The organism is Streptomyces sp. NPDC001056 (genome assembly GCF_053598955.1).
In genome coordinates, this window is sequence record NZ_JBSFLI010000010.1 from 1 (window position 1) to 57257 (window position 57257).

The window sequence follows — 57257 nt, forward strand, 5'->3', positions numbered from 1 at the left end:
GCTGTGGGACGGCCAGCTGGTGCTCACCATGATGATCACGGTGACCGTGCTGCACGAGACGCTGCGCATCGAGGACCGTCCGTCGCGCCACCCGCTCGTCCCCTTACGTTCGTCCCGCTGCGAGCCGCCGGGACCAACGGCGGCCGACCAGAAGGGAGATCGGGGGTGCACACGTGCGCACAGGACTGCTGACGGAGGGTGGCTATCCGTATGTGAGCGGTGACGCCGGCCTCTGGTGCGACCGGCTGGTGCGCGGGCTCGGGCAGCACGAGTTCGACCTCTACGTGCTCGGCCGCAGCAGGCGCCAGGAGGAACAGGGTCTGCTCCCGCTCCCGCCGCAGGTGGCCCGGGTCCGTACCGCGCCGCTGTGGACGGGGGAGGGCGGCGGCGGGGCGGTCGCGTACGGCCGGCGCGCGCGCCGGCGCTTCACCGAGCACTACGGCGAACTGGTCGGCGCGGTGTGCGCGACGGCGGACGGCGGCGCCTCCGGCGCGGTGGCGGACCGTTTCGCCAACGCGCTGTACGGGCTCGCCGAACTCGCCCGCGAGCAGGGCGGACCGGGTGCCGCGCTGCGTTCCGACATCGCCGTCCGCACCCTGGAGCGCGCCTGTCACGCGCCCGGTGCGCCGCGCACGGCGCGCGAGGCGCGCGTGGCCGACCTGCTCACCGTCACCGGCCACCTCGAACGCGCCCTGCGCCCCCTGTCCCTCGACTGGTACGGCGACGACGCGCTCGGCGCGGCCGACCTCTGCCACGCCACCTCCGGCGGTCCCGCCGCCCTTCCCGGGCTGCTCGCCCGTCACTTCCACGGGGTGCCGCTGCTGGTCACCGAGTACGGCGTCCATCTGCGCTCCCACTACCTGGAGTACCTGGAGCGCGGGCCCGACGCCGCCGCGCCCGCCGTGCGCGCCCTGCTCGCGGCCTTCCACGGGCGGCTCGCCACCGAGATCTACCGCCGTGCCGAGATCCTCACGCCCGGTAACGCGCACGCCCGCCGCTGGCAGGAGCGGTGCGGCGCCGACCGGGCCAGGATCCGCACCGTCTACCCCGGCATGGCGGCCGACGGCTTCACCGAGGCCGGCGAGTCCCCGGACCGCGCGGACCCGGACACCCTGGTCTGGGTCGGGCGCGTCGAACCCGCCAAGGACCTGATCTCCCTGCTGCACGCCTTCGCCGAGGTGCGCCGGGAGGAGCCCGGGGCCCGGCTGCGCATCGTCGGCGGGCCGAGCGGACCCGACGGGCCGGCGTACCTCGGCCACTGCCGGGCGCTCGCGGCCCAGCTCTTCCCGGACGAGGCGGAGGGGGCGCACGCGGTCGGCTCCAACCCGGTCTCCTTCGAGGAGATCGGGGGCCCCGAAGCCCCCACACTGCCCGACGCGTACGCCTCCGGCGCCGTCGTCGTGCTGTCCAGTGTGGTGGAGGGGTTCCCGACCGGGCTCATCGAGGCCATGTTCTGCGGCCGGGCGACCGTTTCGACGGACGTCGGCGCGGTGGTCGAGGTGATCGGCGGTACGGGGCTCGTCGTGCCCCCGCGCAATCCGCGGGCGCTCGCCGACGCGTGCGTGGCGCTGCTGCGCGACCCCGAGCGCCGCGCGCGCCTCGGCGCCGCCGCACGCGCCCGAGCACTGGAGCTGTTCACCGTCGAGCAGAACGTGGCGGCCTTTCACGGCATTTACCTGGAGATCGTCTCCCACTGCCCGGTCCGCCGCGACCTCGTCGACGCGTCCGGCGCGCCGCTGCCCTTCGCGGCCCCCGCCGAATCCCACGTCCCCGCCCGCTGGCCCGCCACCCCCACCTGGGCCCTTCCCACGACGGAGCCCGCCCGATGACCGACACACCGAGAAAGCCGGGTGGCGCGGTGCCGTGGGGCGCCGGGGCCGGTTTTGCGGGCGGCCCGGACCGGACCGGGCCGCCCGGCACCGGAGGGCCGGGTTCGGCCGGCGCTTCCGTCGGCGAGCCGTACCGGGGCGGGTCCCCCGATGCCGGGGTACTCCCTGTCGACTTCCCTGTCGGGAAGCCGCGCGCGTACGGGACCTCCGTCGGGGCCCCGCGCGCGTACGGGACCTCCGCGAGGCGGCCGGGCGACGACCTGCCCCCGCCCTCCGCGCCCGGCGCACCCGGCGGCGGCGCGCGGAAGCCTCCCTCGGCGCCCGGAACGGACCCTGTCCGCAGGGCCGTGCCCCGGCGCGGCGCCGGGGACCCCGTCAAGGCGCTGCTCCACCGGCACCGGGATCTGTGCGAACGGGCCGTGGACCCCCTGGAGATCGCGGCCGGCCTGGAGGCACAGGGGATCACCGACCGGACCGCCGCCCGTTTCCGGCACCGGGACGTCTTCTCGCTCGCCGAGGAGCTGTACGCGCGTGTGCCGCGCGGTGGTGAGCCCCGCGCGGAGCCGAAGCCGCCGATGCCCGTGCCCCACGTGCGCGCCGGGTGGGCGCTGTCGAGTCTTCTGCCCGGTGTCGCCGGTGCCGCCACCGTGGCCGGGACGCGCCTCACCCAGGGACAGCCCCGCCTCCTCGTGGCCGTGGCCGGGATCGTCGCCGTAGCCCTCGCCACCCGCGCGGCCCTGCGCACCGGACCCCTCGCGGGCCCCTACGGCGCGCGCGCCCACCTGCCCGGACCGCGCGGCCCCCGCCCGTGGACCCTCTGGCTGCTCGGTTACGCCCTGTTCGGCGACGGCCTGCTGCACGACGTGCTCACCGGCGGCCCCGACGCGCTGCCCGACGGCGCCCCGGGCGGCGCCTGGCCCACGGCCACCGTGCCCGTCCTGGCCCTCACCTCGGCCATCGCACCGGCGGCCTGGTGCGCGCACCTCCTCACGGCGGGCGCGCGGCGCAGGCTCGCCGGCAGCAGGGGGCTGGGGGAGTTCACGGCCGCGGCGCGACCGCTGCTGGTCGGCACGTTCGCGCTGTTCCTCGGCGCGTTCGCCGCGCTGCTCCTGCTGTGCGGGAAGGTGCTCAAGGAACCCGCGGCCTACCCGCAGGCGCTCACCCTCGGCGCCCTGCTCCTGCTCGCGCGCCTGCTCACCGTGCACCGGCACCGGCGCGCTCCCGCCCTCGTCCTCGGCGCGGCCGCGGCCACGGAGGCGGCGGCGCTCGCGCTGCCCCTCGCCGGGCGGCTGCCCCACCTCGGCTTCCTGGCGGCGCCGGTCCGCACCCTCGTGGACACCCTGGGCGAGCCCGCCGTACCGGCCCTCACCTGCGGCATCGCGGCCCTGACCCTGCTGCTGCACGCCACCCGCACCCTCACCCGCGCCTCGGCCCACGCACCCGCCGGAGCACCCGAGTGAGCGCCCTGCCGAGCCCCCGGTACGACGCGGTCGAGCGCCTCTTGAGCCGCCCGCACCACCCCTTTTGAAGGAGACCTCCAGATGTCCACCTCCCGCACGGGAGCCCCCGAACCCCTCACCCCCGGAGCCGCCCGATGAGGGTTTTGCTGATCGGAGCCAACGGATACCTCGGCCGGTTCGTCGCCGAGCGGCTGCTCGCCGATCCCGCCGTACAGCTCACCGCGCTCGGGCGGGGCGACGACGCGGACGTCCGGTTCGACCTCGCCACCGGCAGCCCGGGCGCGCTCACCCGGTTCCTGGGCGCGGTGCACCCAGGGGTCGTGATCAACTGCGCCGGTGCCACCCGCGGCGGCGCCCGGGACCTGACCCGGCACAACACCGTCGCCGTGGCCACCGTGTGCGAGGCGCTGCGGCGCAGCGGCTGCGGCGCGCGGCTCGTGCAGATCGGCTGCGGGGCGGAGTACGGGCCCAGCCAGCCCGGTTCGTCCACCGCCGAGGACGCCGTACCGCGGCCCGGCGGGCCGTACGGCGTCAGCAAGCTCGCCGCCACCGAACTCGTCCTCGGCTCCGGCCTGGACGCCGTGGTGCTGCGCGTCTTCTCGCCCGCCGGGCCCGGCACCCCGGCCGGCTCCCCGCTCGGCCGGCTCGCGGAGGCGATGCGCCGCGCGATGCAGTCCGGCGACGGGGAGCTGAAGCTCGCCGGGCTCGGCGTACAGCGCGACTTCGTGGACGTGCGCGACGTCGCACGCGCCGTGCACGCCGCCTCGCTCTCCGCCGCGCAGGGCGTGATCAACATCGGTTCGGGCCGCGCCGTACGCCTCCGCGACGCCGCCGGGATCCTCGCCCGTGTGGCCGGTTACGGCGGTGCCCTGCACGAACTCGACGGCCCGCCCGGACCGCTGCGCGGCGCCCTCGGCCACCCGCGGCCCGAGGCGGAGCACACGGGGCCGGCGGCGTTCCCGTACCCGGACGGCTGCGGCAGCTGGCAGCAGGCCGATGTGCGCACCGCGCGCGACCGGCTCGGCTGGCGGCCGCGCATCAACCTCGAAGAGTCCCTGGCCGACATCTGGATGGAGGCGGCATGCCGCATCTGACCAGCGGCACCGGCGGCGCCCTCGGCACCGCCGTGCGCACCGCCCTCGGTGTCCCCGGTTACCCCCACCCGCTCGTCGCCCCCGCCCAGTGGGCCGCCCTCGCCCGCCCCGGCACCCCGCTCGACTGGGTGGTGCTCGACGTGGCCGGCGGCCCCGGGGCCCGCCCCGACCCGCACTGCCGGGAGGCCGTGGACCCGCTGCACCACGCGGGCGTCCGCGTTCTCGGCCGCCTCGACCTCGCGCAGGGCGCCCGCGCCCGCGCCCACCTGCTGCGCGACGCCCACCGCTACCTCGACTGGTACCGGGTCGACGGCTTCCTGCTCGACCGCTGCCCCATCGGCCGCGGTGAACTCGCCGAGGTCCGGCGGGTGCTCGCGGACCTCAGGGCGATCACCGACGCCCCCCGTCTCGTCCTCGGCCACGGCACCCACCCGCACCCGGGCTACGCGGAGAACGCCGACCAGCTGGTCACGTTCTCGGGCTCCTGGTCCGACTACCGCTGGTCGCAGGTCGCGGAGTGGACGGCCGACCATCCGCCCGAGCGGTTCTGCCACTTCGTGCACGGCGTGCCGCGCGGGCATCTGGAGGAGGCGCTGCGCATCGCGCGCTGGCAGGGCGCGGCCACGGTCTACTTCACGGACCGCACCGGAAGCCGTGGTTCCGGTGACCCCTGGGAGGCGATGCCCGCGTACTGGGACGACATTGTCTCGCGCCTCGGAACGGGTGTCTCGGAATGAAGAAGGGCGTGGCAGTGTTACGGGGAGAACAAACGTAGTGATTGACCGACCAACGGAGTCCCCGTGTCGCTGCCACCCCTGGTCGAGCCGGCTTCCGAGCTCACCGTAGACGAGGTCCGCAGGTACTCCCGCCACCTGATCATCCCCGATGTGGGCATGGACGGGCAGAAGCGGCTGAAGAACGCCAAGGTGCTGTGCGTGGGTGCCGGCGGCCTGGGCTCGCCCGCGCTGATGTACCTGGCCGCGGCGGGCGTCGGCACGCTCGGCATCGTGGAGTTCGACGAGGTCGACGAGTCGAACCTCCAGCGCCAGATCATCCACAGCCAGTCCGACATCGGCCGCTCCAAGGCCGAGTCCGCGCGTGACACCGTCAAGGGCATCAACCCTTATGTGAACGTGGTCCTTCACGAGGAGCGGCTCGAAGCCGAGAACGTGATGGACATCTTCAGCCAGTACGACCTGATCGTGGACGGCACGGACAACTTCGCCACCCGCTACCTGGTCAACGACGCCTGTGTGCTGCTGAACAAGCCGTACATCTGGGGTTCGATCTACCGCTTCGACGGCCAGGCCTCGGCCTTCTGGTCCGAGTACGGCCCCTGCTACCGCTGCCTCTACCCGGAGCCCCCGCCCCCGGGCATGGTCCCCTCCTGCGCCGAGGGCGGCGTGCTCGGCGTGCTGTGCGCGTCGATCGGCTCCATCCAGGTCAACGAGGCCATCAAGCTCCTCGCGGGCATCGGCGACCCGCTGGTCGGCCGACTGATGATCTACGACGCCCTGGAGATGCAGTACCGCCAGGTCAAGATCCGCAAGGACCCGAACTGCGCGGTCTGCGGCGAGAACCCGACCGTCACCGAGCTCATCGACTACGAGGCCTTCTGCGGCGTCGTCTCCGAGGAGGCCCAGGCGGCGGCGGCCGACTCCACGATCACTCCCAAGCAGCTCAAGGAGTGGATCGACGACGGCGAGAGCATCGAGATCATCGACGTCCGCGAGCCGAACGAGTACGAGATCGTCTCCATCCCGGGCGCCAAGCTGATCCCGAAGAACGAGTTCCTCATGGGCGCCGCCCTGGAGTCGCTCCCCCAGGACAGGAAGATCGTCTTGCATTGCAAGACGGGTGTCCGCAGTGCGGAAGTCCTCGCGGTCCTCAAGTCCGCCGGCTTCGCCGACGCCGTCCACGTCGGCGGCGGCGTGATCGGCTGGGTCAACCAGATCGAGCCCCACAAGCCGGTCTACTGACCGACCCCCGCCAAGAAGCCCGTGGCGCCTGGGCCGGGTCCAGGCGCCACGGGTTCTCCTTGTCACCGGCCGCCGTCCGGCGCGGGCGGGCCGCCTCGTCCGGGCCGGTCCGCGCGGGTCAGCCGCAGACCGCGCCCGCCTTCGGGATCGTCCCGTTCAGCAGGTAGGCGTTCACCTTGCTCTGGACGCACTTGTCCTTGCTGTCGTACGCGCCGTGCCCCTGGCCCTTGAAGGTCAGCTGGACGCCGACGCCCTTGCCGAGGGCTTCCGCCATCCGCCGCGCGCCCTCGTAGGGGGTGGCGGGGTCGCCGGTGTTGCCGACGACCAGGATCGGCGCCGAGCCGGGGGCGCTGACGTCGGGGTGGTTCGCGGCGCCGGGGACGGCCCAGTCGGTGCAGCCGATCATGCCCCAGGCGAGGAAGTCCCCGAACAGGGGCGAGGCGGCCCGGAAGGCGGGCAGTGCGCGCTGGACGTCGGCGACGGTGTAACGGGGCTTCTCGTCGGCGCAGTTGATCGCCATGTTCGCCGAGGTGATGTTGCTGTACCGGCCGTTCTCGTTGCGGCCGTTCATCGCGTCGGACAGCACCATCAGGACCCTGCCGTCACCGTCGTACGCCTGCTCCAGGCCCTCGGTGAGGTACTCCCAGAAGTCCTTGGAGTACAGGGACTGCGCGATGCCGTTGGTCGCGGCGGTCTGGGTGAGCCGGCGGGGGGCGATTCCCGGGATCGGCTTCCTGTCCAGGCTGTCGAGGAGTTTCGCGATGCGGTTCTCGACGTCCTGCGGGGTCTCCCCGATCGGGCAGCCCTCCGGTTTGGAGACGCAGTCCTCGGCGAAGTTGCCGAGCGCCAGCTGGAAGCCCTTCGCCTGGCCGAGCGCGCTCTCCTCGGGGTTCTGCGTGGGGTCGACCACCCCGTCGAGCACGGCCCGCCCGACGTGGCGGGGGAACAGGTGGGCGTAGACGCCGCCGAGTTCGGTGCCGTAGGAGATGCCGAAGTAGTGCAGCTTCGCGTCGCCGAGCACCTGCCGCAGCAGATCGATGTCACGGGCCGCGTCGGTGGTGCGCACATGCGGCAGCACCTCCCCCGAGTTCCGCTCGCAGCCCGCGTTGAAGTTCCGGGTGCGCTGCACGAGTTGGGTGCGCTCGGTGCTGTTGTCGGGAGTCGCGTCCTGCTGGAAGAACGTGTCGAGCTGGGCGTCGGTCTTGCAGGTGACCGGCGCGCTGCGGCCGACCCCGCGCGGATCGAAGCTGACGAGGTCGTAGCGGGTGCGCAGGGCCGCGTAGTCCTGGGCGAACGCGGGCAGCGAGGTGACGCCGCTGCCGCCGGGCCCGCCGAAGTTGAAGACGAGCGAGCCGATCCGCTCGCTCGCCGGCCCGCTGGCCCTGGCCCGGATCAGGGCGATGCCGATGGTCGACCCCTGCGGCCTGTTCCAGTCCAGGGGCGCTCTCATGGTCGCGCACTCCCAGGTGGTGCCGTTCGGCAGCGGGGACGGCGCGCCGCCCCCGCCCTCCGCCTGGTCCGGGGCCGGGCAGGCCGTCCAGTCCAGGGTCTGCGCCGTGAGCGACGAGGCGGCGCCGGTGCTGAGATCGTCGTCGCCGCAACCGGCCAGGAGCGCGGCCAGCAGCACGGCGGCCGTCGTCAGGGCGGTGGCGCGCGGCCAGGGGAGAGCGGCGGCTCGCAGCCGGGAGTCAGAGGCCATGCCCTCATCCTGCGGGCGCACCCGTCGGGCCGCGCGGGGCACGGGCCGTACGAGGTACACGAGGTACGGCCCTTCCCAGGGATGCCCCCGCGGGGTCCTACAGCGCTCCCTTACGGGTCAGGTGGTTGAACGCCAGCCACCCCGGCAGCACCGGCAGCCACAGCGTCATCAGCCGGAACAGCAGCACCGCCGGGGCCGCGACCTCCTTGGGCAGGCCGAAGGCGATCAGACCGAGGGTGAGGCTGGCCTCGACCGCGCCGACGCCACCGGGGGTGGGCGCCGCCGAGCCGAGCGCGTTGCCGGCGAGGAAGACGACCGCGACGCTGGCGATGCTCAGCGAGGCGGTGCCGCCGCCGAAGGCCCGCACGGAGGCGTCGAGGCACATGACGAAGCAGGCGGTCAGCAGCAGCATGCCGCCGATGCCGGTGACCAGCTTCTGCGGCCGCTGGAGCACATCGAGCATGCGCGGCACGACACCGGCGAACAGCGACCTGACCCGGGTGACGACGAACTTCCGCAGGAACGGTACGGAGGTCACCACCAGCACCAGCACCGCGACGGTCAGCAGACCCGCGATGACGGTCCGGGACGGCGACAGCGTCGGCGTCTTCTCGGTGCCGGTCAGATAGCCGAAGGACAGCAGCATCAGGATGTGGCAGCCGAGCCCGAACAACTGGGAGGCGCCGACGCTCGCCACCGCGAGCCCCGGGCGCACGCCCGCGCGCTGGAGGAAGCGCGTGTTCAGCGCCACACCGCCGACCGCCGCCGGCGCCACGATCTTCACGAAGGACCCGGCGACCTGCGCCGCCACCGTCCGCGGGAACGGCACCCGCTCCGGCACGAAGCCCAGCAGCGACATCGCCGCCGCGACGTAGCTCAGCGCCGAGAACAGCACCGCCGCGAGCACCCAGCCCCACTGGGCCTGCGAGAACAGCGTGCCGAACTGGATGTGCGTGAGCTGCGTCAGCAGGAAGTACGCGCCGATCGCACCGGCGATGAAGCTGATCAGCGTGCGCGGCCGCACCCGCTCCAGCCGGGCCGGGTGCACCGGGGCCTGCGGCCTGATCCGCAGCACCTGGTGCCGGATCTGGGTGAGCAGGTCCTCCTCGCGGGCCTCCTCTATGGCCTCGTCGATCGCCCGCCGCTCGGCCCGCTGCTCCGCCCGTACGGCCTTCTTGTCCGTCTTGTCGAGCCGCTGACCGGCGTCTTCGAGCGTGGTCCCGTTCGCCTCCGCGGCCTCCTGCAACCGGGCCAGCTTGGCCTGCCGGGACGCCTCCAGCACCGCCTCGCGCTCCCGCTGGGCGCGCTCGCGGCCCAGTCGGCGCAGTGTGTTGCGGGTGGAGCGGGTGAGCGCGATCGGCTGGAGCATCGGCAGGCAGTCGGCCACCGTGTCCGGGCCGAGCACCTCGACCGCCGAGGCCACCGCGCGCTCGGCGCCGACCCGCAGACCCAGCGTGGTCAGCAGCTGGGCCACGTCCATGCGCAGCAGCAGGTCACCGGCCGCGATCTCGCCGCCGCGCAGCTCGGTGAGGATCACCTCGCCGCGGCCGCCCACCAGGATCGCGTCCCCGGCCAGCCTGCGGTGCGCGATGCGCCGCGACTGGAGAGCGCGCACCTGCGACCAGGCGCTGCGCAGCAGGTCGTCGGTGATCTCCTCGTCGGCCAGCGTGTCCAGCCTGCGTCCGCCGGTGTGCTCGTAGACCAGCATCACCGCGTCCGGACCCAGCTCCGAGGTGGCGATCAGCTTGGGCGCGTTGGCGCCCGCCGCGATCGCCGCGTACGCCAGCAGCGCTTCCTGCTCCAGAGCCTGGCGCAGCGACTGGAGGCTGGAGCGGGTGGCGAAGCCGCGCAGGGTGAGGTTGCGCCACGCCCGGTAGAAGAAGCCCTGGGCCTGCTGCTCCCGGTCCACGACCGTGACGTCCAGCGGCGGGCCGTCCTCCAGGGTGACGAAGTAGCGCCGGCCCCGGTCGCCGTTCTCGCTCTCCGCGACCTCCTCGCGGGCCGCGCTGACCGGGCGGAAGCCGACGTGGCGCAGGCCCGCCATCAGGGTCTGGCCGGTGGGGCGGACGTTGGGGGAGCCGACCGCGTACAGCGTGCCGTACGCCACCGACCAGCCGATCAGCACCGTCAGGACGATGGAGAAAGCGGTCGTGTAGCCGGTGACCAGCATCGAGAACGCGTCGAGCAGCAGCACGATCCACAGCACCGCGCGCCAGCGGGGTCTGCGGGACATGCCGACGGCCGTCATATAGGCGATGACGGGTGCCAGATAGCCGTGCACCGGGTCGGTCAGGGCGTGGACGTCGACCGGCGAGGGCTGGGTGAGGGCGTCCTGGATCGAGCCGGGGGCGGCCCGCGCGACCCACAGGTCGGTGGCGAGCGTCACCCCGTGCGCGAGGACGGCGGCGAGGACGCCGTCGGCGATGCGCAGCCCGTCCCGTTTGATCAGCCGTTCGATCGCGAAGGCGACCGGGACCAGCAGGATCGCGATGCTGGACGCCAGCCCGGCGAATCTGATCAGGATGTCGGGGGCCTGTCCGGTGCCCTTGTTGATGTCCTGTTCGAGGCCGGAGGTGGTCCCGTGCGCGAACGCGGCGACGGCGAGCAGCACCACGACGGCGAGCAGGCCGACCAGGAACCGCATCAGGTCGGAGGGCCGGTGCACCCGGGCGGGGAGCAGCGGTTCGTCGCCCTCTACGGCGTCGGGGTGCTCGGGGTCGCGGGGGCGCGCCTCGGCGTCCGCGTGCGGGTCCTGCTCCGCGTGCGGCTCGTCGTCGCCCTCGGACCTCCGGTTCCCCGGCGGGTTCTGCGGGATGTGCGCCCCCTCGGTGCGTTCCGTGTCCGCCCCGTGCGGACCCCGGTGGGCGTCCTGGGCGTCCTGGTCGCCCCCGCCCGTACGGCCGGTCTTCGGGCGTGCGCCGGTGTCAGGTGTGCCCGCCCCGCTCTCGGGGTGCACGCCCTGCTGCTTCATGATCTCTTCTTGGTCTCGTATCACCGGTCACCGCCCGCACGATGGTGGCATGCCCCACCGACACACGCGGGCGTCAGGGTGCGGATGTGCGGTCGCACAGTCTGCCGGAAGCACCGCCCGGGGGCGAGGGGGCGTTCGCTCCGCAGCGCTCCGCGATGTCGGCCGGGTGCGGCAGGATGGGGCGAATGAGCGAGCAGAGCCCCGGCGCGGAGCCCCGCGGGACGCACCCGGACGACCTGCCCGAGTACGCCGAGCGGGTCCTCCAGGTCGCCGAGCTGATCCCGCCGGGCCGGGTCATGACGTACGGCGACGTCGCCGAGTGGCTGGAGGAGGGCGGCCCGCGCCAGGTCGGCCGGGTGATGTCCCTGTACGGCGGCGCCGTGCCGTGGTGGCGCGTCGTACGGTCCGACGGGGTGCTGCTGCCGGGCCACGAGCTGCGCGCGCTCGCGCACTACCGCGACGAGGGCACCCCGCTGCGCGAGGCGGGCAGGAGCGCCGAGGGCCACCTGCCGCGACTCGACATGCGGCGGGCCCGGTGGGACGGCGGTGCGGACGCGGGTCACACCTGACAGCTTCCGCCATCGGAGGTGGTCGGCGGCAACCTGTAGTCCGTACGGGTGATACCCGGGACGTCCGTGGCATGCCGTACGTTCGAGAGTCGGCGGTATCGCGCCGACGGCCCGTGCGCCCCTCACCCGGAGCCCACCGTCCCGCGCGCGTGACCGACCGCCCGCCCGCACCACCAGCAGTACGACCACCAGGACCGGCCAACCACGTGAGCTCCTCTTCCTCCACCGGACACCTGCCGCACCCCGAGGCGCGGCGGGGGAGCCGTGGCGCTTACCGGCTGGTCCGTACCCCGCCGCCCCGGCCGGCTCCTCCTCTTCTGGACGCCGCCCAGCGCGCCGTGGTTGACCATCGCGCCGGTCCTCTGCTCGTCCTCGCGGGCCCCGGCACCGGCAAGACGACCACGCTGGTCGAGTCGGTGGCCGCGCGGATCGCCCGGGGCGCCGACCCGGAGCGCATCCTGGTGCTCACGTTCAGCCGCCGGGCCGCCGTCGACCTGCGCGACCGGATGGCCCTGCGCATCGGCGCGGCCCGCGCCCCCCGGGCGACCACCTTCCACTCGTACAGCTACGCGCTGGTCCGCGCCCACCAGGACAGCGGCCTGTTCGTCGAGCCGCTGCGCCTGCTGTCCGGTCCCGAGCAGGACGTCACGGTCCGCGAGCTGCTGGCCGGGCAGCCCGAGCTGGAGCGGCTGGGGCTCACCCATGTGCGCTGGCCGGACGAGCTGCGCGCCTGCCTGACCACGCGCGGCTTCGCCGACGAGGTCCGCGCCGTACTCGCCCGCAGCCGCGAGCTGGGCCTCGCCCCGGGGGCCCTGGACGCGTTCGCCCGTCGCATCGGCCGTCCCGACTGGCGCGCGGCGGCCGCCTTCCTCGCCGAGTACCTCGACGTGCTCGACCTCCAGGGCGTGATCGACTACGCCGAGCTGGTGCACCGGGCGGTCCTGCTCGCCCGCCGCCCCGAGGTCGCGGCGGCGCTCGCCGCGCGGTACGACGCCGTGTACGTCGACGAGTACCAGGACACCGACCCCGCCCAGGTACGGCTGCTGGGCGCCCTGGCCGGCGGCGGCCGCACCCTGGTCGCGCTCGGCGACCCCGACCAGTCGATCTACACCTTCCGGGGCGCCGACGTGAACGGCATCCTCGACTTCCCGGAGGCATTCCCGCGCTCCGACGGGAGCCCGGCCCCCGTCCAGGTGCTGCGCACCAACCGCCGTTCCGGCGCGACCCTGCTGGCCGCGACCCGCCTGATCACCCAGCGGATGCCGCTGCCCCGGCTGCCCGCCGACAAGGTGCGCGCCCACCGGGAGCCGGCCGCGGCCCGCGACGGCGGCCGCGTCGAGGTCTACACGTACCCGACCCAGGGCACCGAACAGGACAACATCGCGGACATCCTGCGCCGCGCCCACCTGGAGGACGGGCTCCCCTGGCGCGAGATGGCCGTCCTGGTCCGCGCCGGCGCCCGCTCCCTGCCGACCCTGCGCCGCGCGCTGACCGCGGCGGGCGTGCCGCTGGACATCGACGGCGACGACCTCCCGCTGCGCCACGAGCCCGCGGTGGCCCCGCTGCTGACGGCCCTGCGCGCGGTGGCGACGGCGGAGGCACGGGGGCGGGACGGGGAGATACGGCGACCGGGACCGGAGGAGCGCCGGACGGCCGACACCCGACCGGCCGGAACGGAGCCGGAGCAGGCCGGGACCGGGGAGGGCGCCGAGGCCGGTGAGCGAAGCGGGACCGACGAGGGCTCCGGGACCGGTGGGCAGGCGGAGGCCGAGGCACGTCCGGAGCCGGGCGAACGGTCGGCTGCCGGGGAGCACCCCGAGCCTGCCGGGGAGGACCCGGAGTCTGCCGGGGAGGACCCGGAGTCTGCCGGGGAGGACCCGGAGTCTGCCGGGGAGGACCCGGAGTCTGCCGGGGAGGACCGGGAGTCTGCCGGGGAGGACCGGGAGTCTGCCGGGGAGCCCTCCGGCCCGGACCGCCGCCCCGCCCCCGACGCGCACCTCCCCTCCACCGACCTCGCCGAAGAAGCCCCCTGGCTCGACACCGAGACCGCGCTGACCCTCCTCGCCTCGCCCCTCGCCGGCATGGACGCCGCCGATCTGCGTCGCCTGGGGCGGGCGTTGCGCGAGGAGGAGCGGGCCGCCGGGAACATGCTGCCGCCGCCCTCGGACGAGCTGCTCACGCGGGCGCTCGCCGAGCCCGAGCGGCTGGCGGTGCACGACCCGGCGTACGCCCGCGGTGCCCAGCGCCTCGGCGCGCTCCTGCGCAAGGCCCGCGAGCGTCTCGCGAACGGCGGTACGGCCGAGGAGGCGCTGTGGGACCTGTGGAACGGCACGCCCTGGCCCGGCCGGCTGGAGCGGGCGGCCCGGCGCGGTGGTGCGGCGGGCCGTAACGCCGACCGGGACCTGGACGCCGTCTGCGCCCTGTTCGCCACCGCGGCGCGCGCCGAGGAGCGCACCGGCGGCCGCGGCGCCCTGAACTTCCTGGCCGAGATCGAGGCCGAGGACATCGCCGCCGACACACTGACCCGTCGCGCGGTACGGCCCGACGCCGTCCGCCTGATGACCGCGCACCGCGCCAAGGGCCTGGAGTGGGGCCTGGTCGTCGTCGCCGGGGTCCAGGAGGGCCTGTGGCCCGACCTCAGACGCCGCGGCTCGCTGCTGGAGGCCGACCGCATCGGCCGTGACGGACTCGCCGAGCCGCTCACCCCGGGCGCGCTGCTCGCCGAGGAGCGCCGCCTGTTCTACGCCGCCGCCACCCGTGCGCGCGACCGCCTGGTCGTCACCGCCGTGAAGGCACCCGCCGAGGACGGCGACCAGCCCTCCCGGTTCCTGACCGAGCTGGGCGCCGAGCCCCGGGACGTCACCGGCCGCCCCCGCCGCCCGCTGGCCGTCGCCGCGCTGGTCGCCGAGCTGCGCGCCACCACCGTCGACCCGGCCGCCTCCGCCGCCCTGCGCGAGGCCGCCGCCCGCCGGCTGGCCCGGCTCGCCGCGCTCACCGACGAGGACGACCGTCCCCTCGTACCGGCCGCGCACCCCTCCCGCTGGTGGGGCATGTTCGAGCCGACCGCGAGCAAGGTGCCGCTGCGCCACCGCGACCAGCCCGTCGTGCTGTCCGGCAGCGCCCTCGACCAGCTCGCCAACACCTGCGCCCTCCAGTGGTTCCTGGGCCGCGAGGTGAAGGCCGACGCCCCCGCCACCACCGCCCAGGGCTTCGGCAACGTCGTGCACGTCCTCGCCGACGAGGTCGCCTCCGGCCGCACCCCCGCCGACCTCGACGTCCTCATGGAGCGCCTGGACTCGGTGTGGAACGCGCTCGCCTTCGACGCGCCCTGGAAGTCCCGCCAGGAGAAGGACAACGCCCGCGCGGCGCTCGAACGCTTCCTCAACTGGCACGTTCTCAACCGCGCCACCCGGACGTCCGTCGCCAGCGAGCAGGACTTCGACGTCACCCTGGAGGCGGGCGAGTACCAGGTCCGCATCCGCGGCCAGATGGACCGCGTGGAGGCGGACGCCGAGGGCCGCGCCTACGTGGTCGACTTCAAGACCGGGAAACAGGCCCCCACCGCGCGCGAGGTGGAGCGCCACCCCCAGCTCGCCGTCTACCAGCTCGCCGTCCGCGAGGGCGCCGTCGACACCGCCTTCGACGGCGCACGCCCCGAGCCCGGCGGCGCCGAACTGGTGCACCTCAGGCAGGGCGCCGCGGTGCGCGACGGCGGCGAGACGCTGCCCAAGGTGCAGACGCAGGAGGCGCTCACCGGGGAGTGGGTCGGCGAACTGCTGGCCACCGCCGCGGGCAAGGTCCTGGACGAGCGGTTCAGCCCGAGCGCCGGGCAGCACTGCACCCACTGCACCTTCCGCGCCTCGTGCAGCGCGCGGCCCGAGGGGCGGCACGTGGTGGAGTGACGTACCGCATGACACCCCTGTGACCTGCGCTTATCCCCGTATCGAGGACGGTCGTGCACCGGACTGTCGGTGCCCGCCGCTAGCCTTTTCCGACATGCCCGCCCATCTCACCGATCCCGAGCAGCTCAAGGAGCTCCTCGGTATCCCCTTCACTCCGGAGCAGACGGCCTGCATCACCGCGCCGCCGGCCCCGCAGGTGATCGTGGCCGGCGCCGGTTCGGGCAAGACCACGGTCATGGCGGCCCGCGTGGTCTGGCTGGTCGGTACCGGGCAGGTCGCCCCCGAGCAGGTCCTCGGCCTGACCTTCACCAACAAGGCCGCGGGCGAACTGGCCGAGCGCGTCCGCAAGGCGCTCGTCAGGGCCGGCGTCACCGATCCCGAAGCCCTCCCGTCACCCGACCACCGCCCCTCGACGACAGCGCAACGCGCCGACCCCTCCTGGTGGGACCCGGACAACCCCCCGGGCGAGCCGGTCATCTCCACGTACCACTCCTTCGCCGGGCGCCTCCTCACCGACCACGGCCTGCGCATCGGCCTGGAACCCGCCTCCCGCCTCCTCGCCGACGCCACCCGCTACCAGCTCGCCGCCCGCGTGCTGCGCGAGGCCCCCGGCCCCTACCCGGCCCTCACCCGCTCCTTCGCCGACCTCGTCGGCGACCTGCTCGCCCTCGACTCCGAACTCGCCGAACACCTGGTGGAGCCCGGCCGACTGCGCGCCTGGGACGAGGAGCTGCTCGAAACCCTCCACGGCGCCAGGCTCAGCAACGCCGAGCTGCGCAAGGTCCCCGAGACCGCGGCCGCCCGCCGCGAACTCGCCGGACTGGTCCAGCGCTACCGGGCCGCCAAACGCGAACGCGAGCTCCTCGACTTCGGCGACCAGATCGCCCTGTCCGCCCGCCTCGCCGCGCTGCCCGAGGTCGGCCGCCTGCTGCGCGAGGAGTTCCGGGTGGTCCTGCTGGACGAGTACCAGGACACCTCCGTCGCCCAACGCGTCCTGCTCGCGGGCCTGTTCGGCGCGGGAACCGGCCACCCAGTGACCGCCGTCGGCGACCCCTGCCAGGCCATCTACGGCTGGCGCGGCGCCTCCGTCGCCAACCTGGACGACTTCCCCGACCACTTCCGCCACGCCGACGGCCGCCCCGCCACCCGCCAGGCGCTCAGCGAGAACCGCCGCAGCGGCGGCCGGCTCCTCGACCTCGCCAACGGCCTCGCCGCCCCCCTGCGCGCCATGCACGCGGGCGTCGAGGCCCTTCGCCCGGCCCCTGGCGCCGAGCGCGACGGCACGGTCCGCTGCGCCCTGCTGCCCACCCACGCCGAGGAGCTGGACTGGCTCGCGGACTCCGTCGCCCACCTCGTGCGCACCGGCACCGCCCCCGGCGAGATCGCCGTCCTGTGCCGTACGGCCGCCGACTTCGCCGCGATCCAGGGCGCGCTCGTCGCCCGGGACGTCCCCGTCGAGGTCGTCGGCCTGTCCGGGCTGCTGCACCTGCCCGAGGTCGCCGACCTGGTCGCCGTCTGCGAGGTCCTCCAGGACCCGGGCGCCAACGCGAGCCTGGTACGGCTGCTGACCGGGCCCCGCTGGCGCATCGGCCCCCGCGACCTCGCCCTGCTCGGCCGCCGCGCCCGGCTGCTCGTCGCGCACGCGGGCGCCGGCGACACCGACGACCCGGACCGCCGACTCGCCGCCGCGGTGGAGGGCACCGACCCGGCCGAGGTGATATCGCTCGCCGACGCCCTGGACACCTTCCTGGACGCCCACGGCGGCGACGAGGACGGGCTGCCGTTCTCGCCGGACGCGCGCGTGCGCTTCGCCCGCCTCGCCACCGAGCTGCGCGACCTGCGCCGGTCCCTGTCCGATCCGCTGATGGACGTCCTGCACCGGGTCCTCGCCGTCACCGGCCTGGAGGTGGAGCTGTCGGCGTCCCCGGGCGCCCTGGCCGCCCGCCGCCGCGAGACCCTCGCCAACTTCCTCGACGTCGCCGCCTCCTTCGCCGCGAGCGACGGCGAGGCCACCCTGCTCGCCTTCCTGGGCTTCCTGCGCACCGCCGCCCAGTACGAGAAGGGCCTCGACAACGCCCTGCCCGGCGGCGAGAACACCGTCAAGGTGCTCACCGCCCACAAGTCCAAGGGCCTGGAGTGGGACGTCGTGGCCGTGCCCGGCCTCGTCACCGGCACCTTCCCCAGTGCCCAGGGCCGCGACAAGTGGACCGCCCAGGCCAAGGTGCTGCCGCACGCCCTGCGCGGCGACGCCGCCACCCTGCCCGACGTCGACGGCTGGGACGCGCGCGGCATGAAGGCCTTCCACGAGGCCATGAAGGAGCACCAGCACACCGAGGAACTGCGCCTCGGCTACGTCACCTTCACCCGCCCCCGCTCCCTCCTGCTCGGCTCCGGCCACTGGTGGGGCCCCAGCCAGAAGAAGAAGCGCGGCCCCTCCGACTTCCTCCGGGCCCTGTACGAGCACTGCGCCGCCGGGTACGGCGAGATCGAGGCATGGGCCGACGAACCCGCCGACGACGAGGAGAACCCGGCCCTGCACCGGGCCGATGCCGACCTGGCCTGGCCGCTGCCCCTCGACGCCGACGCCTTCGCCCGCCGCCACGCCGCCGCCCGGACGGTCCTCGCCCACCTCGACACCCTGACCGCCGCCGGCCCGTCGGCCGCCCCCGCCGACCCGGCCGTCTTCGAGGACCCGGACTGGCCGGTGCCCCCGGAGGAGCCGCCGTACGACGAGCCGTACGAAGAACCGCCGTACGACGAGGTGTACGACGAGCCGCCCTACGAAGGGCCGTACGACGACACCGCGCGCGATGACGCCTTGTACGGCGACGCCCCACGCGACGACGCCTTGTACGGCGACGCCCCACGCGACGACGCCTTGTACGACGACGCCCTGCACGACGGCGCTCCCGTCATCCCCCACCAGGCCCCCGCCCCCGCCGTCCCCCACCAGGCCCCCGCCCCCGCCGTCCCCCACCAGGCGCCCGTCCCCGAGCCGCGCCCGCGCCCCGCCCTCACTCCCGAGGAGTCCCGCCTGATCGCCTCCTGGGACCGCGATCTGGACGCGCTCGCCGGGGAACTGCTGCTGGCCCGCCGTGCCGTCACGGACGTACCCCTGCCCGCCACGCTGACCGCCACCCAGCTGCTGCGCCTGGCCGAGGACCCGGACGGGCTCGCGCAGGAACTCGCGCGCCCCATGCCGCGCCCCCCGCAGCCCGCCGCACGCCGGGGCACCCGCTTCCATGCCTGGGTGGAGTCGCGCTACGAGGAGCTGGCGCTTCCCCTGTTGGAACCCGACGACCTGCCCGGCGGCGACGCCGAGATCGCCGACGAACAGGACCTGGAGGCGCTCAAGGAAGCCTTCGAACGCACCGAGTACGCCCGGCGCACGCCGTACCGCGTGGAGGAACCGGTCCAGCTCGTCCTCGCCGGGCGGGTCGTGCGCGGCCGGATCGACGCCGTCTACCGGGAGGGCGAGGGCGCGGCGGCGACGTACGAGATCGTGGACTGGAAGACCGGTCGCGAGCACACCGCCGACCCGCTCCAGCTCGCCGTGTACCGGCTGGCCTGGGCCGAACAGCAGGGCGTCCCGCTCGACGCGGTCACCGCCACGTTCCTGTACGTGCGCACCGGGGAGGCCGTACGCCCGGCGGACCTGCCGGACCGGCCCGCGCTGGAACGGCTGCTCGGCGGCGAGCCCGGGGCACGCGACGACGGGGGCACGCCGGCGCTCCGGCGCGCCCCCCGAGTGTGACGAACCGCCCGCCGAGGATGTGGTCGCGGGCCGATAGGCTCGTGAGCATGAGCCAGACCCCGGACAGCGCCGTCCGCACGTACATCGAGCAGCACCGCGCAGCCTTCCTCGACGACCTCATCGCATGGCTGCGCATCCCCTCCGTGTCGGCCCAGCCCGACCACGCGCCCGACGTGCGGCGCAGCGCCGACTGGCTCGCCGCCGAACTGACCGGTACCGGTTTCACGACCGTCGAGGTCTGGCCCACCGAGGGCGCCCCGGCCGTCTTCGCCGAGTGGCCCTCCGGCGACCCCGAGGCACCGACCGTGCTGGTCTACGGCCACCACGACGTGCAGCCCGCCGCCCGCGAGGACGGCTGGGACAGCGAGCCCTTCGAGCCCGTCGTCCGCGGGAACCGCCTCTATGCGCGCGGCGCCGCCGACGACAAGGGCCAGGTCTTCTTCCACACCCTCGGCGTCCGCGCCCACCTCGCCGCCACCGGCCGCACCGCGCCCGCGGTCAACCTGAAGCTGCTGATCGAGGGCGAGGAGGAGTCCGGCTCCCCGCACTTCCGGGCCCTGGTCGAGGCGCGGGCCGAGCGCCTGGCCGCCGACGCCGTGATCGTCTCCGACACCGGCATGTGGGCCGAGGACACCCCGACGGTGTGCACCGGCATGCGCGGCCTCGCCGAGTGCGAGATCCGGCTGTACGGCCCCGACCAGGACATCCACTCCGGCTCCTTCGGCGGCGCCGTGCCCAACCCGGCCACCGCCGTCGCCCGCCTGGTCGCCGCCCTGCACGACGAGCGGGGGCACGTGGCCGTCCCCGGCTTCTACGACGGCGTCGTGGAGCTGACCGACCGCGAGCGCGAACTGTTCGCCGAGCTGCCCTTCGACGAGGAGCGCTGGCTGCGCACCGCCAAGTCCCGCGCGACCGAGGGCGAGGCCGGGCACACCACCCTGGAGCGCATCTGGGCCCGCCCGACCGCCGAGGTCAACGGCATCGGCGGGGGCTACCAGGGCCCGGGCAGCAAGACGATCATCCCGTCCTCCGCCGTGGTGAAGCTGTCCTTCCGGCTGGTCGCGGGCCAGGACCCCGACCACGTGGAGAAGGCCGTCCGTGCCTGGGCCGCCGAACAGGTGCCCGCCGGGATCCGCTGCGAGATCGACTTCGGTTCGGCCACCCGCCCCTGTCTGACCCCGCTCGACCACCCGGCACTCCAGTCCGTCGTCCGGGCGATGGGCCGCGCCTTCGAGGGCCCCGTCCGCTTCACCCGCGAGGGCGGCTCAGGGCCCGCCGCCGACCTCCAGGAGGTGCTCGGCAGCCCCGTGCTCTTCCTGGGCATCTCCGTCCCCTCCGACGGCTGGCACGCGCCCAACGAGAAGGTGGAGCTGGACCTCCTCCTCAAGGGCGTCGAGACCAGCGCCTACCTGTGGGCCGACCTGGCCGAGAACTGGCGGCCCACGCCCTGACCCGGCGCACCGTACGGAAGGGCGCCACGGGCGCGAGGCACACTGGAGACACCGCCCGCCCGCGCCCGACCAGGTGCGTCCTGTCGTACGTCCGCCCGAACCGCCCGCCGAACCGAACCGCCGTACTGGGGGAGTTGGAAGCACCCGTGACCACCTGGACCGACGACACAGCCGACCGACCCATCTCGCTGACCGCCCCCTGCGGCATCGACCGCGCCGCCCACCACCGGCTGGACGAGGCCTGGCTCGCGGCGGCGTGGAGCCACCCCACGACCCGCTGCTTCGTGGTCTCCGGCGGCCAGGTGCTCATCGACGAGACGGCCGACGGGCGCACCGAACTCGTCATGACCCCCTCCTTCGAGGCCCCGCTCACCGAGGCGCACCGCTACTTCCTCGGCATCGACGAGGACGGCGTCGCCTTCTTCGCGCTCCAGAAGGACGCGCTGCCCGGCCGCATCGACCAGTCCGCGCGCCCGGCGGGCCTACGCGAGGCCGGCCTGCTGCTGTCCCCGCGCGACACCGCGCTCATGGTGCACGCGGTCGGCCTGGAGAACTGGCAGCGCACCCACCGCTTCTGCTCCCGCTGCGGCGAACGCACCGTGATCGCCGCGGCCGGCCACATCCGCCGCTGCCAGGCCTGCGGTGCCGAGCACTACCCGCGCACCGACCCCGCCGTGATCATGGCGGTGACCGACGCCGAGGACCGCATCCTGCTCGGCCGCCAGGTGCACTGGCCCGAGGGCCGCTTCTCCACGCTCGCCGGCTTCGTGGAGCCCGGCGAGTCCATCGAGCACGCGGTGCGCCGCGAGGTCGCCGAGGAGGTCGGCGTCACCATCGGCGGCGTCGAGTACGTGGCGAGCCAGCCCTGGCCCTTCCCGTCCAGCCTGATGCTCGGCTTCATGGCCCGCGCCACCTCCACCGACATCCAGGTCGACGGCGACGAGATCTCCGAGGCCCGCTGGTTCTCCCGCCAGGAACTCCACGACGCCTTCGAGGCGGGCACGGTCCTGCCGCCCTACGGCATCTCCATCGCCGCCCGCCTGATCGAGATGTGGTACGGCAAGCCGCTCCCGACCCGCAGCTTCGTCTGAGCGACGCCGGTGCCGTGAGGACGGCGCGCGTGTCGTACGACACACGGAACGGCGGCTCCCGAGCCACTGTGGACCCGGGAGCCGCCGTTCCGCTGCTCGGGGCGTTACGCGGCGAGCTTCTGCTTGACCTGCGCCAGCGAGGGGTTCGTCATCGTGGAACCGTCCGCGAAGAGCACGGTCGGGACCGTCTGGTTTCCGCCGTTCGCCTTCTCCACGAAGGCCGCGGACTCGGGGTCCTGCTCGATGTTGATCTCGGTGTAGGCGATGCCCTCCCGTTCCATCTGGCTCTTCAGCCGACGGCAGTAACCGCACCAAGTCGTGCTGTACATCGTCACAGTGCCCTGCATGTCTCGCGCTCCTCAGGCAGCTCGGGAAAGGTCGTCCTGGAAAGGTCGTCCTGGAATGAGAACGTAAGCGGGTGCTCGGCCATTCCCACCGGGGGTATGCGCAGGTCTCCGCCGTGACGCCCGACGCGTGGGCGTGACGCCCGACGCATTAGTACGACTATGAGCTCCCGCCTGTGGACAACCGCCGCGGGAGTCCCGGGCGACCTGGCAGCATGGCTGTGTGACAGCAGCAACGCACTCCACCCTCTTCCCGCAGGTACCGGGCGTCCCGGACTCGGCCGACGCGGTGCTCGAAGGGCTCGACCCCGAGCAGCGCGAGGTGGCCACCGCCCTGCGCGGCCCGGTGTGCGTGCTGGCCGGCGCGGGCACCGGCAAGACCCGGGCGATCACCCACCGCATCGCCTACGGGGTGCGGGCCGGCATCCTCCAGCCCGCCAGCGTGCTCGCCGTCACCTTCACCAACCGCGCCGCCGGCGAGATGCGCGGCCGGCTGCGCCAGCTCGGCGCCCAGGGCGTCCAGGCCCGCACCTTCCACTCCGCCGCCCTGCGCCAGCTCCAGTACTTCTGGCCGAAAGCCGTCGGTGGCAGCCTGCCCCGGCTGGTCGACCGCAAGATCCAGCTCGTCGCCGACGCCGCCGCCGGCCTCGGCACCCGGCTCGACCGCGGCGAGCTGCGCGATGTCACCGCCGAGATCGAGTGGTGCAAGGTCACCCAGACCATCCCCGCCGACTACCCGTACGCGGCAGCGAAGGCCGGCCGCGAGGCCCCCCGCGACCCCACCGAGATCGCCCACCTGTACGCGGCGTACGAGGACCTCAAACGCGACCGCGCGGTGATCGACTTCGAGGACGTCCTGCTGCTCACCGTCGCCATCCTCCAGGACCGCCAGGACATCGCCGACCAGATCCGCGCCCAGTACCAGCACTTCGTGGTGGACGAGTACCAGGACGTCAGCCCCCTCCAGCAGCGCCTGCTGGAGCTGTGGCTCGGCGACCGCGAGGACCTGTGCGTGGTGGGCGACGCCAGCCAGACCATCTACTCGTTCACCGGGGCGACGCCCGACCACCTGCTCGACTTCCGCGCCCGCCACCCCGGCGCCACCGTCGTCAAGCTGGTCCGCGACTACCGCTCCACCCCCCAGGTGGTCCGCCTCGCCAACGGCCTGCTCGCCCAGGCCCACGGCCGCGCCGCCGACCACCGGCTGGAACTCGTCTCCCAGCGCCCCTCCGGACCCGACCCCGTGTACACCGAGTACACCGACGAGCCCGCCGAGGCCGAAGGCGCCGCCCGCCGCATCCGCGAGCTGATCGACGCGGGCGTCCCGGCCGCCGAGATCGCCGTCCTGTTCCGCACCAACTCCCAGTCCGAGACCTACGAGCAGGCGCTCGCCGACGCCGGCGTCCCCTACCAGCTGCGCGGCGCCGAGCGCTTCTTCGACCGGCCCGAGGTGCGCAAGGCCGGCCTCGCCCTGCGCGGCGCCGCCCGCTTCGGGGGCAACGACTCCCTCCTGGACGACGTCGTGGACCTGCCCTCCCAGGTGCGTGCCGTGCTGTCCGGCGAGGGCTGGACCATCCGGCCCCCGGCCGGCTCCGGCGCCGTCAGGGAGCGCTGGGAGTCCCTCGCCGCCCTGGTCAACCTCGCCCAGGACCTCGCCGCCGCCCGTCCCGGCGCCACCCTCGCCGACTTCGTCGCCGAACTGGACGAGCGGGCGGGTGCCCAGCACGCCCCCACCGTCCAGGGCGTCACCCTCGCCTCCCTGCACGCGGCCAAGGGCCTGGAGTGGGACGTCGTCTTCCTGGTCGGCGTCGCCGAGGGCATGCTGCCCATCACGTACGCCAGGACCGACGAGCAGATCGAGGAGGAGCGCCGCCTCCTCTACGTCGGCGTCACCCGTGCGCGCGAACGCCTCCATCTCTCCTGGTCCCTCTCCCGCTCACCCGGCGGCCGCCACAGCCGCAAACCCAGCCGCTTCCTCGAGGGACTGCGTCCCGGCACCACTCCCACGGCCGGCCGCGGCGCGGGGGGCATCGGGGTCACCGGGGGTGTCGAGCGCGGCGTCCGCGGCACCGGCACCCCCGCCGTGCCCCGGCGTACCCAGCGCAGCCCTGCCCGTTGCCGGGTCTGCGGCCGCACCCTCACCGACGCGGGCGAGATGAAACTGATGCGCTGCGAGGACTGCCCCTCCGACATGGACGAGGGGTTGTACGAGCGGCTGCGCGAGTGGCGCGCCGTCCAGGCCGCGGACAGCGGACAGCCGGACTTCTGCGTCTTCACCGACCGCACCCTGATGGCCATCGCCGAGGCCCGTCCGGACAGCGCCGCGGAACTCTCCCGCATCCCCGGCGTCCTCAGCCGCAAGCTGCGCAGCTACGGAGCCGATGTGCTGGCCATCTGCGCAGGTCAGGAGCTTGATGGCGAGATCGTCGGGGACTGATACGAACTCGTCGCAAAAATAGTTTGCGCACGCGCCGGGAATCCCCATAGGTTCTAGGCACGGAAGCAGCGGCCTTCTCCGGGGCCGGGCCTCCGTGATGTACTTGCACATACGAAACGGATCGGTTCACCGGTCCCCGAGACGCCGAGAGGAGGCGAGTCCAGTGATCAGCATCAACATCAGCACCAACAGCACGGCCATGGCCAAACTGACCGATCGCTCGACCGTCTCCCTGTGCCTGCTCGGCGCCTCCGACCGGGGCACCGGTCTGTCCGGCATCCCTGCCGCGCGCCCGGCGTCCTCCCTGTCTCTCGCGGGCCTTCCCGTCCGTGATGAGCGCGATGAGCGACCGACCAAGGCACTGGAAGCGGTAGTGGCACAGGCAAAGGCCTATGCCTTTACGGCGACTGGTGCCGGATTCCGGAAGCAGACGACGCAGCACCACCAGATGTGGGCCTTCCGTGGGCCAGAACCCTGGAGTTATCCAGCCTGATTCGATCAGGCCGGCGCCTTCAGGGCCGCGGAACCCCATCCGGGATCCGCGGCCCTTCAGTTTTTCCCGAACGGGAAGGACGCAGCGAAGGGGCCTCGGGACAAGAAAAGAACCCGGTACCAGCCGACACCCGGTCAACCGGCCGGACGACCAGACGAGGAAAGCCACCCGTGCAACTCGAAGCGCACGCCCCGTCCGTACCGCCTTCGCAAACGATCCCCCCGCCCGGCCTCACGGAGGACTCCACCTTGATCCCGCTCACCGCGCTCACCGCGCTCGACGACGCCATCGAGAACCTCGGCGTGCCCGTCCCGTGCCGCTCCTACGACCCGGAGGTCTTCTTCGCGGAGTCGCCCACGGACGTGGAGTACGCGAAGTCCCTGTGCCGCACCTGCCCGCTGATGGAGGCATGCCTCGCGGGGGCGAAGGAACGGCGTGAGCCCTGGGGCGTCTGGGGTGGCGAGCTGTTCGTCCAGGGTGTCGTGGTCGCCCGGAAGCGGCCGCGTGGCCGCCCGCGGAAGAACCCGGTCACGGCATGAACACCGCAGGAACAATCGACCGCCCCCTCACGCACGACCCCAAGAAGCAGGCCCCGATGAAGCCGTCCACCACCGAGCCCGCAGGCTCCGCGATCCCAGACTCCACCACCACCGGCGCGACCGAAGCCCGCCAGAACAGGACCCGCGAGATGCAACTCATGCAAGAAGCCCTGGCCCGTGCGCATATGCACGACCGACTCCATGACGCCCACCGGGAACGCCAGGCCACCCGCCTGGCCGTCGCCCAGCGCATGCAGCGCCGTGCCGAACGCGCCTCCCGGCGCGCCCGTCGCGCGCTCGCCATGGCCGTCATGCAGTAAGACCCGCGCCCGAGGACGCCTCCCGGTGAGAGGCGTCCGACCGACGCGGTGACTCCCCGCGGGGGCCGGTCCGGCCGAACGGACCGGCCCCCGCGGTGCGTTCTGCGTGCCGACCGCCGGTCCCGGAGTTATCGTCGCCGGGTGACGAGTCTTCCCCCAGGAAGCGATCAGGGCGGCTCCCCGCAGCGCCCGGTGCCCCTCGTGTGCGCCCGCTGCGGTGTCCCCGCCCCCGCCCCCCACCCCGCCACCTGGACCTGCTCCGTGGAGGACGGCGTCCTCCGCTACTTCTGCGCGGCCTGCTCCCGCGCCAACCTCCGCGCCATCGAGGGCCGGCTGGACTCGACGTGGTGGTGACGGCCCTTCCGCCCGCGGACCCGCACAGGCGCCCTTCGGCACGGGAGGGCCGACGGCGCCGCCGACCCGTCCCGCCGCCCACCTCGTCATCAGCTCGAAGCGGTCACCGCCGGCCTGGGTGATGACCCGCTTCTTCCCTGTTCGAGCACGATGCGTGGGCCCAGGGCCTGGGGTTTTTCAGGCCCCAGGCGTGTCACGCCTCCGCCGCGGACTCCTCGTCGAGGTCCTCCAGGTCCTCCTCCAACGGCTCCTCCAGGGGCTCCTCCGCGAGTTCCCCGAGGGTTTCCTCCGGCTCCTCGGCGAGGACGAAGCCCGGTAGCCAGGAATCCAGTTCGTCGCGGAGGCGGACCGTGGCGCCCAGTTGGCACAGGACGCCGATGGTGCTCAGGGTGACGCGGTGGATGAGGAGGTAGGCCGGGGGGAGGTTCAGCTGCTTGCCGAGCTGGTAGGCGGGGGAGCGGGGGTCGGCGATGCGGGCGGCCTGGCTGCGCATCCAGGAGCGGGTGAAGGTGAACGCGTCGACGCGGGCCGGTTCGATGATCGGCAGCAGGTAGTCGAGGACCGCGTCGGGATCCAGCTCTATGGACTCCTTGACGAACCCTTCCTCGCACAGCAGCTCGTAGACCGTCTCGGCGTCGCCGTCCAGCGTCATCCGCAGGGAGACCCCGATCGGCGTCGGCAGCCCCCCGGGAAGCCGGTCGACGGTGCCGAAGTCCAGGACTCCGAGCCGCCAGTCGTCCTCGCCGTCCGGGCCGCCCGGCAGCAGCCGGAAGTTGCCCGGATGCGGGTCGGCATGCAGCAGCCCGGTGCGGGCCGGGCCCGAGAACAGGAAGCGGGCGAGCAGCTGACCGGCCCGGTCCCGCTGTTCCGGCGTGCCGTCGGAGATGATCTCCGACAGCGGGATCCCGTCGATCCACTCCGTCACCAGCACTTGCTCGCACTGGTGCACCACCGCGGGGACCACCACGTCCGGATCGCCCGCGAACTCCCGCGCGTGCGCCGTCTGGGCAGCGGCCTCCAACCCGTAGTCCAGCTCCTCGGAGACCCGGTCCCGCAACTCCGCGATCAGCGGCTTTATGTCCACGCCCGGGATGAGCGGCCCCAACAGCCGGGCGAACCGGCTCAGTTGGATGAGGTCGGACAGCAGGGCCTCGCCGGCGCCCGGGTACTGCACCTTGACCGCCACCTCGCGGCCGTCGTGCCACACCGCCCGGTGCACCTGGCCGATCGAGGCCGCGGCCGCGGGCTTGTCCTCGAACTCCTCGAACAGCTCCCGCCAGTCCGGGCCGAGCCGCTCCGTCAGCACCGCGTGCACCGTGCGGGTCGGCATCGGTGGTGCCGCCTCCTGGAGCTTGGTCAGGGCCGCCCGATAGGGGCCGGCGACCTCCTCGGGCAGCGCGGACTCGAAGACGGACAGGGCCTGCCCGAACTTCATCGCCCCGCCCTTCAGCTCGCCGAGCACCTTGAAGAGCTGCTCCGCCGTGCGCTGTTGCAGCTCTCGGCCGACGATCTCCGCGGACTCGCCCACGATCCGCTTGCCCAGCCCCCAGGTCGCCCGGCCGGCGAAGCCGAGCGGGAGCGCGGCGAGCTTGGCGGTCCGGGTGACCGCCTTCCGGGGAAGATCAGACATGCGCCCTCCAGGTCCCTGTCGGCCGTGCCGCGCCCGCTTCGCGTGCCCGCTCCGTCGACGGCCGTTGCACCGCCATTGTCGCGCGTGACCGCCCAAGGGTTGAGGAGTGTTCCCCCTTCGCTTTCTGATCCGCCCTCTCCGTGGCGCCGCAGGGGCAGGCCGGGTGCGGCGGGATCGGGCGGGCGTGCCAGTTCAGACCGGGTAGGGACACCTCCCAGCGGGCTCCCGCGCCGGAGGGCGACGCGCCGTCCAGGTAGGCCAGGGCGTGGGCCGCGGCCAGCCCGGCGACCGTCGTGGAGAGAGTCATGTCACAGGGCCCGGCCCGGCGGGGCCCGTCGCCGGAGCGCCACTGGGCGAGCAGCCGGGGCCAGGCCGGGTCCCGGTCCGTGCGCGCCTCGTGCAGGCACCCCGCGCAGGCTGTCTCGCCGGGCAGCACCAGCGGGCCCACGACACCTGTGCCCTCCACCACACCGGCGTACAGATGCGGGGTGCCCGAGGCCAGGAGCGGTTCGGCGGCGCGCGGGTCCGGGGCGTGCACGGCCACGTCGTCCCGGGGCGCGAGGATCACCAGGGAGAGTCCGGGTTCCCCGGCGCCGGACCCCGGGGAGTGGGGGCGGCGGGGCGGGCGGTCCGGTGCGGCCCGGCGGACGACCGCCGCCGCCGCCGTGTCCCGGCGCTCGCCGACCGCCTCGGCCGGCAGCCCGCCCGGCGCCACGTCCCACGGCCGCACCCGGCCCTCGTCGCGCACGTCCACCTCGCCGACGCCCGCGCCCGACAGCACCGCCGCCACCACGGCACCGACCCGCCCCGCGCCGTGCACCCGGACGCGCAGCGCGCGGCGGGCGGCGAGCCGGGCGAGCGCGCCGCCCGGCTCGGGAGTGGTCAGGGAGAGGGAGGCCAGGTCGGGGCGCAGCCGCCGCAGCACCTCGGTCTTCGCGCGCAGCGCGTCAGCGGCCGGTCCGCCACCGCGCGCGTCGTCGAGGAGCCCCGCGCGGGCCAGCCGGTCGACCAGTGTGTCGACCCGGCCGTCCGGCAGGTCCAGCCGACGGCCCTCCGCGCGCAGCAGCGGCAGCCCTCTGGTGCCGTTGAGCAGGTCCAGGAGACCGCTCGTGGCGGTGTCCATCGGACCCAGCGTCAGCGCGTGCGCGGGAGTCATCCCGAACTGCACGGTGCCGAGATCACGCCAGCCGCGCCGCAGCGCGGGTTTCACCATCGGATGCATGGCAGCCCCCGTATCCCTGTATCCACATGACTGTCGGGACATCGGCCGGATTGGTCGTGTTCCGCCGACGCCCGCCAGCATGCCCGCTCGGCTCACGGGGCGGGGAAAGTTATCCACAGGCGACGGGTGTTCTTCATATGAACCGGCAGGCGCGACGAACCGTCCGCGAGCCGGGACTTTGCCCGCGCCCAGCGGGTAACGTCGGGGCGTGTCCGCCGACCCACTGCAGCACCGCGCCGGAAAGACAGAGCGCAGCGCGACGCGCGCGATCGAGGTCCGCAGGAGTGACCGCCGCCGCCGGACGGTCTCCGCGTACCGCGAGGGTGATCGCACCGTCGTACTGATCCCTGCCCGGATGTCGAAGGCGGAGGAGCAACGCTGGGTGACCGTGATGCTCGACAAGCTCGCCGCGCAGGAGAGCCGGCGGGCGCTCGGCGACACCGAGCTGGCCGAGCGCGCCGAGCGGTTGTCGGCGCAGTTCTTCGACGGCCGCGCCCGCCCGGCCTCCGTCCGCTGGGTCACCAACCAGAACACCCGCTGGGGCTCGTGCACCCCGGCCGAGGGCAGCATCCGCCTCTCGCACCGGCTCCAGGGCATGCCCGAGTACGTCATCGACTACGTGCTCTGCCATGAGCTGGCACATCTCCTGGTGCCCGGCCACGGCGCCGACTTCTGGCGGCTGCTGGAGGCCTATCCGCGCACCGAGCGCGCCCGCGGCTACCTTGAGGGCGTGGTCGCCGCCGCACGGCTGCCGCACGTCCCCGGCACACGGGGCGAGTGACCCGGCCCTGATCGCGGCCTCCCCTGAACCGGCCGCCCGTGGCCTCCCCCGCGCGCGGCGTCCCCGTGCGCGGCCTCCATGTGCGTGGCCGGAACCGGTTGTGTACCGGGTGTGTACCGACCTGGACCGGCCGGGGTGGTTGTCGGTCACAGCCGTTAGCCTGGCGCGACGCACTCATATTTCGGGATGGGGGACGGTCGTATCGCATGGCCAGGGAATTCCAACGCGGCCACAAGGCCCGGATCAGTGACCTCACGGCGGGCACCGATCTGTACGTAGGCGTGCAGATCGCCGGACCCGGACTGACCTTCGACATCAGCTGTTTCGGCCTGGACGCCGACGAACGGCTTTCGGACGATCGTTACTTCGTCTTCTTCAACCAGCCGAAGTCGCCGGAGGAGTCCATCCAGCTGCTCGGCGCCCAGGCGGGCGACACCGAGTCGTTCCGGGTCACGCTCGACCGGATCCCGGCGCAAATCCGCAAGCTGTCCTTCACGGCGACCCTCGACGGCGCCGGGCAGATGTCGCAGGTCGGCCCCGGTTACCTGCGGATCGTCGCGGGCGGCGAGGAGGTCGCGCGGTACTCCTTCGACGGCACGGAGTTCTCCACCGAGCGGGCCGTCATGCTCGGTGACATCTACTTCAAGGACGCCTGGCGGTTCGCCGCCGTCGGACAGGGCTTCGACGGCGGTCTTGAGGCGCTGCTGAAGAACTTCGGCGGCGAGGTGCTGGAGGAGGAGGCGCCCGCCGCCCCGCAGCAGCAACCGCAGTCCGGCGCCCCCGGCTTCGCCCCGCCCGCGTTCGCCCCGCCCGCCGAGGCCGCGGCCCCGCCCGCCTTCGCCGCCCCGGCACCCGCGCCCGCCCCCCAGGGCCACGCCACGACGACCGGCCACACGCCCCCGCAGGGCTTCACGCCCGCAGGCGGCACACCCCCGCAGGGCTTGACACCCCCCGGTCAGACCCCGCCCCCCGCGCCGAACGTGCACGGCGCGCCGACGGTCATCGCCCCGCTGACCCCTCCCGCAGGGCCGACGGGCACGGTCCCGCCGCCCGCCCCGGCCCCCGCTCCCTACGGCCGGCCGCCGCAGCAGCCGTCGTACGGCGGTCAGCCCCCGCAGCCCTCCTACGGCGGCCATCCCGGCGCCCCGATGCCTCCCGGCTACGGCGGCCCGCCCGGCGCACCCATGCCCCCCGGCTACGGCGGCCAGATCCCCGGTCAGCAGACCGCCCCCTACGGCGTGCCCCAGGGCGCCCCGCAGGGCGCCGCCGGAGTGGGGGCCGCGCTGCACGCGTTCAAGGAGACGCCCACCGGGCAGCGCTGGACGCAGCAGAACAAGAAGCTCATGCGCGTCGACCTCGGCATCGGCGGGCAGCCCGTGCTGGCCAGGCAGGGCAGCATGGTGCTCTACCAGGGCAAGGTCGATTTCGGCTACAAGGGCGCCGGTTTCGCCGGGCGCATCGTCGGCAACGCCACCGGCCAGGAGATGCAGCTGATGCGCTGCACCGGCCAGGGCCAGGTGTTCCTCGCCGAGAACGCGACCAACCTGCACCCGATCGAACTGCAGGGCGACGCGATCTGCGTGTCCGCCGAGAACGTGCTCGCCTTCGACGAGACCCTCCAGTACGAGGTCCGCCGCATCGAGGGCCACGGAATCCCGGGCGGCGCGCTGTTCACCATGCAGTTCCAGGGCACCGGCACCATCGTCGTCAAGACGCACGGCACGCCCGTGGTGCTGCCGGTCACCCCGACCACCTTCGCCGACTGCAACGCGGTGGTGGCCTGGTCGGCGGCCTCCCAGGTGATCGTCTCCAGCCAGGTCCGCATGCGCCGCAACGCGTACCCCGGCGACACCGGCGAGACCGTCAACCTGCAGTTCCGGGGCGCGCCCGGCAACTTCATCGTCGTCCAGCCGTACGAGGTCTGAGGGAGCCCGTCATGAACCAGCCGCTCGCGGGCTTCGCTCCCGCACCCGTCACCGCCCGCATGGAGAACCACGGGCAGCACATGCTCAAGGTCGCCATGCAGACCGGCAACGACCTCTTCGCGCGCGTGGGCTCGATGGTCGCCTACGAGGGCTTCGTGCAGTACGAGCCCAACCCGCCGGCCGTCCGCCAGATCGCCCGCGACTGGATCACGGGCGAGGGCGCCCCGCTGATGAAGTGCTCCGGCGACGGGCTGCTCTACCTCGCCGACTACGGCGCGAACGTCGTCGTGATCAACCTCAACGGGGACGGCATCTCCGTCAACGCCACCAACCTGCTCGCCTTCGACGCCCACCTGAGCTGGGGTGTGGAGCGGGTCAAGGGGCTCGCGAAGTTCGCCGGGCAGGGCCTGTGGAACACGCGGATCTCCGGGCAGGGCTGGGTCGCGCTGACCTCCCGGGGCACGCCGATCGTCGTGGACTGCGGCGGCGGCGAGGACGAGACGTACGTCGACCCGGACGCGCTCGTCGCCTGGTCGCCGAACCTGAAGGTCAAGGGCAAGCGCAGCTTCAAGGCGCAGTCGCTGATCGGCCGGGGCAGCGGCGAGGCCTACCAGATGGCCTTCTCCGGACAGGGCATCGTCGTCGTCCAGCCCAGCGAGGACAGCACCGACCGCCTGCGGATCCGGGGCTGAGGGGGAGAGTCAACACGCCATGCAGAGCCCGATTTTCGCGTACAACGACAACCAGACGCAGGAGCGCTGGAGCCTGCAGAACCCGCAGCTGCTCCGGGTCGTCCTGGAGGGCCACGACGACCTCCTCGCCCGCAAGGGCACCATGGTCGCCTACCAGGGCCTGGTGGAGTTCGACGCCGAGTACCACGGCAACGGCCAGCGGCGCGCGCGTGCCCACACGGGCGAGGGCCTGGACCTGATGCGCTGCCACGGCCAGGGCACGGTCTACCTCGCCAACCTCGCCCAGCACGTGCACATCATGGACGTGGAGCAGGACGGGCTGACCGTCGACAGCTCCTACGTGCTCGCCATGGACTCCTCGCTGCACCACGAGGTCATCGCCGTCGACAGCCTCTACGGCATCTCCGGCTCCGGGAAGTACCAGCTCAACATCACCGGACGCGGCCGGGTCGCCCTGATGACCTCCGGGTCGCCGCTGCTGATGCAGGTCACCCCGGACCGGTACGTCAACTGCGACGCCGACGCGATCGTGGCCTGGTCGACCGGGCTGCGGGTGCAGATGCAGGCCCAGACGCACTCCTCCGGGGTGTGGCGCCGGCGCGGCAGCACCGGTGAGGGCTGGGAGCTGAGCTTCATGGGCTCCGGGTTCGCGCTGGTCCAGCCCAGCGAGCTGCTGCCGCCGCAGAACGCGGTGATCGGCCAGGGACTCGCCGCCCAGTTCGGCATGGGCCAGCAGGGAGCGCGCGGCGCGAACCAGGGCAACGTCTGGAGCTGACCGCAAGAAGCGCGTGTGTAAGGGCCGACCACCATGGTGGTCGGCCCTTACCCACGCGCCGGTGCGGTCACAGGCGCGCGCGGACCGCCGCCAGCAGTCGTACGACCGAGTCGTCGGCGACGCCCGCGACCTCGTCGTAGGCGAACCAGCGCAGGTCGAGGGACTCGTCGCTGATCACCTCGACGGCGCCGGAGGGGGCGAGGGCCGCGTACTGGACGTCGAAGTGCCAGTGGCACGGCGACGGGATCGGGTGCCGGTCCAGGCGCACCGGGCCGCCGGGCAGCAGCGTGAGCCCGGTCATGCCCGACTCCTCGGTCGCCTCGCGCAGCGCGGCCGCCGCCACGGTGGCGTCGCCCGGCTCGCAGTGGCCGCCCATCTGGAGCCACATCCGCAGCTTGCGATGGAGCGTGAGCAGCACCCGGCCGCGCTCCGGGTCGATCACCAGGGCGCTCGCCGTCACATGGCCCGCGTGACAGGCCTTCCACATGCCGTCGGCATGGGCCGCGAGGTGGTCGAGGTAGGACTGGCGCAGCTCGTCCTGGCCCTCGTACCCCTTCAGCACGAGGACCGCGTCGTCGTACAGGCTCACTCGGTGCCGTCGCCCTCGGTCTCGTCGTCCTTCTTCCTCGGGTTCGGCTGGTCGGCGGCCTCGCCGAGCATCTTGTCCAGCTCGGAGAAGTCCAGCTGCTCGCGGTGCACGAAGCCGTCCGGGTCGTCCAGGTCGGTCGCGGTCGGCAGCATGTCCGGGTGGTGCCACAGGGCGTCACGGCCGTCGACACCGCGCGCGTCCGCGAGCGAGGCCCACAGGCGGGAGGCGTCGCGCAGCCGGCGGGGGCGCAGCTCCAGGCCGATCAGCGTGGCGAACGTCTGCTCCGCGGGGCCACCGGTCGCGCGGCGGCGGCGCAGGGTCTCGCGCAGGGCGTCGGCGGACGACAGACGGGGCTTGGCGGCCGCGTGGACCACCGCGTCCACCCAGCCCTCCACGAGCGCCAGAGCGGTCTCCAGGCGCGCCAGGGCGGCCTTCTGCTCGGGCGTGTCCTCGGGCTGGAACATGCCCTGCTGGAGCGCGTCCTGCAACTGCTCGGGGTTCTGCGGGTCGAACTGGCCGACCACGTCCTCAAGCTTCGCGGTGTCGACCTTGATGCCGCGCGCGTAGCCGTCGACCGCGCCGAACAGGTGCGAGCGCAGCCACGGCACATGCGCGAACAGCCGCTGGTGGGCGGCCTCGCGCAGGGCCAGGTAGAGCCGCACCTCCTCCAGCGGCACGCCCAGGTCCTTGCCGAAGGCCTCCACGTTGGCCGGCAGCAGCGCGGCCTTGCGGGCCGGGCCGAGCGGCAGGCCGATGTCCGTGGAGCCCACGACCTCGCCCGCGAGCACGCCGACGGCCTGCCCGATCTGCGTGCCGAACATGGCGCCGCCCATCGAGCGCATCATGCCGATCAGCGGGCCCGCCATGGCCTGCATCTCCTCCGGCAGCACATCGCCCATGGCCGCGCCGACCCGCTCGGCGACCGGGTCGACCAGTTCCTGCCAGGCCGGCAGGGTCGCCTCGACCCACTCCGCGCGCGACCAGGCCACCGCGGAGGCGGAGCCGGACGGCAGGGACGTCGCGTCGTCCAGCCACAGGTCGGCCAGGCGCACGGCCTCCTCGACGGCCCTGCGCTCGGCCGGGCCCACGCTGGCGTCCTTGGAGCCGTCCGCGGTGCCCTGCGCGACCGTCTGGCGGGCGATCTGCTTGGCCATGTCCCAGTTCACCGGGCCGCCCTCGTACGAGAGCATCTGGCCCAGCTGCTGGAACGCGGCACCGAGGTCGGTGGGGTTCAGCGAACCGAACATGGCTGCGAGCGGATTGTCGGCGCCGGGGCCGCCAAAGCCACCGGCTCCGGGCATGCCGCCGAAACCGAACGGGTTGGCCGGTCCCTGCCCACCACCGCTCTGCTGGTCCTTCTTCTTGCCCTCGTCGCCGTCCTCCGGCTCCTCCGGCGGAAGGCCGAAACCGAATGGGGTGTCACTCACGGGATTCCTCGGCTGGTAAGGCCACCGGTCTTCTCCGGCGGCGCGGCTGCCCGACAACACCACCCAGCGTAGACACCCGGACCCGATCGGGCCTCGATGCTTCGCCCGCGGAAGGCCTGCGGCAGGATGGATACACCTCGTACGTGCGCGTCACTCACGCCCGTACAGAAGACAACCGCTGGAGATGCCGGGTGAGTTCCCCAGATCCGCAGGTTCGCGCAGCGCGAAACCACTCAGCCCCGTCCGCCGGGCGTCGACCCGCCGTGCGCGGGCCCGTCGTCGCGGTCACCGGTGCCGCGACCGGCGTAGGAGCCCTGCTCACGGCCCGGCTGGCCGCGTCGGAGGAGATCCGGCAGGTCGTCGCGATCGACGAGCGGCGCGGGGAGTGCGAAGAGGCGCAGTGGCACATCCTGGACGTCCGCGATCCGGCCATCGCGGACAAAATGCGCGGCGCGGACGTGGTGGTGCACCTCGCGCTCGACCTGGATCTCGGCAGCGACGCGGCCGCGCGGACCGCTTACAACGTCCGGGGGACGCAGACCGTGCTGACCGCCGCGGCGGCGGCCGGGGTGCACCGGGTGGTGCTGTGCACGTCCGCGATGGTCTACGGCGCGCTCCCGGAGAACGAGCTGCCGCTGTCGGAGGACGCCGAGCTGCGGGCGACGGCCGAGGCGACGGGCGTCGGGGACCTGCTGGAGATCGAGCGCCTCGCCCGGCGCGCGCCCCGGGCCCACCCCGGCCTGAACGTCACCGTCGTACGGCCCGCCCTGCTCGTCGGCGGTACGGACACCGCGCTGACCCGGTACTTCGAGTCGCCGCGGCTGCTCGTCGTGGCCGGTTCGCGGCCCGCGTGGCAGTTCTGCCATGTCGAGGATCTGTGCGGGGCGCTGGAGTACGCCGTCCTGGAGAAGGTCGACGGGGAACTCGCGGTCGGCTGTGACGGGTGGCTGGAACAGGAGGAGGTCGAGGAGCTCAGCGGTATCCGGCGGATGGAGCTGCCGTCCGCGGTGGCGCTGGGCGCGGCGGCCCGGCTGCACCGCATCGGGCTCACGCCGTCCCCCGCGGGGGACCTCGCCTACACGATGTACCCGTGGGTGGTCAGCGGGAGCCGGCTGCACGACGCGGGATGGCGTCCGCGGTGGACCAACGAGGAGGTACTCGCGGAGCTGCTGGAGGAGGTGGCCGGGCGGCACACGGTGGCCGGGCGGCGGCTCGGGCGCAAGGACGCGACGGCCGCGGGGGCGGCGGGCGCGACGGTGGCGCTGCTCGGCGCGGCGGCGGTGGTACGGCGGGCCCGGAAGGCACGTCGGCGCTGAGGCGCCCGGCGCGGGACGGAGCAGGACGGAGCGGGCGCGACCGCCGGAGAGGCGTCCGGCACGGCCCCCGCCCGTGACGGGTGAGCCTGGTATTCCTCGCTGTCGTACCCGTGCGGCACGATGGGGGCATGGCTGAGATGAGCGAGCATCCCGGGGAGCGGGGCGCGCAGGGGCCCGTGAAGTTGATCGGTGTGCGGGAGAGCGCGCTCTCGGTGGACGAGGTGTTCCGGGCGGTCGGGGACGACGCGGCCGGGGGGATCGCGTTGTTCGTGGGGACGGTGCGCAATCACGACGGGGGTGCCGACGTGGACGCGCTCGGGTACTCCGGCCATCCCAGTGCCGAGGCCGAGATGCGGCGGATCGCCGAGAAGGTCGTCGCGGACTATCCGGTGCGGGCCCTGGCCGCCGTGCACCGGGTCGGGGACCTGGCCGTCGGGGACATCGCCGTGGTCGTCGCGGTGGCGTGTCCGCACCGGGCGGAGGCCTTCGAGGCGTGCCGCAGACTGATCGACGACCTCAAGCACGAGGTGCCGATCTGGAAGCACCAGAGGTTCTCGGACGGCACCGAGGAATGGGTCGGCGCGTAGCACCGTCGCCAGGAGCGGTGGCCGGGTGCCGGGAGGGGGCGCGTAGCGCGTTCGGCGCCTGCTGGATGAGCGGCCCGCTGCGCCGAACCGGTCACTCCCGGCCCACCGCTCCCTGCGGTTGCGTAACCGGCCCCCACCCGTGAGCGTTGTGAGTGCGGATGGTTAATCTGCTGATCAGTCAGTTGCGGACGCTCACGGCGTTGGGAGGTCGGCATGGGCGCGCTTGTCTGGCTGCTGATTCCGCTTATGGGTGCGATCGGCGGCGGGCTGTGGGGCAGTTGGGCCAACCGGACGCGCAGGGCGCGCAGCGACGGGCCCGAACTCGACGGGTACGCGCGGTTCCGCGAGGCGATGGAGCGGTCCCACACGGGCGCTGACGGCGCCTGACGGGGGTGCCCTGACAGTGCGCGGACAGAGGCGTCACGTACTGTCGAGGCATGCCACGCCGCACCGCGACGATGCTCGCCTCCACCCTGATGCTGATCGCGCTCCTGTGCGCCGGAGTGCTCATCCCCGTCCCGTACGCGGAGATGTCCCCCGGCCCGACCGTGAACACGCTCGGGGAGCACCAGGGCGAGCCGGTGCTGCAGATCTCCGGGCGCAAGACGTATCCGACCGACGGCCACCTGAACATGACCACGGTCCGGGTGACCAGCGTGGACTTCCGGATGAACCTGGTGGAGGCCGTCTACGGCTGGCTGTCGCGCGACAGCAAGGTGGTGCCGCACGACACGCTCTACCCGAAGGGGACGACGGAGGAGCAGTCCTCGCAGCAGAACGCCGAGGAGTTCAGCCAGTCGCAGGAGAGCGCCAAGGTCGCCGCCCTGAAGCAGCTCGGCGTCCCGGTGAGGTCCTGGGTGATCGTCTCCACCGTGATCAAGGACTCCCCGGCCGAGGGCAGGCTGCACGCCGGTGACGTGATCAAGGCGGTCGACGGCAAGGCGGTCAAGCAGCCCTCCGACGTCGCCGAGTTCGTCACCCGGCACAAGGCGGGCCAGAAGGTGGTCTTCACCGTCGTGCCCGCCAAGGAGCAGGCCGCCGCGGAGAAGGCGCACCGGACGGCCACCACGACGCGGGACGTCACGATCACCACGGCCGCCTCCGACGACAGTGGGCCCGAGCGGGCCATCGTCGGGATCTCGGCCGGGACCGACCACACGTTCCCGTTCAGCATCGACATCAAGCTCGCCGACGTCGGCGGGCCCAGCGCCGGCCTGATGTTCGCGCTCGGCATCTACGACAAGCTCACCCCGGGCAGCCTGACCGGCGGCAAGTTCGTGGCCGGTACCGGCACCATCGACGACAACGGCACGGTCGGGCCGATCGGCGGCGTCGACATGAAGACCCTCGGCGCGCGCGGCAAGGGCGCCCAGTACTTCCTGACGCCCGCCGACAACTGCGCCGAGGCCGCCGCGGACAAGCCGGGCGGGCTCACCCTGGTCAAGGTCAAGACGATCAAGGACGCGCTGAACGCGCTCAAGGACATCCGGAGCGGGAACACCGCGGCGCTGCCGCAGTGCGCCGCCAAGGGCTGATCAATCCCGGTGTGACGAGGCCGGGGGCGCCGCACGACCGGGAGGCGCCCCCACTGCCGTGCCCGGCGCCCGGCGACCGGTGACCGCCGCCCCCGGCCGCCGTGACCGCCGCCCCCGGCCGCCGTGACCGGCGACCGGTGGCATCCCCGGGCAGCGGAGATCAGTCGGCGAACGTCGCCGTCAGCGCCTCCGCGAGGCCCGGGACCAGGTCGGGGCCGGTCAGGACCTCCGTCGGGGAGTCCTTCTCGCGCAGCCGCAGCGCCGACTCGCGGGCGCCGTCACGCAGCACCGCCACCGTCATCCGGACCTCCTGGCGCTCGGGGTGGTCCGCCACCCACTTGGCCAGCTTGGCCTCGCTGAGGTTCTTCGGGACCTGTGCCTCGGCGGACGGCGGCAGCATCAGCCGCTCCACCGTGAGCGCGCAGCCGGCCACCGCGTCGGGCCAGGCGATGGTGGCGAGGAACTCGTCGAGCGGCTTGCCGGACGGGATCTCGTCCTGCTCGATCGGGGTGAGACCGGCGGTCTCGGACTCGACCTCAAGGCCCAGCTGGGCCGCGAGCGCGGGTTCCTGGCTGCGCAGCCGAGCGGTGTCTACAAGGGCGAAGAGGCGAGCGGGCTGGTCCCAGCCGAGGCCGGAGGCGTACTCGTCGATCTCCAGTACGGCCCGGGTGAGCGGGCTCGCCGCCATGGGAGTGTTGGACATGGTCACAATCCTGCCTCGTTCCCCACCGGAATCGGGAACCGGCCAGGGCCTGAGTAAGTTGCATATGTGTCGGCCCGCGATCACGGGGGGCCACCGGGGCCCCGGAGCACGGGGCCCGAGGGATCGAGAGCGAACTTCGAGGGGCGCACCTTGGCTTTCCAGATGCCGGACCGCGGCCAAGGCCCTGCGGGGCCACGGACGGGGGCGGGCCGCCCGTCCCGGCGGGTGAGGGTCCTGCTCCTGACGCTGGGCGTGCTCACCGTCCTCGGTATGACGTTCAGCATGTTCGCCGGCTTCTGGACGAACTGGCTGTGGTACCGGTCGGTGCACTACTCGTCCGTGTTCACCACCACACTGTGGACCAAGATCGGGCTGTTCCTCGTCTTCGGTCTGCTCACGGCGTTCGCGGTCGCCCTCAACATCTGGCTCGCGCACCGGCTGCGGCCCCCGCTGAGCGCCATGTCCATGGAGCAGCAGAGCCTGGACCGCTACCGGATGGGCCTCGCGCCGTACAAGACCTGGCTGCTGCTCGGGGTCAGCGCCCTGGTCGGACTGATCGCGGGCGCCTCGGCGGCCGGCCAGTGGCGCACCTGGCTGATGTGGGTGAACGGAGTCCCCTTCCACCAGAAGGACCCCCAGTTCCACCTCGACATCTCCTTCTACGCCTTCGACCTGCCCTGGTTCCGGTTCCTGCTGGCCTTCGGCTTCGCCGCCGTGATCCTGTCCCTCATCGCCGCCGCCTTCACGCACTACCTGTACGGCGGCCTGCGCCTCACCAGCCCCGGGGCGCGCGCCACCGCCGCCGCGACCAGTCATCTCTCGGTGCTGCTCGGTCTGTTCGTCGCCCTCAAGGCGGTCGCCTACTGGCTCGACCGGTACGGCCTGGCGGTGAAGTCCAGCGACTTCAAGACCACGGGCAACTGGACCGGGCTGCGCTATGTCGACGCCAACGCCTATCTGCCGGCCAAGACGATCCTGTTCTGCATCGCCGTCATCTGTGCGCTGCTGTTCTTCGCCACCCTGTGGCGGCGCACCTGGCAACTGCCGGTGATCGGCTTCGGCCTGATGGTCCTCTCCGCGATCCTGATCGGCGGGCTCTACCCGGCGATCGTGCAGAAGTTCCAGGTCGAGCCCAACGAGCAGGCCAAGGAAGCCCCGTACGTGCGGAAGAACCTCACGGCGACCCGCGAGGCGTACGGCATCGACGACACCGAGGTCACCAAGTACGACGGCAGGTCCACCGTCTCGGACAAGGCCAGGCTGCGCGCGGACGCGAACGACGCGGCGAGCATCCGGATCATGGATCCGAACATCGTCTCGCCCACGTTCGAGCAGGCGCAGGAGATGAAGGACTACTACAGCTTCCCGGCCAACCTGGACGTCGACCGGTATCCCACCAAGGACGGCAAGCTCCAGGACACCGTCATAGGGCTGCGCGAGCTGAACCTGAAGGGCATCCCGAAGCACAACTGGATCAACGACCACTTCCGTTACACGCACGGCTACGGCGTGGTCGCCGCCAAGGGCACCGAGGCCGCCGACGGCCAGCCCGTCTTCACCGAGTACGACCTGCCCTCCAAGGGCGAACTGCCCACCTACGAACAGCGGGTCTACTACGGCGAGAAGACCACCACCTACTCCATCGTCGGCGGTCCCCAGAAGGAGGTCGACCGCCCCACCGACAACAACGGCGAGGTGACCACCAGTTACGCCGGCAAGAGCGGGGTGGACCTCGACAACCCGCTGAACCGGGCGGCGTACGCGATGGCGTTCAACGAGCCGCAGATCCTGTACTCGGGCGCGATCGGCAAGGGCTCGCGGATCCTCTACAACCGCACGCCCAAGGAGCGCGTCGAGGCGGTCGCCCCCTGGCTGACCATCGACGGCGACGCCTACCCGGCCGTCGTCAAGGGCCGCATACAGTGGATCATCGACGGCTACACGACGTCGAACGGCTACCCGTACTCCTCCCGTACGACCCTCGGCGACACCACGGCCGACTCGCTGACCGCCGGCAGCGACAACCGCAGCGTGGTGGCCCCGCAGAACCAGGTCAACTACATCCGCAACTCCGTGAAGGCGACCGTCGACGCGTACACCGGCGAGGTCAGGCTGTACCAGTGGGACACCCAGGACCCGGTGCTGAAAACCTGGATGAAGGCGTTTCCCGGCACGGTGCGGCCCAAGAGCGCGATCTCCCCGCAGCTGCTGTCCCATCTGCGCTACCCCCAGGACCTTTTCAAGGTCCAGCGCGAGCTGCTCACCCGCTACCACGTGACGGACCCGCAGACGTTCCTCACCGGCAGCGAGGTGTGGCAGGTGCCGGACGACCCGACCAACAAGTCGGGCGACGCGGTACCGCCGTACTACCTGAGCATGAAGATGCCCGGCCAGACCCGGCAGGCGTTCTCGCTGTCGACCACGTTCACGCCGACCGGCCGGTACAACCTCAGCGCCTTCATGTCGGTCGACTCCGAGGCGGACAGCAGCGACTACGGCAGGATCAGGATCCTGAAACTGCCGACCAGTACCACGGTCGACGGGCCCAGACAGGTCCAGAGCCAGTTCAACTCCGAACAGGACGTCGCCGCCGCGATCAAGCTCCTCAAGGGCGGCGACTCCGAGGTGGAGTACGGCAACCTGCTGACCGTGCCGCTGGACGGCGGACTGCTCTATGTGGAGCCGGTCTACGTACGCGGCGGCGGCCTGAAACTCCCCTTGCAGCGCAAGGTGTTGGTCACCTACGGGGACCGGCCACCGGCGTTCGAGAACACGCTCGGCGAGGCGCTGGACAAGCTCTTCGGCACCAGCTCCGCCGCCGCCGGCCCGCCGGACGGCGGCACCGAGGCCCCGCCCGCGTCGAGCGATCCGACCGTCCAGCAGGACCTCGCCGACGCCCAGAAGGCGTTCGACGCCGGTCAGCGGGCGTTGAAGCAGCCCGACGGCCCCGACTGGGGCGCGTACGCCAAGGCCCAGAAGGACCTCAAGGCGGCGCTGGAGCGGGCGCAGGACGCGGAGAAGCAGCCGAAGCACAAGGGCTGATCACCCTCGCCCCGCGTCGTGATACGGTTGGCTCACAACGACGCGGGGTGGAGCAGCTCGGTAGCTCGCTGGGCTCATAACCCAGAGGTCGCAGGTTCAAATCCTGTCCCCGCTACTGAAGTCGAAGGCCCGGATCCTTTTGGATCCGGGCCTTCGTGGTGTGTGAACGCGCGGCGGGCGAACACAAGTTGGGAAGGGAGCTACCGCCGTGCCGCCGTGAGGAGTTGCGCGCTGTGTGTTTGACTTGTCGTCCTGTGGGCATGTCGACAAAACGCTGAAGTGACCTCACGGGGTGGGGTATACCGGGTGTACCCAGGTTGCGGGTGGTGCGACGATGGACGTTATGGGGGACAAGGCAACTCTGTTCGAGTCAGGGCGATTTGTACAGAATTTCGGTGAGGGGTCGGTCCGCGACGAGGTGGGCGACATGGCGGACGCCGACGACGAGGTGCGCCTCGCGCTCGCCGCACGCTGCGGCGACGCGGAGGCCGCCAGCGTCCTCGGCGCCATGCTGCTGCGCCGCGGCGACCTCGACGGAGCGGAGTCCCATCTGCGGGCCGCCACCGCGGCCGGCGACCGGGCCGCCGCCAACAACCTGGGCGTCCTGCTGCACCAGCGCGGGTACGCCGACGAGGCCGCCGGGTGGTGGCGCATCGCCGCCGTCGCCGGTTCCGCCGCCGCCGCGCACGCGCTCGGCCGCTACCACCGCGAACGCGGGGACGAACCCGCCGCCGAGTACTGGCTGCGCCAGTCCGCCGAGCAGGGCCATGTCCTCGGCGCCTACGCGCTCGCCGACCTCCTGGAGCACCGCGGGGACGCCGGGGCCGGGCACTGGATGCGGCTCGCCGCCGAGCGGGGGCACCGGGAGGCCGCGTACCGGGTGGCGCGTGCGCTCGACCGCGGGGCCGGGGACCGGGGCGGGAGTGGGGGTGACAACGCTGTCGCGGAGGCCGAGCAGTGGTACCGGCAGGCCGCGGCGCGCGGGCACCGGCGCGCCGCGCTGCATCTCGGGGCGATCCTGGAGCAGCGCGGGGAGCTGAAGGAGGCCGGGCGTTGGTATCTGACCTCTGCCAAGGACGGCGAACCGCGGGCCGCCTGCGCCCTCGGCTTCCTGCTGCGGGACGCCGGGGACACCGAGTCCGCGGCCGTGTGGTGGCTGCGCGCCGCCCAGCAGGGCGACGGCAACGCGGCCAACGCGCTCGGCGCGCTGCACGCCGAGCGGGGCGAGACCCAGACCGCCGAGCGCTGGTACCGGGCGGCGCTGGACGCGGGGGACGACAACGGCGCGTACAACCTCGGGCTGCTCTGCGCCGCACAGGGGCGCACCGCGCAGGCCGAGCAGTGGTACCGGCGCGCCGCGTACGCCGGGCACCGGGAGGCCGCGAACGCGCTGGCCATCCTGTTGCTCCAGGTCGGCGACACGTCCGGGGCGGAGCCGTGGTTCTCCAAGGCGGCCGAGGCGGGGAGCGTCGACGCGGCGTTCAACCTCGGCATCCTGTACGCCGGGCGCGGCGAGGGGGCGATGGCGCTGCGCTGGTACGAGCGGGCGGCCTCGGCCGGGCACACCGAGGCCGCGCTCCAGGTCGGCATCGCGCGGCTGCGCGAGCGCGACGAGCGGGCGGCCGAGCGGCATCTGCGCTGTGCGGCGGGGGGCGGCAGCGCGGAGGCGGCATACCGGTTGGCCGCCCTGCTGGACGCCCGTCGGCCGCCGCGGCCCGCGCACGAGCTGGGGGAAAGCGCGCGCGAGAAGGCCGAGTGCGAGGAGTGGTACGAACGGGCGGCGCAGCAGGGGCACCGGCGGGCGCAGGTGCGGGTCGGCATGCTCGCGTCCGCGCGGGGGGACGTGGTGGAGGCGGCGCGGTGGTACCGGGCGGCGGCGGAGGCGGGGTCGCGGAACGGAGCGTTCAACCTGGGTCTGCTCCTGGCCCGCGAGGGCAGCGAGCCGGAGGCGGCGGTGTGGTGGACGCGGGCGGCTGATGCCGGTCACGGCCGCGCGGCCCTGCGCCTGGCCCTCGTCTACGCCCGCCGCGGCGAGCTGGCCGAGGGGCAGCGCTGGGCGACGCGCGCGGCGGAACTGGGGCCGGCCGAGGTCACGGAGCGGGCGGGCCGGCTGCGGGACGCGCTGCGCGAGGAGCTGTCGGCGTGAGTGGCCCTGGTCACTCGGGCCCGAATGGATTTGCCTCCGTCGGCTTCCCCCGCGTAATGTCGTGTTCACCGACGCGGGGTGGAGCAGCTCGGTAGCTCGCTGGGCTCATAACCCAGAGGTCGCAGGTTCAAATCCTGTCCCCGCTACTGAATGCCGAGGGCCGGAATCCAGAAATGGGTTCCGGCCCTCAGTCGTGTCCGGGGCGCGGAGAGCCGGGTACGGAGAGCCGGGTACGGAGACCCGGACGCGGAGGGTCCGGGGCAAACGGAAGGTCCGGCAAGGAAAAAAAGGGGGCTCGCGCCCCCTGGATCCCAAAACGGTGACGTCAGACGCCCGCGCAGTCCGGGCACAGCCCCCGGTACGTCACCTCGACGTCCGACACCGTGAAGCCGAAGCGCTCGGTGTCGGGGAGGTCCGCCAGGGGGTTGCCCGTGGGGTGGACGTCGCGGATCGCGCCGCAGCGGGCGCAGACCAGGTGGTGGTGCGGCCGGTGCGCGTTCGGGTCGTACCGCTTCGCGCGCTTGTCCGTCAAGACTTCCAGCACCTCACCGAGGGTGACCAGCTCGCCCAGCGTGTTGTAGACGGTCGCCCGGGAGATCTCCGGCAGCTTCGCGACGGCCCGCGCGTGCACCTCGTCGGCCGTCATGTGGACGTGCTCGCCGTCGAGGACCTCGGCCACCACGCGTCGCTGCGCGGTCATCCGCCATCCGCGTCCACGCAGCCGTTCCAGAAGGTCGCTCATGGCTACCAGCCTAACAGCAAGGGGGACCAGGACGGGAATAGGTGTGAGTTTGGAACCCTGCTTGACTTGGATTTAGTCCAATGTAGGATCTGGAACGGCTTTGGCCAAGGAACAGGATTGGCCGGCGTAGACGCAGGAGGCGCACGTGACGCAGGGACCGCTCACCACGGAGGCCGGTGCCCCGGTCGCCGACAACCAGAACAGCGAGACGGCGGGCGTCGGCGGCCCGGTGCTGGTCCAGGACCAGCTGCTGCTGGAGAAGCTGGCGCACTTCAACCGTGAGCGCATCCCGGAGCGGGTCGTGCACGCGCGCGGCGCCGGCGCCTACGGCACCTTCACGGTGACCGCGGACGTCACCCCGTACACCAGGGCCGCCTTCCTCTCCGAGGTCGGCAAGGAGACCGAGGTCTTCCTGCGCTTCTCGACGGTGGCCGGCAACCTGGGCGCGGCGGACGCCGTCCGTGACCCGCGCGGCTTCGCGGTGAAGTTCTACACCGAGGAGGGCAACTACGACCTCGTCGGCAACAACACCCCGGTCTTCTTCATCCGGGACGCGATCAAGTTCCCCGACTTCATCCACACCCAGAAGCGCGACCCCTACACGGGCAGCCAGGAGGCCGACAACGTGTGGGACTTCTGGGGGCTGTCCCCGGAGGCCGCGCACCAGGTGACCTGGCTGTTCGGCGACCGCGGCATCCCGGCGTCGTACCGGCACATGGACGGCTTCGGCTCGCACACCTTCCAGTGGAACACCTCCGACGGGCCGGACGGCGAGGTCTTCTGGGTCAAGTACCACTTCAAGACCGACCAGGGCATCAAGAACCTCACCGCCAGTGAGGCCGCGGTGCTCGCGGGCACGGACCCCGACTCCCACCAGCGCGATCTGCGTCAGGCGATCGAGCGGGGCGAGTTCCCGAGCTGGACCGTGGGCGTGCAGATCATGCCGGCGGCGGACGCGGCGTCGTACCGCTTCAACCCGTTCGACCTGACCAAGGTGTGGCCGCACGCGGACTACCCGGTCATCGAGATCGGCAAGCTGGAGCTGAACCGCAACCCGCGCAACGTCTTCGCGGAGGTCGAGCAGTCGGTCTTCAGCCCCTCGCACTTCGTGCCGGGCATCGGCCCCTCGCCCGACAAGATGCTCCAGGGCCGGCTCTTCGCGTACGGCGACGCGCACCGCTATCGCGTCGGCATCAACGCCGACCACCTGCCGGTCAACCGCCCGCACGCCACCGAGGCGCGCACCCACGCCCGTGACGGCTTCCTCTACGACGGCCGGCACGGCGACGCCAAGAACTACGAACCCAACAGCTTCGGCGGGCCCGGGCAGACCGGGCGCGCGCTGTGGCGGTCGTACGACGGTTTCGCCGCCGGCACCGGCGACCACCCGACCCCGCGGCACGCCGAGGACGACGACTTCGTGCAGGCCGGCAACCTCTACCGGCTGATGTCGGAGGGGGAGAAGGAGCGGTTGATCGCCAACCTGGCCGGGTCGATCTCCCAGGTCTCGCGCGAGGACATCGCCGAGCGCGCGATCGCCAACTTCGCGGCCGCGGACGCCGACTTCGGCAAGCGTCTGGAGGTGGCGGTGCGGGCGCAGCGCGGCTGACGCGGCGGCGCGGAGGGCCGCGTCGGACGGGCCGGAGCCCCAGGGGCTCCGGCCCGTCCGACGTCTTCGGGAGCCCGCTGCCCTCAGGTGCCCGCTCGGGCCAGTGGGGCGCGCTCGCGGGCCGGGGACCAGCAGCGGATGATGTCCCGGACCGAGACGATGCCGGCGACCTCGCCGCGGTCGAGCACGATCAGATGCCGGAAACCACCGTGCGTCATCGCGTCGGCGGCCTCCTCCAGCGTCCAGGTCGGCGCGGCGAAGACGGCGTCGGTGGTGGTGTGGGCGTGGGCGCGCTCGGTGTCCGGGTTCTGGCCGAGACCGACGGAGTTGAGGATGTCGCGCTCGGTGAGGATGCCGATGCCGCCGGCGTCCGGATCGAGGATCACGGCGGCACCGACGCGCCGGGCGGACATCAGCGTGGCTGCCTCACGGAGGGTGTGGGCGGGGCCGAGGACGAGGATCACCGTGCTCATGGCGTCGCGGACCAGCATGGGTGGGGCCACCTCCTGGGGCCCGGGGCCTTGTCCCCGGATTCACAAGTTCACAAGTGGGGGTGACCTCAGAGTCTCAGGTCAAGGCCGGGTCAACAAGAGGGCGCGCGTTGGTCGCCGGGGGGCGTGCGCAGGCGTCCCGCAGGCATCACTGGCGCCGGTTGAGATACCCCAGCAACGCGTCGTGCAGCAGGCCGTTGGACGCGGCCGCGTTGCCGCTGTGCGGGCCGGGGCGGCCGTCGAGTCCGGTGAAGGTGCCGCCGGCCTCGGTGACGACGATGGCGGGGGCGGCCATGTCCCACAGGGACAGCTCCGGCTCCGCGCAGATGTCCACGGAGCCCTCGGCGACCATCATGTACGGCCAGAAGTCGCCGTACGCACGGGTGCGCCACACCTCGCGGGTGAGGTCCAGGAAACCGCCGAGGCGGCCCTGCTCCTCCCAGCCGGAGAGGGACGAGTAGGCGAACGAGGCGTCCGCGAGGGTGTTGACGCCGGAGACGTGGATACGGCTCGCCGAGGTCAGGTTGCGGCCGGTGAAGGCGCCGTGGCCCTTCGCGGCCCACCAGCGGCGGCCGAGGGCCGGGGCGGAGACGAGGCCCACGACGGGGTGGTGACCCTCCCCGCTCTCGGCCTCGCCCGAGTGGGAGGTGCCTCCGCCGTCCGCCTCCATCAGCGCGATCAGGGTGGCCCAGACCGGGACGCCGCGCACGTAGTTCTTCGTGCCGTCGATCGGGTCGATCACCCAGCGGCGGGGGCCGGAGCCCTCGACGCCGTACTCCTCGCCGAGGACCGCGTCTCTGGGGCGGGCGCGCTGGAGCTGGCCGCGGATGAGTTCCTCGGCCGCCTTGTCCGCCTCGCTCACCGGTGTCATGTCCGGCTTCGTCTCCACCTTCAGGTCCAGCGCCTTGAAGCGGTCCATGGTGGCCGCGTCGGCCGCGTCCGCGAGGGCGTGGGCGAGGCGGAGGTCGTCGAGGTAGTCCGGCATGTACGCCACGCTATCGGTCGGGGTCGGGGCGGGCCAGCGTGGGGGGTGGCCGGGCGGTTCGCGGGCGGCTCGGGGTCGCGCGCGGCGCACGACACGCGCACCCGGCACACGGCCTTCCGCTCCACGGTGACCGCCCCCTTGACACCACCCGAAAGCCCGTCAAATCTGGGCGGAACGCCGTTTACCCCAGGGAGGCGACGATGGCTGCGGCCCGGGAGTCCTTGCTGGACGCCGCTTACACGGCGCTGGCGCGTCGGCCGTGGTCGGCGGTGCGCATGGTGGAAGTCGCCGCCGCGGCGGGCGTGTCCCGGCAGACCCTGTACAACGAGTTCGGCAGCAAGGACGGCCTCGCGCGGGCGCTGGTACGGCGGGAGGCCGACGGCTATCTCGCGGGCGTGGAGCGCGCCCTCGCCGGCGCCGGCGGCATCTGGGAGCGGCTGACCGCCACCGCCGAGTGGACGGCCGTCGCGGCCCAGGACAACGCGCTGGTACGGGCGTTGCTCACCGGCTGCTGGACCGAGCGGCTGCCCGCCCCGCCCAGGGGCCGCGCACCGACCACCTCCCCGGTCCCGGCCCAGCGCCGCGCGGAGGCGCCGCTGCCCTCGCCCCCCGACCTCGTACGGATGGTCCGGGACCGCGCCGTCGTCGCGCTGTCCGGGCCCGGCACGGGCCCTTCGGCCACCGTGGAACTCGCCCGCTCCTGCGAACTGGTCGTCCGCCTCGCCCTCTCCTGCGTCGCGGCACCACCGGGGGAGGGCGGGGTCGCCGAACTGATCCGTGCCGTGGCCCCGCGCCAGACGGTCTGACCTACGCGTCTTCCACCGCGTGTCCCGCGGCTGCGGCGGGCCGGGGGCGGTGTCCTAGCGAGCCGAGCCCGACAACTGAAGCCCGACGATCCCCACGATCACGAAGCTGATGGACACGATCTTCAGGGTGGAGACCACATCGCCGAGGAAGATCATGCCGTAGACCGCCGTGCCGGTCGCGCCGATGCCGGTCCAGACGGCGTACGCGGGGCCGACGTCGAGTTTGCGCAGGGACAGGGTCAGGAGGCCGAAGCTGCCGAGGGCGAAGGCGGCGAAGGCGATGGTCGGCCACAGGCGGGTGAAGCCGTGGGAGAGTTTGAGGCACACGGCGAAGCCGGTCTCCAGTATTCCGGCCACGATCACCAGCAGCCACGCCATGTGCGGTCCTCCCGTTGATCCGGATCTCCGGTCCGGTGCGATTATGCACTTGCCGCACCGCCGACCGGGCGAACAACGCGAAGGTCAGTCGCCTTCCGTGCGCTCCCGCGTGGCCAGCAGTCGCCGCAGCGAGTACAACCGGGCCGGATCCGCGTGCCCCGCCGCCACCCACGCGTCCAGCGCGCAGTCCGGCTCGTCGTGGCTGCACGCGCGCGGGCACTCCGCGGTGCCGGGCTCCAGGTCCGGGAAGGCGTGGATGACCCGGGACGGATCGATGTGCGCCAGGCCGAAGGACCGTACGCCCGGGGTGTCGATCACCCAGCCGCCGTCGTCCGCCAGCGGCAGCGCCAGCGCCGACGTGGTGGTGTGGCGGCCCCGTCCCGTCACCGCGTTGACGTGTCCCGTGGTACGTCGCCGCTCCTCGGGGACCAGCGCGTTCACCAGTGTCGTCTTGCCCACGCCGGAGTGCCCCACGAACGCGGTGATCCGGCCGTCCAGCAGCTCCCGCACCCGGTCCGCGGCGTCCCCGTTCTCCAGCTCCTCGCGGCTGGTGACCGCATAGGGGATGTCCAGGTCGCCGTACAGCTCCAGCAGCTTGTCCGGCGGTGCCAGGTCCGACTTGGTCAGCACCAGCAGGGGTTCGAGGCCGCCGTCGTACGCCGCCACCAGGCAGCGGTCGATCAGACGGGGACGGGGCTCGGGGTCGGCGAGGGCCGTGACGATCGCCAGCTGGTCCGCGTTGGCGACCACCACGCGCTCGTACGGATCGTCGTCGTCCGCCGTGCGCCGCAGCACGGACTTCCGCTCCTGGATCCGTACGATCCGCGCGAGCGTGTCCTTCTTGCCGGACAGATCGCCGACCAGTGCCACCCGGTCGCCCACCACCGCCGCCTTGCGGCCCAGCTCCCGCGCTTTCATCGCCATCACGACCCGGTCCTCGACCAGGCAGGTCAGCCGCCCCCGGTCCACGGTGAGGACCAGCCCCTCGGCCGCGTCCTCGTGTTTGGGCCGGATGTTCGTCCGCGGCCGGTTGCCCTTGCGGTTGGGGCGGGTGCGGATGTCGTCCTCGTCGGTGTGCTTGCCGTAGCGGCGCATGGCGTGTCCCTACTGCCCGAGCATCCCGGTCCACAGCTCGGGGAAGTCCGGCAGGGTCTTCGCCGTCGTCGCGATGTTCTCGATGCGTACGCCCTCGACCGCCAGGCCGATGATCGCGCCGGCGGTGGCCATGCGGTGGTCCTCGTAGGTGTGGAAGGTGCCGCCGCGCAGGGCGCGCGGGCGGATGTGCAGACCGTCGGCCGTCTCCGTGACGTCGCCGCCGAGTTCGTTGATCTCCTTGGTGAGCGCGGCGAGCCGGTCCGTCTCGTGCAGCCGCAGATGGGCCACGCCCCGCAGCGTCGAGGGGGAGTCGGCGAGCGCGGCGACGGCCGCGATGCCCGGGGTCAGCTCGCCGACGTCGCTCAGGTCGACGTCGATGCCGTGGACGGCGCCGGAGCCGGTGAACACCAGCCCGAGGTCGGTGAGTTCGCAGGAACCGCCCATCTCGGTGAAGATCTCCCGCAGCCGGTCACCCGGCTGGGTGGTGCGCTCCGGCCAGTCCGGGATCAGCACCTTGCCGCCGGTCACCAGGGCCGCCGCCAGGAACGGCTGCGCGTTGGACAGGTCCGGCTCGATCGTCAGGTCCCGGCCGAGCAGCGCGCCCGGCGTCACCCGCCACACGTTCGGCTCGCCGCCCGACTCGGGGGTGTCCACCTGGGCGCCGACCGCGCGCAGCATGTCCACCGTCATCCGGATGTGCGGCATGGACGGCAGGCTCGCGCCGGTGTGCCGGACCTCGACGCCCTGGTTGAAGCGGGGGCCCGAAAGCAGGAGCGCGGAGACGAACTGAGAGGAGGACGACGCGTCGATCGACACCGGGCCGCCGTCCAGCGCCCCGCCGCCGTGCACGGTCATCGGCAGCGCGCCCCGGCCGTCGTCGTCGATCCGCGCGCCGAGCCGGCGCAGCGCGTCGATCACGCCGTGCAGGGGGCGCTCGTACGACCGCGGGTCCCCGTCGAACCGGATGGGACCGTCGGCCAGCGTGGCCACCGGCGGCAGGAACCGCATCACGGTGCCCGCGTTGCCGACGTCCACCGTGGCCGGGCCGTGCAGGCCGGTCGGCAGCACCCGCCACGCCTCGCCGGTGCCGTCCGGGCCCACGCCCTCCTCGATCTCGACGCCCATCGCGCGCAGCGCGCCCGCCATCAGCAGGGTGTCCCGGGAGCGCAGCGGGCGGCGCAGCCAGCCGGGCTCGGAGGCGAGGGCGGCCAGCACCAGGGCGCGGTTGGTGACCGACTTGGACCCCGGCACGTGGACGGTGGCGTCGACGGCGCCGCTCGCGTGCGGAGCGGGCCAGAGGGCGGAGGAGGCGGTGTTCGGGGCCATGGGCCCACTTTATAAGGAGGGCAGGGGCTCAACCTTCCGGCGTCCGCCGCCGCTGCCGCCGTGAGAAGCCCCGGACACCGCCGTGAGAAGCCCCGGACACCGCCGACAGAAGCCCCGGACACCGGCCGCGAGTGACTCCGGACGACTTGGCAGCCGACCGCCTCGGGTCTCCGCGGCCGGCGCTCCCGGACCTCCGGCAGCCGGTGTCCTCAGACCCCCAGCAGCCAGCGCCCCCCGCCGATCAGCGAGCACAGCGACACGGCGTGGAACAGGAACAGCCACAGCCCCGCCGGGACGTGCGTCAGCCGCGACAGCTGGTCCGCGTCCGAGTCCCCGGCCCCGCCCCGTATCCGCTTGGCCTGGAGCTCGAACGGCGGTCGTACGCCCCCGAACAGCAGGAACCACACCACCGCGTACGCGAACGCCGCCTGCACCTGCGGCCCCGTGAGCCAGGACACCAGCAGGAACGCCCCGCCCGCGAGCACCACGGTCAGCACGCCGTACGCGTTGCGGATCATCACCAGCATCACCGCCAGCAGGGCCGTGGCCGCCCACAGAAGCAGCGTGATGCGGCCCGCGGCGAGCAGCGCGGCGCCGCCGAGGCCGAGCAGCGAGGGGGCGGTGTAGCCCGCGGCCGCGGTGAGGATCATGCCGAGCCCGTACGGCTTGCCCCGGCTCACCGTGAGCCCGCTGGTGTCCGAGTGCAGCCGGATGCCGGTGAGCTGCCGGCCGGTGAGCAGGGCGATCAGCCCGTGGCCGCCCTCGTGCGCGATGGTGACCGCGTTGCGCGACACCCGCCACAGCGGATGCGGTACGACCACCACCAGCGCGGCGGCCAGGGTGGCCAGCACCACCCAGAGATCGGGGTCGGGCTGGATACCGGTGAGCCGGTCCCAGAGGCCGGGCAGCGCGAGGGCGGCGAGGCTGTCCATGTGTCCGAGTGGCTCCCTGGTGTCGTGTGGAGTCTGGCAGTGTGGCACGTATGTGCGGACGGTATGCAGCCAGTCGTAGGCCCGAGGACCTCGCCGGGATCTTCGGGATCGAGAAGTGGGACGCCGAGGAGACCCTGGAGCCGGACTACAACGTGGCCCCCACCAAAGAGGTCCACGCCGTGCTCGACCGCCCTGTGAAAGACGCGGACTCCCCGCGCCCGGTTCGCCAGCTGCGCAAGCTCAGGTGGGGGCTGGTGCCGTCCTGGTCCAAGAGCCCCGAGGGCGGCGCCCGGATGATCAACGCGCGCGCGGAGACGGTGCACGAGAAGCCGTCCTACCGCCGCGCCTTCGCCGCCCGCCGCTGCATCCTGCCCGCCGACGGCTACTACGAGTGGGTGACCGGCACGCAGGAGCGGGACCTGGAGGTCGAGGGCAGGAAGAAGCGGCCCCGCAAGCAGCCGTACTTCGTGCTGCCCGCCGACGGCTCGGTGTTCGCGATGGCCGGCCTGTACGAGTTCTGGCGCGACCGCACCCTGCCCGACGACCACCCCCGGGCCTGGTGGGTCACCTGCTCGGTGATCACCACGGAGGCCGAGCGGACCCCGCTGGCCGTCGCCCCCGCCGAGGGCCCGCGCTCGCTCGCCGACATCCACCCCCGGATGCCGCTGATGCTCACCCCGGACCGCTGGGACGCCTGGCTCGACCCCTCCCGCACCGACCCGGACGACCTGCGCGCCCTGCTCGCCCCGCCCCCGCCGGGACTGATGCGCGCCTATCCGGTCGCCACCGCCGTCAGCAACGTCCGCAACAACGGACCGGAGCTGCTCAAGGAGCTGGAAGCGCCGGAAGAGGGCACACTCTTCTAGCGTGATCGAGATTGTCGAGACCGACGCCGGAACCGCCCGCATCACCTGGCACCGGGCGACGAATCCCAGGCTCGTCCTCGCGCTGAGCCACGGCGCGGGCGGCGGCATCGAGGCGCGTGACCTCCAGGCGCTCGCCGGGGCCCTCCCGCGGCACGGCGTGAGCGTGGCGCTCGTCGAGCAGCCCTGGCGGGTCGCGGGCAAGAAGGTGGCACCCGCCCCGAAGACGCTGGACGCCGGGTGGCGCGGCATCTGGCCCGCGCTGGCCGGCATGGAGCTGCCGGTGATCTCCGGCGGTCGCAGCGCCGGCGCCCGCGTCGCCTGCCGTACGGCCACCGAGCTGGGCGCCCGCGCCGTCCTCGCCCTGAGCTTCCCGCTGCACCCGCCGGGCAAGCCCGAGAAGTCCCGCGCGCAGGAGCTGCTGGGCACCGGCGTGCCCACCCTCGTCGTGCAGGGGGGCAGCGACCCCTTCGGCAAGCCCGCCGAGTTCCCCGAGGGCGGCTTCCGGCTGGTCGAGGTGCCGGCCGCCGACCACGGCTTCGCGATCCCCAAGCGCGCCGAGATCAGCCAGGAACAGGCCCTGGCGATCATCACCGACGGCGTCGTGGAGTGGACCGCGTCACTCGGGTGACGGGCGGGAATGCCGCGTGGCACAGCGCTGTTGTGAGCACAGAAGTGCTGAGGCCTCGGCACCGACGTCGTGGGAAGGGAAGTCCGCCGCATGGGTTCGACCATCTGCCCGCCCGCCGCCCACCACCCGTGTGGGGACGCGCTGCGCGCGGCACCTGTTGAATCCCGTCAGACCAGTACTGACCTGGACTGGACGGTGCTTCACGCGCCCAAGCCCGCCTCAATTCGAGGGGCGGCGGATACGGGTCGTGTTCTATCCTCCGAATCGAGTGGGGCCGCTCTCGGTCCCGCCCGGGATCTTGAGGAGGTGGGTCCGGTCACTGGGACCGACGCGGGGACCGACAACGGCCAGGCGGAGCAGCCCGAGGGCCGGGGCACGAGCGCGGAGGCGTCCTCCGAGTCGACCGCGGAGCGCAGCGCGCGCTTCGAGCGGGACGCGCTCGATTTCCTCGACCAGATGTACTCGGCCGCCCTGCGCATGACGCGCAATCCGGCCGACGCCGAGGACCTCGTGCAGGAGACGTACGCCAAGGCCTACGCCTCCTTCCACCAGTTCCGCGAGGGCACCAACCTCAAGGCGTGGCTGTACCGGATCCTCACCAACACGTTCATCAACTCGTACCGCAAGAAGCAGCGCGAGCCCCAGCGCTCCGCCGCGGAGGAGATCGAGGACTGGCAGCTCGCCCGTGCCGAGTCGCACATGTCGACGGGGCTGCGCTCCGCCGAGTCGCAGGCGCTCGACCATCTGCCCGACTCGGACGTGAAGGAAGCGCTCCAGGCGATCCCCGAGGAGTTCCGCATCGCCGTGTATCTCGCGGATGTGGAGGGGTTTGCCTACAAGGAGATCGCGGACATCATGGGGACACCCATCGGTACGGTGATGTCCCGGCTGCACCGGGGCCGCCGTCAACTGCGCGGCATGCTGGAGGACTACGCCCGTGAGCGTGGGCTGGTCCCGGCAGGCGCCGGAGAGTCGGACGAAGCGAAAGGCTCGGGCTCATGAGCTGCGGAGAGCCGCACGAGACGGACTGCGGTGAGGTCCTCGACCACCTGTACGAGTTCCTCGACAGCGAGATGCCGGACGTCGACCGCGACAAGTTCCGGCACCACTTCGAGGAGTGCTCGCCGTGCCTGGAGAAGTACGGCCTGGAGCAGGCCGTGAAGAAGCTGGTCAAGCGCTGCTGCGGCCATGACGACGTGCCCGCGGACCTGCGTGCCAAGGTGATGGGGCGGCTCGAACTGCTCCGCTCCGGACAGCCCGCGCCCGACCACGACATCACCAGCACGGCCAAGGACGGCTGAGCCGCGCCTCACCTGGACGCCGTGTCCCCGGACCCCTGCCGCTCGCCCCGCCCGCTTCCCGCCGGCGAGACGTACGGCACTGTCTGATCCCGCCCGCACCTGGGTAACCCATGGGTAATGAGCGCCGCTCCCGCCGCACGTGGTTGGATGCGAGGGAGAGGGCGCCCGGGGGCGAAGCCAGCCCACTGTGCGTAACTGGAACTGGCAGGCGGGAATCGTGAGGATCTTCGGCAAGGGACGGCACCGGCCCTCCGCCTCCTGGCGGCAGGCCACCGACCGCGCGTTCACGCTCATCGGCGACGGCCGGTACGAGGACGCGGGCGAACTGCTGACCCGCGCCGCCGACCTGGAACCCTGGCTGTCGGAGTCCTGGTTCAACCTCGCGCTGCTGCACAAGTTCCGGCACGACTGGGAGCAGGCCCGCGCCGCCGGGCTGCGCGCCGTCGCCCTGCTCGACCGCGAGACCGGCGCGCCCGACTGGTGGAACGTGGGCATCGCCGCGACCGCCCTTCAGGACTGGCCGCTGGCCCGCCGCGCCTGGCAGGCGTACGGCCTGAAGGTGCCCGGGGGCGCGACCGCCGCCGGGGAGCCGCTCGGCATGGAGCTGGGCAGCGCGGCCGTACGGCTCTCTCCCGAGGGCGAGGCCGAGGTGGTGTGGGGCCGTCGGCTGGACCCTGCGCGCATCGAGGTGCTGTCCATCCCGCTGCCCTCGTCGGGGCGGCGCTGGGGCGAGGTCGTGCTGCACGACGGGGTCCCGCACGGGGAGCGCACCACGTCCGCCGGGCACAGCTACCCCGTCTTCGACGAGATCGAACTGTGGGCGCCCTCGCCCGTGCCCACCTGGGTCGTCCTCCTGGAGGCGGCCACCGAGGCGGACCGGGACGCGCTGGAGCAGCTGGCCGCGGACGCCGGGTTCGCCGCGGAGGACTGGTCGTCCTCGGTGCGGCTGCTGTGCCGGATGTGCAGCGAGTCCCGGATGCCCTCGGACGAGGGCGACGGGGAGCACCTCGACCCGCACGACCACAGCGAACCCGGTCACCCCGGGCCCCTCGGGCACCGCACGGACGGACAGCTGTGGGTGCCGGAGCGGGAGTGCGGGGTGGCGGCGCCGCCCTCGCTGGTGCGGGGGCTGCTCGACGGCTGGGTCGCGGACAGTCCGGATTCGAGGGACTGGCGTGACCTGGAAGAGGTTTGCTGAGCAGCCGGTGACCGGCCACCTTTAGGCTGTACCCGCAGAATTTTCCAGGCTTGCAGGAAGGCGTACGTCGGTCATGGCGCAGCAGGACACCGATCAGCAGCACGCGGGCGTGCTCCCCGTCGACGACGACGGCTATGTCGTGGACACGCAGGACTGCGAGGGGCGCGAGAAGGCCTGGCGGGAGAGCGGGACCTCGCGGCCGATCACGGTCGTCGGCAACCCGGTCCTGCACAAGGAGTGCGAG

Annotated in this window: 48 protein-coding genes and 2 tRNA genes (1 of these 50 running past the window's edge); 35 read left to right on the plus strand and 15 right to left on the minus strand. The window is 73.0% G+C overall.

Annotation, left to right across the window (positions count from 1 at the left end):
* Positions 1-173: 173 nt before the first annotated feature.
* The 5 genes from ACWDD7_RS14285 to moeZ all read left to right on the plus strand — a co-directional run bounded on the left by ACWDD7_RS14285 (position 174) and on the right by moeZ (position 6362).
* Complete coding sequence (locus ACWDD7_RS14285; protein WP_450457549.1) at positions 174-1829, plus strand: DUF3492 domain-containing protein; 1656 nt, start codon at positions 174-176, stop codon at positions 1827-1829.
* A 347-nt stretch (positions 1830-2176) separates the two neighbouring features.
* Positions 2177-3289, plus strand: a complete 1113-nt coding sequence (locus ACWDD7_RS14290; RefSeq protein WP_450457550.1) for a hypothetical protein — start codon at positions 2177-2179, stop codon at positions 3287-3289.
* A gap of 134 nt (positions 3290-3423) precedes the next feature.
* A complete protein-coding gene (locus tag ACWDD7_RS14295) occupies positions 3424-4383 on the plus strand; it encodes an NAD-dependent epimerase/dehydratase family protein (protein ID WP_450457551.1) in 960 nt (319 codons plus the stop codon).
* A complete protein-coding gene (locus ACWDD7_RS14300) occupies positions 4371-5120 on the plus strand; it encodes a spherulation-specific family 4 protein (RefSeq protein ID WP_450457552.1) in 750 nt (249 codons plus the stop codon). The genes ACWDD7_RS14295 and ACWDD7_RS14300 overlap by 13 nt, the downstream gene beginning before the upstream one ends.
* A gap of 63 nt (positions 5121-5183) precedes the next feature.
* A complete protein-coding gene (moeZ, locus tag ACWDD7_RS14305) occupies positions 5184-6362 on the plus strand; it encodes an adenylyltransferase/sulfurtransferase MoeZ (RefSeq protein WP_450457553.1) in 1179 nt (392 codons plus the stop codon).
* 118 nt (positions 6363-6480) lie between these two features.
* Here the strand turns inward: moeZ and ACWDD7_RS14310 are convergent, their stop codons facing one another.
* Positions 6481-8061 carry an alpha/beta hydrolase gene (locus ACWDD7_RS14310; RefSeq protein WP_450457554.1) on the minus strand — a complete coding sequence of 527 codons (1581 nt, stop codon included), beginning with the start codon at positions 8059-8061 and terminating at the stop codon, positions 6481-6483.
* A 97-nt stretch (positions 8062-8158) separates the two neighbouring features.
* A complete protein-coding gene (locus ACWDD7_RS14315) occupies positions 8159-11032 on the minus strand; it encodes a lysylphosphatidylglycerol synthase domain-containing protein (protein ID WP_450457555.1) in 2874 nt (957 codons plus the stop codon).
* Positions 11033-11217: 185 nt separating this feature from the next.
* Here ACWDD7_RS14315 and ACWDD7_RS14320 point away from each other — a divergent pair, with 185 nt between their 5' ends.
* The 5 genes from ACWDD7_RS14320 to nudC all read left to right on the plus strand — a co-directional run bounded on the left by ACWDD7_RS14320 (position 11218) and on the right by nudC (position 21799).
* The gene (locus ACWDD7_RS14320; protein ID WP_392218904.1) at positions 11218-11601 is read left to right on the plus strand and encodes an MGMT family protein; all 384 of its coding nucleotides are present in this window, start codon (positions 11218-11220) and stop codon (positions 11599-11601) included.
* Positions 11602-11807: 206 nt separating this feature from the next.
* The gene (locus ACWDD7_RS14325; RefSeq protein WP_450457556.1) at positions 11808-15503 is read left to right on the plus strand and encodes a UvrD-helicase domain-containing protein; all 3696 of its coding nucleotides are present in this window, start codon (positions 11808-11810) and stop codon (positions 15501-15503) included.
* Between the two features lie 94 nt (positions 15504-15597).
* Positions 15598-19257, plus strand: coding sequence for a UvrD-helicase domain-containing protein (locus ACWDD7_RS14330; protein WP_450457557.1), 3660 nt, complete (start codon positions 15598-15600; stop codon positions 19255-19257).
* A gap of 47 nt (positions 19258-19304) precedes the next feature.
* A complete protein-coding gene (locus tag ACWDD7_RS14335) occupies positions 19305-20708 on the plus strand; it encodes a dipeptidase (protein WP_450457558.1) in 1404 nt (467 codons plus the stop codon).
* Positions 20709-20854: 146 nt separating this feature from the next.
* Positions 20855-21799: an NAD(+) diphosphatase gene (gene nudC, locus ACWDD7_RS14340; RefSeq protein ID WP_351877301.1), complete on the plus strand. Its 945-nt coding sequence runs from the start codon at positions 20855-20857 to the stop codon at positions 21797-21799.
* Positions 21800-21903: 104 nt separating this feature from the next.
* On the opposite strand, the gene ACWDD7_RS14345 is transcribed toward nudC, so the two are convergent.
* A complete protein-coding gene (locus ACWDD7_RS14345) occupies positions 21904-22146 on the minus strand; it encodes a mycoredoxin (RefSeq protein ID WP_351877300.1) in 243 nt (80 codons plus the stop codon).
* Between the two features lie 220 nt (positions 22147-22366).
* Here ACWDD7_RS14345 and ACWDD7_RS14350 point away from each other — a divergent pair, with 220 nt between their 5' ends.
* The 5 genes from ACWDD7_RS14350 (at position 22367) to ACWDD7_RS14370 (ending at position 26286) form a co-directional block, all read left to right on the plus strand.
* A complete protein-coding gene (locus ACWDD7_RS14350) occupies positions 22367-24580 on the plus strand; it encodes an ATP-dependent DNA helicase UvrD2 (protein ID WP_450457559.1) in 2214 nt (737 codons plus the stop codon).
* Between the two features lie 199 nt (positions 24581-24779).
* A complete protein-coding gene (locus ACWDD7_RS14355; protein WP_392218059.1) occupies positions 24780-25073 on the plus strand; it encodes a hypothetical protein in 294 nt (97 codons plus the stop codon).
* A 170-nt stretch (positions 25074-25243) separates the two neighbouring features.
* Positions 25244-25612 (plus strand): WhiB family transcriptional regulator, encoded by a 369-nt coding sequence (locus ACWDD7_RS14360; protein WP_046421414.1) that lies wholly within the window; start codon positions 25244-25246, stop codon positions 25610-25612.
* Positions 25609-25932 (plus strand): hypothetical protein, encoded by a 324-nt coding sequence (locus ACWDD7_RS14365; RefSeq protein ID WP_351877297.1) that lies wholly within the window; start codon positions 25609-25611, stop codon positions 25930-25932. The genes ACWDD7_RS14360 and ACWDD7_RS14365 overlap by 4 nt, the downstream gene beginning before the upstream one ends.
* Before the next feature lie 141 nt (positions 25933-26073).
* Positions 26074-26286 carry a hypothetical protein gene (locus ACWDD7_RS14370; protein ID WP_351881648.1) on the plus strand — a complete coding sequence of 71 codons (213 nt, stop codon included), beginning with the start codon at positions 26074-26076 and terminating at the stop codon, positions 26284-26286.
* Positions 26287-26479: 193 nt separating this feature from the next.
* Here ACWDD7_RS14370 and ACWDD7_RS14375 read toward each other — a convergent pair whose 3' ends face one another.
* Both ACWDD7_RS14375 and ACWDD7_RS14380 read right to left on the minus strand, forming a co-directional pair.
* Positions 26480-27916, minus strand: a complete 1437-nt coding sequence (locus ACWDD7_RS14375) for an ABC1 kinase family protein (protein WP_450457560.1) — start codon at positions 27914-27916, stop codon at positions 26480-26482.
* Positions 27909-29138, minus strand: coding sequence for a TOMM precursor leader peptide-binding protein (locus ACWDD7_RS14380; protein WP_450457561.1), 1230 nt, complete (start codon positions 29136-29138; stop codon positions 27909-27911). The genes ACWDD7_RS14375 and ACWDD7_RS14380 overlap by 8 nt, the downstream gene beginning before the upstream one ends.
* Before the next feature lie 208 nt (positions 29139-29346).
* Between ACWDD7_RS14380 and ACWDD7_RS14385 the strand changes: the two genes are divergently transcribed.
* The 4 genes from ACWDD7_RS14385 (at position 29347) to ACWDD7_RS14400 (ending at position 33311) form a co-directional block, all read left to right on the plus strand.
* On the plus strand, positions 29347-29919 hold the full coding sequence (locus ACWDD7_RS14385) for a M48 metallopeptidase family protein (RefSeq protein WP_450457562.1): 573 nt from the start codon (positions 29347-29349) through the stop codon (positions 29917-29919).
* A 206-nt stretch (positions 29920-30125) separates the two neighbouring features.
* On the plus strand, positions 30126-31844 hold the full coding sequence (locus ACWDD7_RS14390) for a TerD family protein (RefSeq protein WP_450457563.1): 1719 nt from the start codon (positions 30126-30128) through the stop codon (positions 31842-31844).
* Positions 31845-31855: 11 nt separating this feature from the next.
* Positions 31856-32536: an AIM24 family protein gene (locus ACWDD7_RS14395; RefSeq protein ID WP_351878821.1), complete on the plus strand. Its 681-nt coding sequence runs from the start codon at positions 31856-31858 to the stop codon at positions 32534-32536.
* Between the two features lie 19 nt (positions 32537-32555).
* Entirely contained in the window at positions 32556-33311 is a 756-nt protein-coding gene (locus tag ACWDD7_RS14400; RefSeq protein ID WP_392218011.1) for an AIM24 family protein, read from the plus strand.
* Positions 33312-33378: 67 nt separating this feature from the next.
* Here the strand turns inward: ACWDD7_RS14400 and ACWDD7_RS14405 are convergent, their stop codons facing one another.
* The gene (locus ACWDD7_RS14405) at positions 33379-33900 is read right to left on the minus strand and encodes an NUDIX hydrolase (protein ID WP_351878817.1); all 522 of its coding nucleotides are present in this window, start codon (positions 33898-33900) and stop codon (positions 33379-33381) included.
* Positions 33897-35327: a zinc-dependent metalloprotease gene (locus ACWDD7_RS14410; protein WP_450457564.1), complete on the minus strand. Its 1431-nt coding sequence runs from the start codon at positions 35325-35327 to the stop codon at positions 33897-33899. The genes ACWDD7_RS14405 and ACWDD7_RS14410 overlap by 4 nt, the downstream gene beginning before the upstream one ends.
* A 191-nt stretch (positions 35328-35518) precedes the next feature.
* Between ACWDD7_RS14410 and ACWDD7_RS14415 the strand changes: the two genes are divergently transcribed.
* The 4 genes from ACWDD7_RS14415 (at position 35519) to ACWDD7_RS14430 (ending at position 38765) form a co-directional block, all read left to right on the plus strand.
* Positions 35519-36643: an SDR family oxidoreductase gene (locus tag ACWDD7_RS14415; RefSeq protein ID WP_351878813.1), complete on the plus strand. Its 1125-nt coding sequence runs from the start codon at positions 35519-35521 to the stop codon at positions 36641-36643.
* A gap of 128 nt (positions 36644-36771) precedes the next feature.
* Positions 36772-37230: a molybdenum cofactor biosynthesis protein MoaE gene (locus ACWDD7_RS14420; protein WP_351878810.1), complete on the plus strand. Its 459-nt coding sequence runs from the start codon at positions 36772-36774 to the stop codon at positions 37228-37230.
* A gap of 213 nt (positions 37231-37443) precedes the next feature.
* Entirely contained in the window at positions 37444-37617 is a 174-nt protein-coding gene (locus tag ACWDD7_RS14425) for a hypothetical protein (protein ID WP_351878807.1), read from the plus strand.
* A 50-nt stretch (positions 37618-37667) separates the two neighbouring features.
* Positions 37668-38765 carry a YlbL family protein gene (locus tag ACWDD7_RS14430; protein WP_450457565.1) on the plus strand — a complete coding sequence of 366 codons (1098 nt, stop codon included), beginning with the start codon at positions 37668-37670 and terminating at the stop codon, positions 38763-38765.
* Positions 38766-38925: 160 nt separating this feature from the next.
* Here the strand turns inward: ACWDD7_RS14430 and ACWDD7_RS14435 are convergent, their stop codons facing one another.
* Positions 38926-39468 (minus strand): PPA1309 family protein, encoded by a 543-nt coding sequence (locus ACWDD7_RS14435; protein WP_351878801.1) that lies wholly within the window; start codon positions 39466-39468, stop codon positions 38926-38928.
* Between the two features lie 162 nt (positions 39469-39630).
* Here ACWDD7_RS14435 and ACWDD7_RS14440 point away from each other — a divergent pair, with 162 nt between their 5' ends.
* The 4 genes from ACWDD7_RS14440 to ACWDD7_RS14455 all read left to right on the plus strand — a co-directional run bounded on the left by ACWDD7_RS14440 (position 39631) and on the right by ACWDD7_RS14455 (position 44802).
* Positions 39631-42510: a UPF0182 family membrane protein gene (locus tag ACWDD7_RS14440; protein ID WP_450457663.1), complete on the plus strand. Its 2880-nt coding sequence runs from the start codon at positions 39631-39633 to the stop codon at positions 42508-42510.
* A 41-nt stretch (positions 42511-42551) separates the two neighbouring features.
* Positions 42552-42625, plus strand: a tRNA-Met gene (locus ACWDD7_RS14445).
* Positions 42626-42844: 219 nt separating this feature from the next.
* Complete coding sequence (locus ACWDD7_RS14450; protein ID WP_450457566.1) at positions 42845-44656, plus strand: tetratricopeptide repeat protein; 1812 nt, start codon at positions 42845-42847, stop codon at positions 44654-44656.
* Between the two features lie 72 nt (positions 44657-44728).
* Positions 44729-44802 (plus strand) — tRNA-Met (locus tag ACWDD7_RS14455).
* A 179-nt stretch (positions 44803-44981) separates the two neighbouring features.
* On the opposite strand, the gene ACWDD7_RS14460 is transcribed toward ACWDD7_RS14455, so the two are convergent.
* The gene (locus ACWDD7_RS14460) at positions 44982-45398 is read right to left on the minus strand and encodes a Fur family transcriptional regulator (RefSeq protein ID WP_450457567.1); all 417 of its coding nucleotides are present in this window, start codon (positions 45396-45398) and stop codon (positions 44982-44984) included.
* A 145-nt stretch (positions 45399-45543) separates the two neighbouring features.
* On the opposite strand from ACWDD7_RS14460, the gene ACWDD7_RS14465 reads away from it, so the two are divergent.
* Positions 45544-47007, plus strand: a complete 1464-nt coding sequence (locus ACWDD7_RS14465) for a catalase (RefSeq protein ID WP_450457569.1) — start codon at positions 45544-45546, stop codon at positions 47005-47007.
* 83 nt (positions 47008-47090) lie between these two features.
* Here ACWDD7_RS14465 and ACWDD7_RS14470 read toward each other — a convergent pair whose 3' ends face one another.
* Both ACWDD7_RS14470 and hisN read right to left on the minus strand, forming a co-directional pair.
* Positions 47091-47498, minus strand: coding sequence for a CBS domain-containing protein (locus ACWDD7_RS14470; RefSeq protein WP_450457570.1), 408 nt, complete (start codon positions 47496-47498; stop codon positions 47091-47093).
* A 148-nt stretch (positions 47499-47646) separates the two neighbouring features.
* Complete coding sequence (gene hisN, locus ACWDD7_RS14475) at positions 47647-48483, minus strand: histidinol-phosphatase (RefSeq protein WP_351869965.1); 837 nt, start codon at positions 48481-48483, stop codon at positions 47647-47649.
* A 200-nt stretch (positions 48484-48683) separates the two neighbouring features.
* Between hisN and ACWDD7_RS14480 the strand changes: the two genes are divergently transcribed.
* Positions 48684-49289 carry a TetR family transcriptional regulator gene (locus tag ACWDD7_RS14480; RefSeq protein ID WP_392218025.1) on the plus strand — a complete coding sequence of 202 codons (606 nt, stop codon included), beginning with the start codon at positions 48684-48686 and terminating at the stop codon, positions 49287-49289.
* A 54-nt stretch (positions 49290-49343) separates the two neighbouring features.
* Here the strand turns inward: ACWDD7_RS14480 and ACWDD7_RS14485 are convergent, their stop codons facing one another.
* The 4 genes from ACWDD7_RS14485 to ACWDD7_RS14500 form a co-directional block, all read right to left on the minus strand.
* Positions 49344-49667: a DMT family transporter gene (locus tag ACWDD7_RS14485; RefSeq protein WP_351869960.1), complete on the minus strand. Its 324-nt coding sequence runs from the start codon at positions 49665-49667 to the stop codon at positions 49344-49346.
* 84 nt (positions 49668-49751) lie between these two features.
* Positions 49752-50762 carry a ribosome small subunit-dependent GTPase A gene (rsgA, locus tag ACWDD7_RS14490; protein WP_351869957.1) on the minus strand — a complete coding sequence of 337 codons (1011 nt, stop codon included), beginning with the start codon at positions 50760-50762 and terminating at the stop codon, positions 49752-49754.
* A 9-nt stretch (positions 50763-50771) separates the two neighbouring features.
* Positions 50772-52088 carry a 3-phosphoshikimate 1-carboxyvinyltransferase gene (aroA, locus tag ACWDD7_RS14495; RefSeq protein WP_450457573.1) on the minus strand — a complete coding sequence of 439 codons (1317 nt, stop codon included), beginning with the start codon at positions 52086-52088 and terminating at the stop codon, positions 50772-50774.
* 209 nt (positions 52089-52297) lie between these two features.
* On the minus strand, positions 52298-53020 hold the full coding sequence (locus ACWDD7_RS14500) for a M50 family metallopeptidase (RefSeq protein ID WP_351869952.1): 723 nt from the start codon (positions 53018-53020) through the stop codon (positions 52298-52300).
* Between the two features lie 50 nt (positions 53021-53070).
* On the opposite strand from ACWDD7_RS14500, the gene ACWDD7_RS14505 reads away from it, so the two are divergent.
* The 6 genes from ACWDD7_RS14505 to def form a co-directional block, all read left to right on the plus strand.
* Positions 53071-53886, plus strand: coding sequence for an SOS response-associated peptidase (locus tag ACWDD7_RS14505; protein WP_392218029.1), 816 nt, complete (start codon positions 53071-53073; stop codon positions 53884-53886).
* 1 nt (position 53887) lies between these two features.
* Positions 53888-54514: an alpha/beta hydrolase family protein gene (locus tag ACWDD7_RS14510; RefSeq protein WP_450457574.1), complete on the plus strand. Its 627-nt coding sequence runs from the start codon at positions 53888-53890 to the stop codon at positions 54512-54514.
* 306 nt (positions 54515-54820) lie between these two features.
* The gene (sigR, locus tag ACWDD7_RS14515; RefSeq protein ID WP_351869942.1) at positions 54821-55516 is read left to right on the plus strand and encodes an RNA polymerase sigma factor SigR; all 696 of its coding nucleotides are present in this window, start codon (positions 54821-54823) and stop codon (positions 55514-55516) included.
* Positions 55513-55815 (plus strand): mycothiol system anti-sigma-R factor, encoded by a 303-nt coding sequence (rsrA, locus tag ACWDD7_RS14520; RefSeq protein WP_351869939.1) that lies wholly within the window; start codon positions 55513-55515, stop codon positions 55813-55815. Before sigR ends, rsrA begins: the two co-directional genes overlap by 4 nt.
* Before the next feature lie 217 nt (positions 55816-56032).
* Positions 56033-57013: a hypothetical protein gene (locus tag ACWDD7_RS14525; protein ID WP_351869936.1), complete on the plus strand. Its 981-nt coding sequence runs from the start codon at positions 56033-56035 to the stop codon at positions 57011-57013.
* Positions 57014-57086: 73 nt separating this feature from the next.
* A protein-coding gene (gene def / locus ACWDD7_RS14530; RefSeq protein ID WP_351869933.1) for a peptide deformylase crosses the window boundary here: on the plus strand, positions 57087-57257 show its start. Its footprint extends 480 nt past the window's final position; the window shows 171 of its 651 coding nt (coding positions 1-171); the start codon lies at positions 57087-57089; its stop codon lies off the right edge, out of view.

What these genes read in the sequence shown, in the direction of transcription:
- ACWDD7_RS14295 (WP_450457551.1), top strand. Translation starts at nt 3,424, where the DNA reads ATGAGGGTTTTGCTGATCGGAGCCAACGGATACCTCGGCCGGTTCGTC.
- ACWDD7_RS14300 (WP_450457552.1), top strand. Translation starts at nt 4,371, where the DNA reads ATGCCGCATCTGACCAGCGGCACCGGCGGCGCCCTCGGCACCGCCGTG.
- ACWDD7_RS14310 (WP_450457554.1), bottom strand. Translation starts at nt 8,061, where the DNA reads ATGGCCTCTGACTCCCGGCTGCGAGCCGCCGCTCTCCCCTGGCCGCGC.
- ACWDD7_RS14315 (WP_450457555.1), bottom strand. Translation starts at nt 11,032, where the DNA reads ATGAAGCAGCAGGGCGTGCACCCCGAGAGCGGGGCGGGCACACCTGAC.
- ACWDD7_RS14320 (WP_392218904.1), top strand. Translation starts at nt 11,218, where the DNA reads ATGAGCGAGCAGAGCCCCGGCGCGGAGCCCCGCGGGACGCACCCGGAC.
- ACWDD7_RS14330 (WP_450457557.1), top strand. Translation starts at nt 15,598, where the DNA reads ATGCCCGCCCATCTCACCGATCCCGAGCAGCTCAAGGAGCTCCTCGGT.
- ACWDD7_RS14335 (WP_450457558.1), top strand. Translation starts at nt 19,305, where the DNA reads ATGAGCCAGACCCCGGACAGCGCCGTCCGCACGTACATCGAGCAGCAC.
- ACWDD7_RS14345 (WP_351877300.1), bottom strand. Translation starts at nt 22,146, where the DNA reads ATGCAGGGCACTGTGACGATGTACAGCACGACTTGGTGCGGTTACTGC.
- ACWDD7_RS14355 (WP_392218059.1), top strand. Translation starts at nt 24,780, where the DNA reads ATGGCCAAACTGACCGATCGCTCGACCGTCTCCCTGTGCCTGCTCGGC.
- ACWDD7_RS14365 (WP_351877297.1), top strand. Translation starts at nt 25,609, where the DNA reads ATGAACACCGCAGGAACAATCGACCGCCCCCTCACGCACGACCCCAAG.
- ACWDD7_RS14375 (WP_450457560.1), bottom strand. Translation starts at nt 27,916, where the DNA reads ATGTCTGATCTTCCCCGGAAGGCGGTCACCCGGACCGCCAAGCTCGCC.
- ACWDD7_RS14380 (WP_450457561.1), bottom strand. Translation starts at nt 29,138, where the DNA reads ATGCATCCGATGGTGAAACCCGCGCTGCGGCGCGGCTGGCGTGATCTC.
- ACWDD7_RS14390 (WP_450457563.1), top strand. Translation starts at nt 30,126, where the DNA reads ATGGCCAGGGAATTCCAACGCGGCCACAAGGCCCGGATCAGTGACCTC.
- ACWDD7_RS14395 (WP_351878821.1), top strand. Translation starts at nt 31,856, where the DNA reads ATGAACCAGCCGCTCGCGGGCTTCGCTCCCGCACCCGTCACCGCCCGC.
- ACWDD7_RS14400 (WP_392218011.1), top strand. Translation starts at nt 32,556, where the DNA reads ATGCAGAGCCCGATTTTCGCGTACAACGACAACCAGACGCAGGAGCGC.
- ACWDD7_RS14420 (WP_351878810.1), top strand. Translation starts at nt 36,772, where the DNA reads ATGGCTGAGATGAGCGAGCATCCCGGGGAGCGGGGCGCGCAGGGGCCC.
- ACWDD7_RS14425 (WP_351878807.1), top strand. Translation starts at nt 37,444, where the DNA reads ATGGGCGCGCTTGTCTGGCTGCTGATTCCGCTTATGGGTGCGATCGGC.
- ACWDD7_RS14430 (WP_450457565.1), top strand. Translation starts at nt 37,668, where the DNA reads ATGCCACGCCGCACCGCGACGATGCTCGCCTCCACCCTGATGCTGATC.
- ACWDD7_RS14435 (WP_351878801.1), bottom strand. Translation starts at nt 39,468, where the DNA reads ATGTCCAACACTCCCATGGCGGCGAGCCCGCTCACCCGGGCCGTACTG.
- ACWDD7_RS14440 (WP_450457663.1), top strand. Translation starts at nt 39,631, where the DNA reads ATGCCGGACCGCGGCCAAGGCCCTGCGGGGCCACGGACGGGGGCGGGC.
- ACWDD7_RS14450 (WP_450457566.1), top strand. Translation starts at nt 42,845, where the DNA reads ATGGACGTTATGGGGGACAAGGCAACTCTGTTCGAGTCAGGGCGATTT.
- ACWDD7_RS14460 (WP_450457567.1), bottom strand. Translation starts at nt 45,398, where the DNA reads ATGAGCGACCTTCTGGAACGGCTGCGTGGACGCGGATGGCGGATGACC.
- ACWDD7_RS14470 (WP_450457570.1), bottom strand. Translation starts at nt 47,498, where the DNA reads ATGCTGGTCCGCGACGCCATGAGCACGGTGATCCTCGTCCTCGGCCCC.
- hisN (WP_351869965.1), bottom strand. Translation starts at nt 48,483, where the DNA reads ATGCCGGACTACCTCGACGACCTCCGCCTCGCCCACGCCCTCGCGGAC.
- ACWDD7_RS14480 (WP_392218025.1), top strand. Translation starts at nt 48,684, where the DNA reads ATGGCTGCGGCCCGGGAGTCCTTGCTGGACGCCGCTTACACGGCGCTG.
- ACWDD7_RS14485 (WP_351869960.1), bottom strand. Translation starts at nt 49,667, where the DNA reads ATGGCGTGGCTGCTGGTGATCGTGGCCGGAATACTGGAGACCGGCTTC.
- rsgA (WP_351869957.1), bottom strand. Translation starts at nt 50,762, where the DNA reads ATGCGCCGCTACGGCAAGCACACCGACGAGGACGACATCCGCACCCGC.
- aroA (WP_450457573.1), bottom strand. Translation starts at nt 52,088, where the DNA reads ATGGCCCCGAACACCGCCTCCTCCGCCCTCTGGCCCGCTCCGCACGCG.
- ACWDD7_RS14500 (WP_351869952.1), bottom strand. Translation starts at nt 53,020, where the DNA reads ATGGACAGCCTCGCCGCCCTCGCGCTGCCCGGCCTCTGGGACCGGCTC.
- ACWDD7_RS14505 (WP_392218029.1), top strand. Translation starts at nt 53,071, where the DNA reads ATGTGCGGACGGTATGCAGCCAGTCGTAGGCCCGAGGACCTCGCCGGG.
- rsrA (WP_351869939.1), top strand. Translation starts at nt 55,513, where the DNA reads ATGAGCTGCGGAGAGCCGCACGAGACGGACTGCGGTGAGGTCCTCGAC.